The 57019-nt window shown below is 56.3% G+C and carries 59 protein-coding genes, 1 tRNA gene and 1 pseudogene (1 of these 61 cut by a window edge); 26 read left to right on the top strand and 35 right to left on the bottom strand.

All coding sequences use genetic code 11. The annotated features are described in order from the left end of the window. Window positions 1–27: 27 nt before the first annotated feature. From tnpB to M3A44_11355, 4 genes are all read right to left on the bottom strand, one after another. Window positions 28–369 (bottom strand): IS66 family insertion sequence element accessory protein TnpB, encoded by a 342-nt coding sequence (gene tnpB / locus M3A44_11370; protein ID MEQ6342225.1) that lies wholly within the window; start codon window positions 367–369, stop codon window positions 28–30. Then, window positions 366–683 (bottom strand): IS66 family insertion sequence element accessory protein TnpB, encoded by a 318-nt coding sequence (locus M3A44_11365; protein ID MEQ6342224.1) that lies wholly within the window; start codon window positions 681–683, stop codon window positions 366–368. Before M3A44_11365 ends, tnpB begins: the two co-directional genes overlap by 4 nt. A gap of 119 nt (window positions 684–802) precedes the next feature. Continuing rightward, the gene (locus M3A44_11360; protein MEQ6342223.1) at window positions 803–1801 is read right to left on the bottom strand and encodes a glycosyl transferase family protein; all 999 of its coding nucleotides are present in this window, start codon (window positions 1799–1801) and stop codon (window positions 803–805) included. Window positions 1802–1846: 45 nt separating this feature from the next. Further along, window positions 1847–2524 carry a Bax inhibitor-1/YccA family protein gene (locus M3A44_11355; protein MEQ6342222.1) on the bottom strand — a complete coding sequence of 226 codons (678 nt, stop codon included), beginning with the start codon at window positions 2522–2524 and terminating at the stop codon, window positions 1847–1849. Between the two features lie 174 nt (window positions 2525–2698). Here M3A44_11355 and M3A44_11350 point away from each other — a divergent pair. The 5 genes from M3A44_11350 to M3A44_11330 all read left to right on the top strand — a co-directional run bounded on the left by M3A44_11350 (window position 2699) and on the right by M3A44_11330 (window position 6617). Beyond that, window positions 2699–2789, top strand: a tRNA-Ser gene (locus M3A44_11350). A 163-nt stretch (window positions 2790–2952) separates the two neighbouring features. Next, the gene (locus tag M3A44_11345) at window positions 2953–3357 is read left to right on the top strand and encodes a response regulator transcription factor (protein MEQ6342221.1); all 405 of its coding nucleotides are present in this window, start codon (window positions 2953–2955) and stop codon (window positions 3355–3357) included. Next, complete coding sequence (locus M3A44_11340) at window positions 3354–4175, top strand: YaiO family outer membrane beta-barrel protein (GenBank protein ID MEQ6342220.1); 822 nt, start codon at window positions 3354–3356, stop codon at window positions 4173–4175. The genes M3A44_11345 and M3A44_11340 overlap by 4 nt, the downstream gene beginning before the upstream one ends. Continuing rightward, window positions 4153–5208, top strand: coding sequence for a HEAT repeat domain-containing protein (locus tag M3A44_11335; GenBank protein ID MEQ6342219.1), 1056 nt, complete (start codon window positions 4153–4155; stop codon window positions 5206–5208). The genes M3A44_11340 and M3A44_11335 overlap by 23 nt, the downstream gene beginning before the upstream one ends. Further along, complete coding sequence (locus tag M3A44_11330) at window positions 5205–6617, top strand: glycosyltransferase family 2 protein (GenBank protein MEQ6342218.1); 1413 nt, start codon at window positions 5205–5207, stop codon at window positions 6615–6617. The genes M3A44_11335 and M3A44_11330 overlap by 4 nt, the downstream gene beginning before the upstream one ends. A gap of 14 nt (window positions 6618–6631) precedes the next feature. Here the strand turns inward: M3A44_11330 and M3A44_11325 are convergent, their stop codons facing one another. The 12 genes from M3A44_11325 to M3A44_11270 form a co-directional block, all read right to left on the bottom strand. Continuing rightward, on the bottom strand, window positions 6632–8320 hold the full coding sequence (locus tag M3A44_11325) for a tetratricopeptide repeat protein (GenBank protein MEQ6342217.1): 1689 nt from the start codon (window positions 8318–8320) through the stop codon (window positions 6632–6634). A gap of 14 nt (window positions 8321–8334) precedes the next feature. Beyond that, window positions 8335–9603, bottom strand: a complete 1269-nt coding sequence (locus M3A44_11320) for a glycosyltransferase (protein MEQ6342216.1) — start codon at window positions 9601–9603, stop codon at window positions 8335–8337. A gap of 35 nt (window positions 9604–9638) precedes the next feature. After that, the gene (locus M3A44_11315; protein MEQ6342215.1) at window positions 9639–10010 is read right to left on the bottom strand and encodes a hypothetical protein; all 372 of its coding nucleotides are present in this window, start codon (window positions 10008–10010) and stop codon (window positions 9639–9641) included. 15 nt (window positions 10011–10025) lie between these two features. Continuing rightward, entirely contained in the window at window positions 10026–10826 is an 801-nt protein-coding gene (locus tag M3A44_11310; GenBank protein ID MEQ6342214.1) for a hypothetical protein, read from the bottom strand. 390 nt (window positions 10827–11216) lie between these two features. Continuing rightward, window positions 11217–11558 (bottom strand): copper-binding protein, encoded by a 342-nt coding sequence (locus tag M3A44_11305; GenBank protein ID MEQ6342213.1) that lies wholly within the window; start codon window positions 11556–11558, stop codon window positions 11217–11219. 34 nt (window positions 11559–11592) lie between these two features. Then, the gene (locus tag M3A44_11300; protein ID MEQ6342212.1) at window positions 11593–14700 is read right to left on the bottom strand and encodes an efflux RND transporter permease subunit; all 3108 of its coding nucleotides are present in this window, start codon (window positions 14698–14700) and stop codon (window positions 11593–11595) included. A gap of 214 nt (window positions 14701–14914) precedes the next feature. Then, window positions 14915–16345 carry an efflux RND transporter periplasmic adaptor subunit gene (locus M3A44_11295; protein ID MEQ6342211.1) on the bottom strand — a complete coding sequence of 477 codons (1431 nt, stop codon included), beginning with the start codon at window positions 16343–16345 and terminating at the stop codon, window positions 14915–14917. Next, entirely contained in the window at window positions 16335–17591 is a 1257-nt protein-coding gene (locus M3A44_11290; GenBank protein ID MEQ6342210.1) for a TolC family protein, read from the bottom strand. The genes M3A44_11295 and M3A44_11290 overlap by 11 nt, the downstream gene beginning before the upstream one ends. A gap of 176 nt (window positions 17592–17767) precedes the next feature. Continuing rightward, window positions 17768–18265, bottom strand: a complete 498-nt coding sequence (locus M3A44_11285) for a cytochrome c (protein MEQ6342209.1) — start codon at window positions 18263–18265, stop codon at window positions 17768–17770. Window positions 18266–18281: 16 nt separating this feature from the next. After that, entirely contained in the window at window positions 18282–18959 is a 678-nt protein-coding gene (locus M3A44_11280; protein MEQ6342208.1) for a DUF2231 domain-containing protein, read from the bottom strand. Window positions 18960–19154: 195 nt separating this feature from the next. Then, complete coding sequence (locus tag M3A44_11275) at window positions 19155–19532, bottom strand: hypothetical protein (GenBank protein MEQ6342207.1); 378 nt, start codon at window positions 19530–19532, stop codon at window positions 19155–19157. 32 nt (window positions 19533–19564) lie between these two features. Then, window positions 19565–22372, bottom strand: a complete 2808-nt coding sequence (locus M3A44_11270) for an AMP-binding protein (GenBank protein MEQ6342206.1) — start codon at window positions 22370–22372, stop codon at window positions 19565–19567. A gap of 252 nt (window positions 22373–22624) precedes the next feature. Between M3A44_11270 and M3A44_11265 the strand changes: the two genes are divergently transcribed. Then, a complete protein-coding gene (locus tag M3A44_11265) occupies window positions 22625–22972 on the top strand; it encodes a Rieske 2Fe-2S domain-containing protein (protein MEQ6342205.1) in 348 nt (115 codons plus the stop codon). A gap of 95 nt (window positions 22973–23067) precedes the next feature. Beyond that, complete coding sequence (locus M3A44_11260; protein ID MEQ6342204.1) at window positions 23068–24054, top strand: RluA family pseudouridine synthase; 987 nt, start codon at window positions 23068–23070, stop codon at window positions 24052–24054. Between the two features lie 35 nt (window positions 24055–24089). Here M3A44_11260 and M3A44_11255 read toward each other — a convergent pair whose 3' ends face one another. After that, window positions 24090–25256: an IS4 family transposase gene (locus M3A44_11255; protein MEQ6342203.1), complete on the bottom strand. Its 1167-nt coding sequence runs from the start codon at window positions 25254–25256 to the stop codon at window positions 24090–24092. 350 nt (window positions 25257–25606) lie between these two features. On the opposite strand from M3A44_11255, the gene M3A44_11250 reads away from it, so the two are divergent. Further along, the gene (locus tag M3A44_11250) at window positions 25607–26176 is read left to right on the top strand and encodes a DUF1003 domain-containing protein (protein MEQ6342202.1); all 570 of its coding nucleotides are present in this window, start codon (window positions 25607–25609) and stop codon (window positions 26174–26176) included. A 243-nt stretch (window positions 26177–26419) separates the two neighbouring features. Here the strand turns inward: M3A44_11250 and M3A44_11245 are convergent, their stop codons facing one another. The 10 genes from M3A44_11245 to M3A44_11200 all read right to left on the bottom strand — a co-directional run bounded on the left by M3A44_11245 (window position 26420) and on the right by M3A44_11200 (window position 36205). Then, complete coding sequence (locus tag M3A44_11245; protein MEQ6342201.1) at window positions 26420–26851, bottom strand: DUF1841 family protein; 432 nt, start codon at window positions 26849–26851, stop codon at window positions 26420–26422. Between the two features lie 5 nt (window positions 26852–26856). Beyond that, complete coding sequence (gene nth, locus M3A44_11240; GenBank protein MEQ6342200.1) at window positions 26857–27489, bottom strand: endonuclease III; 633 nt, start codon at window positions 27487–27489, stop codon at window positions 26857–26859. A 29-nt stretch (window positions 27490–27518) separates the two neighbouring features. Continuing rightward, window positions 27519–28229, bottom strand: coding sequence for an electron transport complex subunit E (locus M3A44_11235; protein ID MEQ6342199.1), 711 nt, complete (start codon window positions 28227–28229; stop codon window positions 27519–27521). Next, a complete protein-coding gene (gene rsxG / locus M3A44_11230) occupies window positions 28219–28866 on the bottom strand; it encodes an electron transport complex subunit RsxG (protein ID MEQ6342198.1) in 648 nt (215 codons plus the stop codon). Before rsxG ends, M3A44_11235 begins: the two co-directional genes overlap by 11 nt. Window positions 28867–28871: 5 nt before the next feature. Continuing rightward, window positions 28872–29921, bottom strand: coding sequence for an electron transport complex subunit RsxD (gene rsxD / locus M3A44_11225; GenBank protein MEQ6342197.1), 1050 nt, complete (start codon window positions 29919–29921; stop codon window positions 28872–28874). 124 nt (window positions 29922–30045) lie between these two features. Continuing rightward, window positions 30046–31581, bottom strand: coding sequence for an electron transport complex subunit RsxC (gene rsxC, locus M3A44_11220; protein MEQ6342196.1), 1536 nt, complete (start codon window positions 31579–31581; stop codon window positions 30046–30048). Then, window positions 31578–32159 carry an electron transport complex subunit RsxB gene (rsxB, locus tag M3A44_11215; protein ID MEQ6342195.1) on the bottom strand — a complete coding sequence of 194 codons (582 nt, stop codon included), beginning with the start codon at window positions 32157–32159 and terminating at the stop codon, window positions 31578–31580. Before rsxB ends, rsxC begins: the two co-directional genes overlap by 4 nt. Window positions 32160–32162: 3 nt before the next feature. After that, a complete protein-coding gene (gene rsxA / locus M3A44_11210) occupies window positions 32163–32744 on the bottom strand; it encodes an electron transport complex subunit RsxA (protein ID MEQ6342194.1) in 582 nt (193 codons plus the stop codon). 110 nt (window positions 32745–32854) lie between these two features. Then, window positions 32855–34906: a methionine--tRNA ligase gene (gene metG / locus M3A44_11205; GenBank protein MEQ6342193.1), complete on the bottom strand. Its 2052-nt coding sequence runs from the start codon at window positions 34904–34906 to the stop codon at window positions 32855–32857. A gap of 237 nt (window positions 34907–35143) precedes the next feature. Then, entirely contained in the window at window positions 35144–36205 is a 1062-nt protein-coding gene (locus M3A44_11200) for a hypothetical protein (GenBank protein ID MEQ6342192.1), read from the bottom strand. Between the two features lie 286 nt (window positions 36206–36491). Here M3A44_11200 and ybgC point away from each other — a divergent pair, with 286 nt between their 5' ends. From ybgC to M3A44_11145, 11 genes are all read left to right on the top strand, one after another. Beyond that, complete coding sequence (gene ybgC, locus M3A44_11195) at window positions 36492–36911, top strand: tol-pal system-associated acyl-CoA thioesterase (protein MEQ6342191.1); 420 nt, start codon at window positions 36492–36494, stop codon at window positions 36909–36911. Then, the gene (tolQ, locus tag M3A44_11190) at window positions 36908–37591 is read left to right on the top strand and encodes a protein TolQ (GenBank protein MEQ6342190.1); all 684 of its coding nucleotides are present in this window, start codon (window positions 36908–36910) and stop codon (window positions 37589–37591) included. Before ybgC ends, tolQ begins: the two co-directional genes overlap by 4 nt. Window positions 37592–37594: 3 nt before the next feature. Beyond that, window positions 37595–38032 (top strand): protein TolR, encoded by a 438-nt coding sequence (tolR, locus tag M3A44_11185; protein ID MEQ6342189.1) that lies wholly within the window; start codon window positions 37595–37597, stop codon window positions 38030–38032. Between the two features lie 37 nt (window positions 38033–38069). Beyond that, entirely contained in the window at window positions 38070–39026 is a 957-nt protein-coding gene (gene tolA, locus M3A44_11180) for a cell envelope integrity protein TolA (GenBank protein ID MEQ6342188.1), read from the top strand. Between the two features lie 53 nt (window positions 39027–39079). Continuing rightward, the gene (gene tolB, locus M3A44_11175) at window positions 39080–40348 is read left to right on the top strand and encodes a Tol-Pal system beta propeller repeat protein TolB (GenBank protein MEQ6342187.1); all 1269 of its coding nucleotides are present in this window, start codon (window positions 39080–39082) and stop codon (window positions 40346–40348) included. A gap of 34 nt (window positions 40349–40382) precedes the next feature. After that, window positions 40383–40952: a peptidoglycan-associated lipoprotein Pal gene (gene pal, locus M3A44_11170; GenBank protein MEQ6342186.1), complete on the top strand. Its 570-nt coding sequence runs from the start codon at window positions 40383–40385 to the stop codon at window positions 40950–40952. Between the two features lie 9 nt (window positions 40953–40961). Beyond that, window positions 40962–41795, top strand: a complete 834-nt coding sequence (gene ybgF, locus M3A44_11165) for a tol-pal system protein YbgF (protein MEQ6342185.1) — start codon at window positions 40962–40964, stop codon at window positions 41793–41795. Further along, window positions 41792–42436: a 7-carboxy-7-deazaguanine synthase QueE gene (queE, locus tag M3A44_11160; GenBank protein ID MEQ6342184.1), complete on the top strand. Its 645-nt coding sequence runs from the start codon at window positions 41792–41794 to the stop codon at window positions 42434–42436. Before ybgF ends, queE begins: the two co-directional genes overlap by 4 nt. Next, on the top strand, window positions 42437–43144 hold the full coding sequence (gene queC / locus M3A44_11155; GenBank protein MEQ6342183.1) for a 7-cyano-7-deazaguanine synthase QueC: 708 nt from the start codon (window positions 42437–42439) through the stop codon (window positions 43142–43144). Window positions 43145–43227: 83 nt separating this feature from the next. Beyond that, entirely contained in the window at window positions 43228–43665 is a 438-nt protein-coding gene (locus M3A44_11150; GenBank protein MEQ6342182.1) for a type II toxin-antitoxin system RatA family toxin, read from the top strand. Then, entirely contained in the window at window positions 43652–43996 is a 345-nt protein-coding gene (locus tag M3A44_11145; protein MEQ6342181.1) for an RnfH family protein, read from the top strand. The genes M3A44_11150 and M3A44_11145 overlap by 14 nt, the downstream gene beginning before the upstream one ends. A 45-nt stretch (window positions 43997–44041) precedes the next feature. On the opposite strand, the gene bamE is transcribed toward M3A44_11145, so the two are convergent. After that, a complete protein-coding gene (gene bamE / locus M3A44_11140; protein ID MEQ6342180.1) occupies window positions 44042–44371 on the bottom strand; it encodes an outer membrane protein assembly factor BamE in 330 nt (109 codons plus the stop codon). A 275-nt stretch (window positions 44372–44646) separates the two neighbouring features. On the opposite strand from bamE, the gene fur reads away from it, so the two are divergent. Beyond that, entirely contained in the window at window positions 44647–45066 is a 420-nt protein-coding gene (gene fur, locus M3A44_11135; GenBank protein MEQ6342179.1) for a ferric iron uptake transcriptional regulator, read from the top strand. 28 nt (window positions 45067–45094) lie between these two features. Here the strand turns inward: fur and M3A44_11130 are convergent, their stop codons facing one another. From M3A44_11130 to M3A44_11115, 4 genes and pseudogenes are all read right to left on the bottom strand, one after another. Beyond that, a complete protein-coding gene (locus M3A44_11130) occupies window positions 45095–45649 on the bottom strand; it encodes a cob(I)yrinic acid a,c-diamide adenosyltransferase (protein ID MEQ6342178.1) in 555 nt (184 codons plus the stop codon). Window positions 45650–46143: 494 nt separating this feature from the next. Continuing rightward, window positions 46144–47598, bottom strand: coding sequence for an FGGY family carbohydrate kinase (locus tag M3A44_11125; GenBank protein ID MEQ6342177.1), 1455 nt, complete (start codon window positions 47596–47598; stop codon window positions 46144–46146). Continuing rightward, window positions 47573–48046 carry an NUDIX hydrolase gene (locus tag M3A44_11120; protein ID MEQ6342176.1) on the bottom strand — a complete coding sequence of 158 codons (474 nt, stop codon included), beginning with the start codon at window positions 48044–48046 and terminating at the stop codon, window positions 47573–47575. The genes M3A44_11125 and M3A44_11120 overlap by 26 nt, the downstream gene beginning before the upstream one ends. Then, window positions 48043–48621, bottom strand: a pseudogene (locus tag M3A44_11115) (pseudouridine synthase). The gene M3A44_11120 and the pseudogene M3A44_11115 overlap by 4 nt, the downstream one beginning before the upstream one ends. Window positions 48622–48735: 114 nt before the next feature. On the opposite strand from M3A44_11115, the gene icd reads away from it, so the two are divergent. Further along, a complete protein-coding gene (gene icd, locus M3A44_11110; GenBank protein MEQ6342175.1) occupies window positions 48736–49992 on the top strand; it encodes an NADP-dependent isocitrate dehydrogenase in 1257 nt (418 codons plus the stop codon). A gap of 39 nt (window positions 49993–50031) precedes the next feature. On the opposite strand, the gene cspD is transcribed toward icd, so the two are convergent. Next, window positions 50032–50247 carry a cold shock domain-containing protein CspD gene (cspD, locus tag M3A44_11105; GenBank protein ID MEQ6342174.1) on the bottom strand — a complete coding sequence of 72 codons (216 nt, stop codon included), beginning with the start codon at window positions 50245–50247 and terminating at the stop codon, window positions 50032–50034. Window positions 50248–50466: 219 nt separating this feature from the next. On the opposite strand from cspD, the gene clpS reads away from it, so the two are divergent. Together clpS and clpA are read left to right on the top strand one after the other, a co-directional pair. Continuing rightward, entirely contained in the window at window positions 50467–50787 is a 321-nt protein-coding gene (clpS, locus tag M3A44_11100; GenBank protein ID MEQ6342173.1) for an ATP-dependent Clp protease adapter ClpS, read from the top strand. A gap of 96 nt (window positions 50788–50883) precedes the next feature. Continuing rightward, window positions 50884–53151: an ATP-dependent Clp protease ATP-binding subunit ClpA gene (gene clpA / locus M3A44_11095; GenBank protein ID MEQ6342172.1), complete on the top strand. Its 2268-nt coding sequence runs from the start codon at window positions 50884–50886 to the stop codon at window positions 53149–53151. Between the two features lie 50 nt (window positions 53152–53201). Here clpA and infA read toward each other — a convergent pair whose 3' ends face one another. Beyond that, on the bottom strand, window positions 53202–53420 hold the full coding sequence (infA, locus tag M3A44_11090; GenBank protein MEQ6342171.1) for a translation initiation factor IF-1: 219 nt from the start codon (window positions 53418–53420) through the stop codon (window positions 53202–53204). Window positions 53421–53618: 198 nt separating this feature from the next. Between infA and M3A44_11085 the strand changes: the two genes are divergently transcribed. Then, window positions 53619–55376 (top strand): Ig-like domain-containing protein, encoded by a 1758-nt coding sequence (locus M3A44_11085; GenBank protein ID MEQ6342170.1) that lies wholly within the window; start codon window positions 53619–53621, stop codon window positions 55374–55376. A 236-nt stretch (window positions 55377–55612) separates the two neighbouring features. On the opposite strand, the gene M3A44_11080 is transcribed toward M3A44_11085, so the two are convergent. Next, the gene (locus M3A44_11080; protein ID MEQ6342169.1) at window positions 55613–55720 is read right to left on the bottom strand and encodes a hypothetical protein; all 108 of its coding nucleotides are present in this window, start codon (window positions 55718–55720) and stop codon (window positions 55613–55615) included. Between M3A44_11080 and M3A44_11075 the strand changes: the two genes are divergently transcribed. Together M3A44_11075 and M3A44_11070 are read left to right on the top strand one after the other, a co-directional pair. Beyond that, window positions 55673–55849: a hypothetical protein gene (locus tag M3A44_11075; GenBank protein ID MEQ6342168.1), complete on the top strand. Its 177-nt coding sequence runs from the start codon at window positions 55673–55675 to the stop codon at window positions 55847–55849. The two genes, M3A44_11080 and M3A44_11075, sit on opposite strands and share 48 nt — an antisense overlap. Next, window positions 55807–57019: the 5' portion of an Ig-like domain-containing protein gene (locus M3A44_11070; protein MEQ6342167.1), read on the top strand. 92 nt of this gene lie beyond the right edge of the window; the window shows 1213 of its 1305 coding nt (coding positions 1–1213); its start codon is at window positions 55807–55809; its stop codon lies beyond the right edge, outside the window. The genes M3A44_11075 and M3A44_11070 overlap by 43 nt, the downstream gene beginning before the upstream one ends.

Here is a 57019-nt window from a genome sequence, read left to right as displayed (position 1 = left end):
CACCATTTTTCATGGCGGCTTCAATCGTCACAAACGCCAGTCGGCCGCCGGTTGGGCCGACATCCGCTGCCAGTCGACACCAGCAATCAGCCACTGCCATTGGGCAAGTTCCAATGACCAGACCGGACTGTCCGCCTGCGGCCAGACGAAGCGCCCCCGATGCAACCGGCGCTGGCACAACCACACGCCATTGCCATCCCACAGCAACACCTTGAGCCGATCACCGCGACGGTTACGAAACACATAGGCCGAGCCATCGCAGGGGGCCTTGCCCAGCGCCTGCTGCACCCGCAGCGACAGACCATCGATGCCCACCCGCATGTCCATCGGCGCGACCGCCACCCAGATCGTATGCGGCTGCGCAATCATGACAAGCCCCGCAGCAAGGTTGCCAGCCAGCTTGCCGAAACACCGGACGGCAGCGTGAGCTGCCACCCCCCCGCGTTCTGCAACACCAACCCAGCACCGTTGACCTCCTCGATCTGCACGGGCACCAGCGTGACCGCATCCGTGCCGCTCACGCAAACGTCGTTTCGACGGTCTTTGGCGATCCGGTAGCGAAGCTGCTTCGGCACCAGTCCATGCTGCCTGCAATAATCAATCTGCTTCAGGCCACTACACCGCCAGGCCGCGACGTGCTGCTGCCAGTAGTGGCGACTTGCCTCCAACGATTTCATATTCATGTGCCGCTCTCCTGTGAAAACCACAGGGTGGCGCAAGGGTAACTATAAAAACAGGTGGGACGGCTGGACGCTTACGGTTGGCGTGGCAGGAGTGTATATTGACGTTTTTTGATGAAGGGTTACGGGCCAAACTTTTCCTTGGGCCGGTTATCCCACGTTGCGCGTGCCAATGCCTCGGCGGCTTCAAACGATTCCGCCCGGCCCATTAGCTTGAGTGCAATGGCAGCGGTGCCGGTGACTGCAGCCAGGCCATATTCATCCTCTATATCGCCGCGCCACAGCGCCGCCAGACGACGCACATCCATGGTTTCGTCCTTCATGTGGCGTTGACCTTCAAACATGGCGGGCCACTGTTCCTCACCAGCCACGCCTTCATGTGCTGTCAGCACTTGGCACGATGCATCCGGGTTGCGCTCGATTTCGCCTCCTTCACCTTTAAGCACTGCCGCATGGGGCTGCTTGAGCAGCAGTGCCGCCTGCTGATGGATCTCTTTGTAGCCGGGATGGAAGATGCCTTGCATCAGGTAGGGGGCCTGGAAGGGGTTGAGCATGCGCGACAGGGTATGCACCGGAGAACGCAGCCCCAGCATGTCGCGCAGGTCGATAATTGACTGGAGTTTTGGTTGAAACCGTTCCAGCGGCAGAAATGCAAAGCCATGCTGGCGGATGCGCATGGCGGCCTCGTCGAGCGACTGGCTGGCTGGAATGCCCAGGGACTCAAACGCTGTATGAGTATATACGCGGTCGTGTTTGCGCCCGCCGATGCCGTGCATCAGTATCGATATACCGTTTTCGGCCAGCAGCAGGGCAGAGAGAGTGAACCACGGCAAGTGGCGGCGCTTGCCTGCGTAGGATGACCAGTCCAGATCAACCTGGGGGAGGGGGTTGGGCAATGTCAGGGAGTCACGCGCCGCGCGCACGAAGCCGGCGAGCTCCTGAGGGCTTTCCTCCTTGACGCGCATCAGCATCAGGAAGGCGCCGAGTTGCACCGGTTCGACGGCATCGGCGAGGATCAGGCGCATCGCCTCATATGCCTCATCCTGCGTTAGCGAGCGCGAGCCCTTTTTGCCTTTACCGAGAATGCGCACGTATTGCGCGAAGATGTGTTCTTCGGTCACGGTGCTGTGCTTTTCATGGCCACTTATTATGCTGGGGTACCAGCGTCAATCATCACCACTGGTCACGCCCAGCAGGTGTAGCAGGCTGGTAAACAGGTTGAAGATACTGACATACAGAGAGACGGTCGCCAGGATGTAGTTGGTTTCGCCACCGTGCATGATCTGGCTGGTTTCGAACAGGATCAGGCCGGAGGCGAGCAGTACGAACATGGCGGAAACCGCCAGCGCCAGGGTAGGCATTTCAAAAAAGATTGCACCCAGGCCCGTCAGAAATGCCACCAGCACACCAACGAACAGGAAGCCGCCCATGAAGCTGAAGTCCTTGCGCGTGGTCAAGGCGTAGGTGGACAGGCCGAGGAAGATTGCGCCGGTCGCGCCCATCGCGGTCATGACAACCTGGCCCCCATTGGGCAAGCCGAGGTAAGAATTGATAACAGGACCCAAGGTGATGCCCATGAAGCCAGTCAGCCCGAATACCGACAACAGGCCCCAGGCGCTGTTTTGCAGCTTGTACGTCAGGAACAACAGCCCGAAATAACCCAGCAGGGTGATAATCAGTCCGGGGTGAGGCAGATTGAGCACGATGGATGCACCTGCGGTCGCGGCGCTGAACAGCAGGGTCATCGCCAGCAGCGTATAGGTGTTCCTGATCATCTTGTTGGCGGCGAGCGCTGAGCCAGTTCGGCTGGCGGTCGTGGCAACAGGTTGTTGATAGCGATTCATTTGGATATTGGCTCCTGGGAGAATAGAGAAAGGATACGCGCTGTAGTGAGACACTTTTGCGCTGGACTTGTTCCAATCTTATCTTCCGTGTCTATATCATGTCAAAGTTTTGCTTGTGCGCTGGCATTTTATCCTCTGTTTCGGTTATGCTTCCGCAGATAGTATGACTAGACCGGAGAGGTGGCTGAGCGGTCGAAAGCGACGGTCTTGAAAACCGTTGAAGGGCATCCCCCTTCCGTGGGTTCGAATCCCACCCTCTCCGCCATATTACCCTTCGCGTTCCCCCCTATTTCCTAGAAATCATTAAACCATTCTTGTGCGAATGGTTTTCCCGCTCATCTTTTGCGTCATCGTGCCGATAATACCCTTGAAGGAGGTCTGCCCCTGCAGGCCAGATATGCGTATTTAAGCCGAAGGGTGGGATTACAATGACGGCACAACAAGATTATGCGAAACCCGTTGTTGTTGTTGTGGAAGATGACGAAAGCATCGGTTTTCTGCTGAACTTTATGCTGTCGCGTGAAGGATTTGATGTGGTTATGGCCACGGATGGTCGTCAAGCGAAAGCTGTGATAGACGAAATATCGCCGCCCAGTTTGGTGCTGCTCGATCTAATGCTGCCCTATGCGGATGGCTACGAGTTAAATGCCCATATCCGCGCCAAGCCCGAGTGGCGTGATGTGCCGGTGATCATGTTGACGGGCAGATCCCAGGAACGCGACATAGTCCGGGCGCTCGACGCGGGTGTTACTGATTATATTATCAAGCCTTTTCAGCCGGTGGAACTGATGGCCAGGGTGCGGCGCCATTTAAGGGTAAAAACAGCGGCATGAAATGGATTAAATGCGCTTGCCTGGCATGGTCGATAGCCTTTGTCCACTTTTCTGCCACAGCAGCGGAGATCGAGATTGGCCATGCTTATGACAACCTTAATAATCAACTGCCCGGTTGGCGCAGTACGTATATTGAGGCCACGCAAAAAATTGCCGAGCGGAAGGTTGTTTATGGCATTGCGCGGGAAACGGAGCGTTTTTCTTTCAATGACAGGGAGTTTCTGGCGGGGATGTATTACCCTTTAGGCCAGCGCTGGACGGTTTTGCTTGAGGGTAATGCGAGTCCAACCCACCGTGTGCTGCCGCAGTGGTCTATGCTGGGGCAGGTGCAATATGCCTTTGGGCAGGGGTGGGGCATTCATTTGGGATGGCGCTACACAAACTACAAAACAAGCTGCGACCTGAGCGATGATTCAAGGGCGCTCTGCAAGAATCTTGAATTGCCCGCTACAGGGTATATCGCTTCCGGCATCAATCGGGAAATTCTCGTTCTGGAGCGCTATTGGCAGAATTATCGTGCCGCCTATACCTTTTCCGCGAGTCAGGTCGAAGGAGGGGGGGCGCCCATCGTGCATGCGCTCCAGCTCGGTTATTACTATGGCGATCGCAACCATATAAACATGGTTTACGCCACAGGCCAGGAAGTACAGAATGTGGGAAAGGGGGTGCTGCGCACCTCGGATGTTCAGACATTGGCATTGATAGGCCGTTACTGGGTTACACCCGCGTGGGCTCTTACCCACGAAATCAGCTTGCATGAGCAGGGTGATATCTATACCAGAAAAGGAATTCGTCTTGGAGTTCGCCACCTCTTCTGATCCGATAGTAAATCTGGCCTTCTGGACAGGGCTGGCTGTTATTTTCATTATCATTTTTTTGGTGCTCTATGTGCTCTCGCTACGCTACATGCTTATTCGGGACGAGCGGCGCAGAAGGCTCTTTGTGGATACCTGGCGCCCTATCCTGATACGAAGCCTGGAATCCATTCCCGATGTTCTTCCTCCGGTAAAAAAAAAGGATTGGCCGGTTTTATTCAATCTCTGGAATCACTTCCATGAATCCCTGCGGGGTAGCGCAAAGGATAATCTCAACGAAATCGCGCGCAAGGCCGGGATGCTCCAGGTTGCAGGCCGTCTCTTAAAGAAGCGTAAGGTGAGGCCCCGTTTGGCTGCAATTACAACGCTGGGATTGCTGCGCGAAAAAACAGTCTGGGAAGAGATTAAAAACGCGGCCGTCGATGAGCATCCTTCTGTGTCGTTGGCTGCGATGAGAGCCCTGATTCGAATTGATGAAGAGCGTGCGATGCCATTCATCATCCCCTTGATCAGTGCGCGGACCGACTGGCCACCCGCCAGGGTCGCCAACATCCTGCATGAGGCTTCGCCTCATGTTATATGCGCTGCATTGGCGGATGCGGTATTGCATTCCCCCGAGTCGCATATTCCACTCCTGATCCGTTATTTTGAGACTATTGCCTGTGATTCATCGACAGTGGTTCTTCGCCAGGTGATAGATAAATTCCCAAGCACCGCAGTTATTTCAGCCTGCCTCCATGCCTTCAAGAGTCCTGACGCCTTGGATATCGTACGGAAGAATCTTACGCATGCCGCGTGGCATGTGCGGGTTCAAGCGGTGAGGGCCTTGGGAAAGATGGGGTTAATCTATGACAAATATATTTTGATAAATATGTTGTGCGATCAGCAGTGGTGGGTGCGTTACCGGGCGGCCCAAGCGTTATCCAGCTTGCCATTTATAAGCATTGCTGATCTCGAAAAAATCAGGAACGAACAGACTGACCGTTACGCGAAAGACATCCTCGTCCAGGTAATCGCCGAAAAGAAGATGGCATGACATTGTCCGGCATCATATTGATATCCCAGTGGTTCTTCCTGCTGTATTTCATCGGGATGAACCTGGGATACGTTATGCTAAATATAATGTCGTTTTTTACCCTCTCACGTTATATGCAAGAGCATGGCACGGAGGAAGGGCTTTCCCAAGAGTATGCCGATTTGCAATTGCCAATCAGCGTCCTGTCCCCCGCATACAATGAAGAAGCAACAGTCGCAGGATCCATACGTTCCTTGCTGCAATTGAACTATCCTGAGTATGAGATCATTGTGATCAATGACGGCTCAAAAGACAAAACATTGGAGGTGCTGATTCAGGAGTTTTCATTGGCCCCATTTCCGGAAGCCTACCGGGTCCGTCTAAAAACAAAACCTGTCAGAACCATATACCAGTCCACGGTATATCCTAATCTGCGCGTCATCGACAAAGAAAATGGCGGCAAGGCCGACGCCCTCAACGTTGGCATAAACAGCGCACGCTACCCGCTTTTTTGCTGCATCGACGCTGATTCAATTTTGCAGCGCGACAGCCTGGAAAAGGTAGTCCAACCCTTTTTGGAAGACCCTACCACGGTGGCCTCCGGCGGCACGGTGCGTATTGCAAATGGCTGCGAGGTGAGTGGCGGCTTTTTGGTGGGCAGGGGATTGTCGAGCAATCCTCTGGCGTTGTTTCAGATCGTGGAATATATGCGTGCCTTTTTGTTCGGCAGGCTGGGGTGGTCACCACTCAACGCTTTGCTGATTATTTCCGGCGCGTTTGGTGTGTTCCATAAAGAAAAAGTGATATCCGTTGGGGGGTATCTCACCAACACCATTGGCGAAGACATGGAGCTGGTCGTGCGCCTGCACCGGCATTTGCGGCAACAAGGTGTACCTTACCGCATTACCTTTGTCCCCGATCCCATTTGCTGGACAGAAGCACCGGAGGATCTGAAAACACTGAAAAGCCAGAGAGTCCGCTGGCAGCGTGGGCTTGCCGAGAGTTTGGCTAAGAATTTCGATCTGTTATTTAGTCGCAAGGGAGGGGCAGTAGGCTGGCTGGCTTTTCCATTTATGATGGTTTTTGAATGGCTGGGTCCGATTATTGAGGTGATAGGTTATATCTTCATGACGGTCGCGTTCATCTTTGGCATGATTTCAGGCCAGGCGATGGTGGCATTTCTCGTTGTGGCTATGGGGCTGGGCGTGTTGCTTTCCGTCAGTGCTTTCCTTCTTGAGGAGATATCGTTCCATATTTACCCAAAACCCAAACATATTCTTATCTTGTTCCTTGTCGCTGTGGCGGAAAATTTTGGTTATCGCCAGTTGAATTCAGTGTGGCGGCTGATGGGTTTATATCATTGGGTTCGCGGCAAAAAAGGCCATTGGGGAGAAATGACCAGAAAGGCGTCGTGGCAGAAAACTGGATGACAGGGTCGCGTTGGCTAGAAAATGATCGTCAAGTCGATGCCGCCGTAGCTGCGTGCGTATCCTCTGCCAAATCCTGAGCTGGAATTGAAGGCGGAGTCGGAGCGGCCGACAAACAGGCGCAGGCTTGCCGAATCCCTGATGTAGCGCCAGGCATGAAGTTCCCAGGAATAGATTCCACGGCCTATTCCCGAGGGTTCTTCGCTGAGCCGTCCGAAACCTCCCCTTGCCATGAAATTCCAGTCCCAACGCGTGGTTTCGATGCTCGAAATCAATTTGTTTTCGATATAACTTTCCGGGTTGTAGTAGCCGCGCACGATGTCGGGTTTGCTGTTGGAAAAACGGAAACCCTCCCAGCCGAGCGTGATGCGTGGTTGTGTTAGCACCAAGCCCTCGATGCGTCCCCGCATGCGGTTGCGGACATTGCCGTCATCGAAACGCCCCAAGCCAAGGCTGGCGGCGGCAGTGATGCGCGGATGGATCCTGACTTCTGTTCCTGCGCCCAGGGACGTGAACGTGACTTTGTTGCGCACGGAGGGAATGTTTTCGATCACTTCGTTGCCTGCGTCGAGATCGATCCGCCACAGGTCGGCGGGCAGCCATTTTGCGCCGGCGCGCCACGCGAAGGTTTGCCAACCATCATAGTCGCGCACGCCTGCGCTGACGGTGGGCCACACCAGTCCTCGTGGCGCGTCGAAGGCGCCGAACCTGTCGCCATAGGAAACGAGTAGCTCCTTGCCGTTGGCGTGCTGTCCACGCTGTTCTAGTTGTGCCAGACGCAGCGAGGTTTGCAGTAATCGGGTTGCATCGAATGGGTAACGGAAAGCCAGGGTTTCGGCGTGAATGCGCAGCCTGTCTGTGTCATAAGAAGTGGTGGCGCCGAAGCGCAGCCCGCGGAGTGAGTCTATCCTGGTTTGACGGCGTAGGGCGGTGGCTTTGTTCTCAGGTATCCCGGCCAGTGTACCGAGGGCGAGATTGTCGGTTCCAGCCCAGCGTTGCGTCGTCGCCAGATCGGTTTTGATTGTTTCGTCCGTGGGCCATTTTCTGGCGGCGGCTTCATATTCGCGTGCAGCGAGAAAGTGTCTGCCGCTCCAGTTGTGTGTGCGAGCCAGTCCAAGAGCCGCTTCCTTATCATCGGGATTTTCCCGCAGCATCGCCTGGTAACGCTGTTCGGTTTCGGCGTAACGGTTCATCCATAAAAGCAGGCGCGCCTCGCTGCGCCGCGCTCTCATGTCGCCGGTATCGGAGGAGATCAACTTTTGATATTCGCCCAGTGCTTCCGTCAGCCGGTTGTCGCCGCTGAGCGCTTCGGCGAGGCCGTGCCGGGCTTCGCGGTTGCCAGGATCGGTGGCGAGGGCTTCGCGGAACAGGGGTGCCGCGTCCTTATGTCGGCCCGACCAGGTCAGTTGCCATGCCAGCTGTAGCAGCACGTCATTGCGGCGCTGCGGTGCCACGTCGAGCACGCGCCGGTAGAGTGCTATCGCTTCCTTGTGCCGGTCTGCCCAGGCATTGACGCGAGCAGCTTCAATCAGAAGATCGGCGTCATCAGGTGTTTCGGCAAGAAGCCGGTCATACAGTTCCAGGGCGCTGGGAAAATTCTTTTGATCGACAAGTTGCCTGGCGTCTTCACGCATTCCAGCACATGACAATCCCGGTAATAGCGCTGATAAGCCCAATAACAACAGGGGCGCGGTCCTTGCTTTCATCTTGATCACTTCGCTTACGCCATTTTGCCATTACGTGCAGTATCCCAGCGTACTGCCTGTTTGGCCGGTTTCCTGAACAACGCTGTCATTGAGATTACAGTCGTGAGAGACATCAGCATCCAGTAAATGATCGGATAAAAAACCGCGTATGGATAATATTTCATGATGTGCGGGTCGTACTTTTTATCCATCATTGCCCCGGCCAGCAATTGCAGCAGGCAGAATGTGGCGATGAGCATACCCCAGATGTTGGGTAACGGGTTTGCACCTATAGGCGTGTGGCCGAGGCTGAACGATACTCCCCAAAGAATAGAAAGCGTAACGAAGCACATGGCCCACACTATCGAGAGCACCGACTCTATATACACTGGCCACATACGGCGGTATTTCCAGTGCAGCATGATGTCGTAATGTTTGCGCAATACTTGCATCAGACCGTGCGCCCAGCGCAGGCGTTGTTTATAGAGCCCGCGTAACTTTTCGGGCACGATCATCCAGATCACCGCATTCGGTTCGTAGCGCACGTCGTAGAAACGCTTTTGCAGTTTCCAGGTAAGTTCAATGTCTTCAGTCGGCATCTCAGGGCTGAAGCCGCCGACATCGAGAATGGCGTCCTTGCGGAAGGCCGATACCACGCCGGATACCGTGAGAAGGCGGCCCCACACGCGCTGCGAGCGGCGCAGCAGGCTGACGATGGAGGTGAATTCCATGAGCTGCAAGCTGGACAGCAGGGTAGTGGCGTTTTTAACCCGCGGGTTACCGGTGACAGCCGCTACCCGCGCGCTCTCGAAGTGGCGCACCATGTACCGCAGCGCCTGCGGTTCGGGTTCGGCGTCGGCGTCAAGAATCAGCACGATTTCGCCACGCAGGCAGGGCAGGGCATCGTTGAGCGCCATGGCTTTGCCTTCGTTAATGGTTTTGCGGATCAGGCGGACGCCATGGGACTCGCGGTAACGTGCAACGATACTCGGCGTCTGGTCTGTGGAGCCATCGTCGATTACTACGATCTCAAAGTCGGGGTAGTCGATTGCATGCGCTGCTTTCAGCGACGCCTCGATGACTGCCTCTTCATTGTGCGCAGCAATGAGTATCGAAACTTTCGGTGTATAAGTTGTTACAGTGTCTGGCGGTATTGTGGTGTTTTTCTCCTGTCGCCAGCGGAAAAACATTGAGGTCGTGACCCACATGACACTGGTGATCATTGGGTACAGGGCAAAAAAGCCGAGCGTTGCCGCATACAGCAGGCTGTTATCAATCCATGTGATTATCGAGAGTGCGTCCATTTGTCTTCTTATATTGGTAAAGTGCTGTGGCGGGGTTATCGGGCCTCGAATTGCTTGTCGTTTCCGCTCACCGAAATGACTATGCTTGATGCTTGCTTGATACTCTGCCAGTCTGCCGTTACACGGCGTCCCTTCCAGTCGGAGACATAATTGTCTTCAACGGCGGTGTGGCCTTGCCGTGAACCTTTGCGCTTGAAGATGCGAACATTGTGCAGGATCCAAATCACGGTGATGGTGGGGACGACAATGATTACGCAGACGAGAAACAGGGCCAGCAGCGGACTCAGGCCCTGGTCGTAGACATAAATGACGCGCCACCATAGCCAGAAGTAGATAAACCAGCCGCCGAGGATCGCCAGGATGTGGACGATGCGGCGGCCCAGCGACGCGAGGGGTTGCCGTGTCATGGTTGTGAGTTAAAATTAAGCTTCAGCTGCAGGGGAGGCGGCTGGTTGGTTTTTCCGAAAATAACAGGCCAGCGTCAGTAACCCCGCTGCGAACAGCAACCATTCTTCGGGTTCCGGCACGGGGGGTATGGCGCTGAATAAGCTGGACTGGGGAATTAACCCAAACTCAGAAGCCCCTGGCCCGTGCCACCAGTTGAGACTGATGACGCCTGCCTGGGTGTGTTCGTAGGTGTCCAGGGTGAATTGATAGACGCCAGCCTGCATCGCAATATTTGAGTCGAATCCGACAAGCTCTCGCGGATTTAGTCCATCAAGCTGCGAGGAGTGAGAGCCGTTTGCGCCCGTCAGTGTGAATTTGAAACCTTCATCCGATAGCACGCCGAAATTGTATTCGCCGGGTGTGGTAATGGCTACGTAACCGGTGAATCGGGCGGCATAGTCATTCTGGTTCGAATCTGTCGGTGAGAAAAGCGGTACAGGCTGGGTGACGAACTGCTTCCACTCGTCTGTATTTGCCCATTTTTCACGATAGACATCATCGGAAAAATTGATGGTGCTTACCTTGGTTTCAAGTGTTCTCAGGATGTCTGAGCTGCTTGCGGGTAAATCCATGACGACTTTTTGGTCAGCGAGCTGTTCGATACCCCATTGACCATTCCATGCCTCGGTCATTTGTACCCAGCGGCTCATTACGCCGTCACCGTTGGTGTACAAGCCTGTTTGCAGCGGATCAAGGGTAACGGCGGCATGAGCAGGCGACAGTAATGCGGATAGTATGGCTGCGACGCTGAAAATCTTTGGGGCATGGGTATACATGGTGATTCCTCCCTGAATGTGACTTATAGTGAAGTCATTGTTTATGTTGCGGCCGATTGTAGGGTAGTCCTGCCCTTTTTGGAATGGCCACTTTGCGAGTATAGGATAGTTTTTAAAAAATTAACAATTAATGGTGCTGTACGCAGATGCCGTGTCATAGCAGTGTATTATTTTGTGCTATTAGTCCCAAATTTATGAGGTTTTATTAAGGGTGCGTCTTTGTGCCCTGGGAGTGATGAGTAGTCGTTATCCCCTTAATTTTTATGGATTTTCGTTTTGTGATCGTTCGGGACTGAGGTATTTCTCTGCGGCTCCGTACTTTGTTATGGCATCATCATTTTAATATTATCTTCTTTGAATTTTCCCCGACGTTTTTTCACTGAAGTAGTGTTATTTTGCGGGTGTAATCCGCGTAATAACAAACGTGCCATCAGCTTCTTTTGTCACTTCAAAGTCGACTTTTGTTCCGGGTTTGATTTTATCCAGCGTGGCTTTGTTTTTGACCTTGAAATCCATGGTCATGCCGGACCAGCCCAGGCTTTTGATGGGGTCGTGGGTCAGGTTGACGGAGCCGGTCAGCACGTCCATTTTGTTCACTGTGCCCTGTCCCTTGTGGGCTTGTACCTTGGCTGCGCCCATCGCCATGTCGGCCATGTGATCGTGCGTGTTGTCGGCGTATGCCGGGAGGCTGAGCAGTGCCAGTACTGGTAGCAGGTATGACATTTTTTTCATGGTATTACTCTCCTGGTGTGGTTTGATAAAAACTCTAAAATTGCAACTGCCGCCGCTTCGACAGCGCATACAGCGCGGGAATCACCAACAGGCTGAGCAGTGGTGCGGTGATCATGCCGCCGATCATGGGTGCGGCGATGCGTTGCATGACTTCGGAGCCGGTGCCGTGGCTGAGCATGATGGGCAGCAGGCCGGCTATTATGACGGCGACGGTCATCATCTTGGGGCGCACGCGCAGGACGGCGCCTTCGATGATGGCGGCTTTGAGATCCGCCCAGGAGTTCATGCGGCCCTCTGTCTGATAACGTTTTACGGCTTGATCCAGATACAACAGCATGACGACGCCGAATTCCGCCGCCACGCCCGCCAGGGCGATGAAGCCCACGCCCACTGCGACGGAGAGTTGGTAATCCAATAAATAGATCAGCCAGAAGCCACCGATGAGGGCGAAGGGTAGGCTCACTACGATGATTGCCACTTCCATGAGGTTGCGGAAGTTGAGGTAGAGCAGCAGCACTATCAGCGCGAGGGTGAGGGGTGCCACCAGTTTGAGTTTGGCCTTGGCGCGTTCCATATATTCGTACTGGCCGGACCAGGTGAGTGAGTATCCGGGTGGGATTTTCACTTGCTTTTCCACGGCGGCCTTGGCGGTGGCGACAAAGCTGCCTACATCCACATCTGCGATGTCCACGTAGATCCAGCCGTTCAAACGGGCGTTTTCGCTTTTGATTTCCGGGGGGCCGTCCACCAGTCGCAGTGTGGCGAGTTCTCCGAGCGGGATCTGTGCGCCCGAGGGTGTTGCTATGCGGCTGGCGGCCAATGCGCCCATCGAGTCTCGCAGCGCGCGCGGATAGCGCAGGTTGACGGGGTAGCGCTCGCGTCCTTCGACGGTAGTGGTAATGTTTTCACCACCGATGGCGGTGCGGATCATGTCTTGTACATCAGCGATGTTGAGGCCGTAGCGTGCAGCAAGGGCGCGGTTTACTTCGATGTCTATGTAACGCCCGCCGCTGACGCGCTCAGCGAAAGCAGAGCGTGTGCCGGGCAATCCTTTGATTACAGCCTCAATCTCTTTGCCGACGCGCTCGATTCCCGCCAGATCTGGCCCCGCCACCTTGATGCCCACGGGGGTACGGATGCCGGTCGCGAGCATGTCGATGCGGTTGCGAATAGGCATGACCCAGGCGTTGGTAAGGCCGGGGACTTGTACGCTGTTATTGAGCTCTTCCTTGAGTTTGTCGAGTGTCATGCCGGTGCGCCATTCGCTGGGGTCTTTGAGTTGCACCACGGTCTCGAACATCGACAGCGGCGCGGGGTCGGTTGCGGTCTCGGCGCGCCCGGCCTTGCCGAATACGCGCTTTACCTCTGGCACCTGGCGGATCATTTTGTCGGTCTGTTGCAGAATGCGCGCCGTCTCGCCGATGGAGATCGACGGCAATGTGATGGGCATGTAGAGCAAGTCGCCCTCGTCCAGCGGCGGCATGAATTCCGATCCCAATCGCTGCAAGGGATAAGCAATGGTTGCCAGCAACACCAGGGCGATGACCAAGGTAAGGATGCGGAAGCGCAGCACGGCGTTGATGAAGGGTCGATAGGCGGCGATCATCAGCCGGTTCAAGGGGTTCTTGTGTTCGGGCAGGATGCGGCCGCGGATCAGATAACCCATCAGCACCGGCACCAGGGTGACGGCCAGCCCCGCCGCTGCGGCCATTGCATAGGTTTTGGTATAGGCGAGCGGCGCGAACAGCTTGCCTTCCTGCGCCTCCAGGGTAAACACCGGCAGGAACGAGACGGTGATGATGAGCAGCGAGAAAAACAGCGCCGGCCCCACCTCCTGTGCAGCCTCGCGCGCGATGGTCCAGCGGTCCGCGTCCGGCGCAGCTTTCTCCAGATGCTTGTGCATATTCTCGATCATCACGATGGCGGCATCCACCATCGCGCCAATGGCAATCGCTATGCCGCCCAGCGACATGATGTTGGCATTGATGCCTTGCTGGTGCATGATGATAAAGGCTGTGAGTATGCCCACTGGCAGGCTGACGATAGCCACCAGCGCGGAACGCAGGTGAAACAGAAATACCAGGCACACCAGCGCCACTACCAGCGACTCTTCAAGCAGCTTTTCTTTCAGGTTGGCGACAGCGCGGCTAATCAGTGCCGAGCGATCATAGGTCTCGACGATCTCCACCCCGGCTGGCAGGCCGCTCTTTAGCGCGGCGAGTTTGTCCTTGACGTGCATGATGGTCTCCTGGGCATTGCTGCCGTGGCGCATCACTACAATGCCGCCCACCACCTCACCTTGCCCATCGAGATCCGCCACGCCGCGCCGCAGTTCCGGGCCTAGCTGGATATTGGCGACATCTGAAAGACGTATGGGCGCGCCGGTGGTGGATACGCCTAAGGGCACCTGGCGCAGATCGGCGATTGAATGCAGGTAGCCCTTCGAGCGCACCATGTATTCCGCGCCCCCCATCTCGATCACCGAACCGCCGGTTTCGCTGTTGGCGCGTTTGATTGCTTCTTCTACCTGTGGCAGGGCGATGCCGTAGGCCAGGAGTTTGACCGGATCCACTTCCACTTGATATTGCTTGACCATGCCGCCGACGGTGGCGACTTCAGCCACGCCGGGTAAACGTTGCAGCTCGAATTTAATGAACCAGTCTTGAAGTGATCTTAGTTGCGACAGGTCATGCTGATTACTGCGATCCACTAGTGCATATTCATAGACCCAGCCCACGCCGGTGGCGTCCGGCCCGAGCGTTGGGGTTACGCCTTGGGGTAATCGGGATTGAGCCTGATTGATGTACTCCAGTACCCGCGAACGCGCCCAGTAAGGATCAGTGCCGTCCTTGAAGAGTACATAGATGAACGAATCACCAAAAAAGGAATAGCCGCGCACAGTGGCTGCGCCAGGCACCGACAGCAGCGTGGTGGTGAGGGGGTAGGTAACTTGGTCCTCAACCACCTGCGGCGCCTGGCCGGGGAAGCTGGTCTTGATGATGACCTGAACATCGGAGAGATCGGGAATGGCATCTACCGGTGTTTTTTGCGCGGCGTAGATGCCCCAGGCGATGAGCGCGGCTGTGGCGAGCAGCACCAGAAAGCGGTTGCGCAAGGACCAGTCGATGATGGCGGGTATCATGAACCTGCCCTTTTTTGCAAACAGCGGCTGAAGGCAAATGTAGGGTGGGTTAGCGTTTTTTGCGTAACCCACCAGATGTGCCGCCAGGCACTCATTAAAAAATGCGTTGTGTTGCTACGCAACGCTTGGTGGGTTACGGCACATACTGCGTGCCTAACCCACCCTACATTGAGGTGGGGCAGGGGGGATTTCATGGTCATGATGTTGATCATCTTCAATGCCCCGCGTGGTCTTCAGGTGTCTGTGTGGTATTGCCACCCTCCAGTCGGCTCATGGCGTTCTTGAAGCTGGCCTCCGCATCGAGCAGGAATTGTCCGCTTAGTACCACCTGCTGTCCTTCCTCCAGTCCTTCAAGAATTTCGGCAAATGCCTCGTTTTCCGCCCCCACGCGCACTGCAACGGGTTTGAAGCGCCCCTCGCCCAATGCCACTATTACCACGTCCTGCGTGCCGGTGCGCAGCAGCGCCTCGCGCGGCACGGCGAGGGCCTTTTCTTTGGGTGAGGACTGGATGCTGGCGTTCACATACATGCCGGGGCGCAGCACATTGCCCGGATTGTCAAACACCAGCCGCGCTTGCACGGTGCGGCTCTGTGTATTGAGGGTGGGGTAGAGGTAGTCGATGCGCCCATGCCACTCGCGCCCCGGCATATAGGCCAGGCGCAGCGTGACTGCATCGCCTTGTTTGACGAAGGGAAGTTGGCTGGCGTAGACCTCCACATTTACCCAGATGCGCGACAGGTCGGCCAGGTTGTAAAGGCGGGTGTCGGGAGTGACATATCCTCCCTCACGCACGTTCAACTCCGTGACAACGCCGCTGTGCGGGGCATAAAGCTTGATAGTGCGGCGTGCCGGTCCGCCCTGTTCCAATCCCTGAATTTCGGCGTTCGAGACATCCAGCAGCCGCAGCCGTGCACGAGCGGTTTCCAGCAATGCCTCGCTATCCTTCACCAGTGAGGCATCAGTAAAGCGTTTGGCTCCATTGAGTGCTACTCGGAATTCTTCCTGGGCGCCGACCAATTCAGGTGCGTAGATCTCCGCCAAGAGCTGGCCACGCTGTACGGGGTCTCCCACGGCTTTTACAGAGAGGCGCTCCACCCAGCCGCTGATCTTGGGATTGAAGAAGCTCACGCCGCGCTCGTCGAAGGCCACAGTTCCCACCGTGTCGATAGACGTGGCGAACGGCTTGCGTTCCACGGTGCCAATGCGCACGCCGAGATTTTGCACCACGCGCGGGTCGATCTCCACCAGGCCTGTGGCTATCGCCCCCCCGGCATAGACAGGAATGTAATCCATACCCATATCGTCTTTTTTCGGGGCGGGGGAGGTGATGTCCGGGTTCATGGGATTACGATAAAACAGTATCGTGCGTTCACCCTGCGATTGCGGGGATGCCTCGGTATAGACAGGGATATAGTCCATCCCCATCTCGTCCTTTTTCGGCGCAGGGGAGGTGACGGCGGGATTCATCGGCGCACGGTAGAACAGCACCTTGCGTTCTCCTTGGGCCGTAGGGCCGGGTTTCAAGCTCGTCGCTACTATCTGGGGGGATTGCGAGCGGTCTTTCATCAGCCATCCCAGGCCGATGCCAATGGCGATACTTGCCGCCGCCACACCCAGTAGCAAGGGGGTTTTGTTAGTGCTCATGAGCTGATGTCTCTGTAATAGTGGTGCCCAGATAATTCAATTCGGCGGTGGCTATCCACGCATCGACACGCAGCCGCCACAGCCGCAACGCATAATCAAGGCTAACCTGGCGCGCGCGCAGCACGCTTGCCATGTCCGTCTTGCCGGTGCGATAGGCGGCAAGCAGGGCGCTCACGGTTTGTTCGGCCTGCGGCAACAAGGTCTGCTCAACAAGAGACAGGCGTGATTTGATGCGCGTGTATTCGGCATAGCGTGTGCGCGCATCCTGATCCAATTGCAGTAACAGATCGTCGCGCTGATAACGCAGTGCAAGTAGACGTGCCTGACGCTCCTGGGCGCGGGCGTCCTGGCGCTGGGCAGTCCACAGCGGCAGGCTCATCACCATCCCGGCGGAGAACATGTCCGGTATTTTGGTGCCGCCCATGTCGCGGGCGGCACGATAGCCGTACATCGCCTCCACGCCGAACTCGGGGTAGTAATCGCGCCGTGCTGCGGCCAGATCCAGATCGGCGCCGCGGATCTGCGCATCCAGTGTGGCGACTTGGGGATGCTGGGGTAGCGTTTTCATCAGCTCCGCGTCGGTATGTACCGTAGGCGGTGCGGGCAACTCCTCCGGCACGGCGATGGCCGCGGCGGGCATGCCGATCAGTCGCGCCAGACGGCTCTGCGCCACGCTGCGCGCCGAGAGAATAGTTTCTTCGCGATCACGTAGGTCATCCCGCTCCAACTGTGCTTTCAGCACGTCGGCCTCTTGCGTGAGCCCCACGCGATATTGGGCGCGGGCCGCCTGCACGATCTGGTCGGCGATCTCGTAACTTGCGCGTACCACGGCCAGTTCACGTTCCTGGAAATAAAAATCCAGCCAGGCCATGTGTACCTCGTGCCGTATCCGTCCCCGCAAGTCGCGGTCTTTGGTCTGGGCGGCGGTTGCCTCCTGTTCGGCGCCCTGTTGCAGCAGGGCGCGTTTGCCTGCGGGAGGGAACATCTGGGATACGCCAAATGTCACCATGCTCATCTCACTGCGGTTCAGGGCAAGGCTGTCCACTGGCACATTTTGCATGCCGAAGCGCGCTTGCGGATCGGGCAGTTGGCCCGTGGACCGGGCGCGTGCCCGCGCCTCTTCGATCTGCGCGGCAGATTGCGCAAGCAGCGGATGACGTTGCAGAGCCAATTGCTCTGCGGCGGGGAGGGTTAGAGTCATGATGTCTTCCGCTGTTGCCGTGGAGGCTGCCAAAGTCAGCCCCATAGCCAGCATCAGGAGAGGGCGTGTTCGACAAATCCCCCCGCCCCCCCCTTTTCCAAAGGGGGGGGTGTTCCCCAAATCCCCGCGCGTGCGCCTTTTCCAAAGGGGGGGAATCTCTCCCCCTTTATTGGTGGCGCAAGGGAGCAGGATGCCGCACAATTTTTTAATCAACGTTCTCATCACTGCTGCTTCTGGTAACTCTCATCAACGAATACACTGCCCACCGTGTGCTTGGTGACCCATTCGGCGTAGAGCTGGTCTGGCCACAGCGATTGGAACCAGGCCATCACTGCGGTGATCTGCTGGTCGGTGAGCTTGTTCTGAAACCCCGGCATATCGCCCTTACCAAATTCGCTACCGTACTTGATGTGGTTGTGCAACTGGTTGCGCGAGCTATGCCATTCCCGCCCTGTGCCGTTGAGTGGCGGCGGCAGATATTTGCCTTGGCTCATGGCCGAGAGCCAATTGGGACTGCCCTCCGCCTTGGCGCCGTGGCAAGCCGCGCAATGCTCTTTATAAAGCTGTTCGCCCTGCGCGATCAGCTTCGGGTCGAGGGTGCGTTTGACATCCACGCCGGTCATGGTGGTGATGGTCTTCTGCGGCGTATTTACTCCAGAATCGCAACCGCCAAGTGTGGCCATGCCAACCACTAAAGGCAGCCAATATTTTTTACTCATTGAAGCTATCTCTCCGTTAGTGTGTATGTGGTTTTGCCGGATCGTCGATGTGTGTGGGCGCTTTTTTCGCCGGTTGGTCATGCGGTTCCGCCTGCTGTTCGTCATGTGTATGTTCATCCTCGTGAGGAGAATGCTCGCCCATCGTCGCGTCCGGCGCGGGGGCGGCGGGCATGGCATCGCTACTGTTGCCGTGACCATGGCCGCCGCCATCGGCATGGGAATGTTCGTGGCCTTCGCCTTCCGCCTTGGGTAGCGACTTTACGCCCAAGCCGTAGCGGTAGACCAGTTCCGCGCCGTGCCAGGCAGTGGATAGCAGCAGTCCGCCGGTGAGCAGCAGCAATCCCAGGAATATGACATTGATCTTTGCCCCCGCACGGTATTTCCACCACGACCACAGCGCGAGCGGTATCACCACGCCGAGGGTAACCAGCGCCCAATTACGGTGTTCGATCATCGCCTCGTGCGACGGGGTGTCATGATTCACACTATTGAATGCAAACCACCCTGCCACGCCGGTGATGACGGCAAAACCGGCGCCCAGCCACAGATTCCAGTAAGCCACGGTGAGCCACTGCTCGCGCCAGCGCTGATTTTTCACCAGATAGGCCAGTAGAAAAAAACCTATCGAAGTGCTGAGCAGACCCACCGTGAAATGGACAAAAATTGGATGCCAATTGGGAATGATTTCGATCATGGCTGTGCTCCCTTGAGTTTGCTACAGTGTGTGCGAACAAAAAATAATAACATGCACGAGATTTCCGGAGCCTCTGGATGAGGGCGTTGTCCGTTCATGACGATCATGTCAGTAGATTCGCAGGGCGAACCCTACGAAATTAAACGAAGTTAACGGGTTTTCCGGTGCCGCTATTGTGCATCATGCACATCGGGCTTAGAGGATGTTTCTGGGGGGTTTTGTTGCGGTGGGGATGATGATGCCGGTGACTATAACGGTTAAAGTGGATCGGGGTGTGGATGGGCTCACGTGCGTCATGTCATGACGTGTTGTGATCAGCGCGAAGCAGCAATGCGCGCCTGAGGAACAATCGTGCGTGCCACTTTTGGTGGGGTGGCCTTTTTCACATTGATCGGCATTGGATGCGGCATCGTCCATATCGGTGTGATGATGGCTGTTGCCGATCAAGCCGGAAGTAGGGGAGGCCTGCTCTGCCATGGCGGTATGAATTCCGGCATAGGAAATCCTCATCGGCACCGCCATTAAAGTGAGGGCCAGAAGCACGGTGATGATCTTGTAGATTGCTTTTATCATTGCAGATAAGCATAGCCCGATTCAGATTTTTGTCAACCAGAAGTCAGATCCGGCTCTCCACAAAAGCGCAGGATCTCCGCGCGGGTGGCATTGCGCAGTTTGATGGCGGCAGGCCAATCGGGGCCTTCCGGTGTGATCGGTGCGCTGATCGTGATGCTGATCGAACCACGGCGTGGAAACCACTGGTCGGCACGCAGGATGTTACGGGTGCCGCGAATGATTACGGGCGCCACCGGCACACCCGCCTGCGTGGCCGTCACGAACGCGCCCATGCGGAATGGTAGCAATCCCGGCATGCGGTCAAAAGTCCCCTCGGGAAAAAATATCAGCGATTGACCAGAGCGCAGGATTTGCAGGAGCTGTTTCACATCTTCAACGCCTTGCTCAAGCTCGAAACGCTCCACGAATTCCGCGCCGATATGCTCAAGGTATACGCGGGGAATCATGCGCTCTCTCAGCTCCCGTTTGGCGACAAAGCTGAACTGCTTTGGCAGGGCGGCCACCAGCAGGATGCCGTCGAGATAACTGGCGTGATTCGCCACCAGTATGCACGGCCCATGCGGCAGGTTTTCCAAGCCTCGCACCACAAACGGCGTGCCGGACAGGCGCACGAAGAGTCGAGCCATGATGCGGCTGATAGCCCAGCCCCAGGCGGGACGCGGCAGTAGGGCGGCCATCAGCCATGTCAGAGGCGCCAATACCCAGAACAGGAACCATGTGTAACTGGCAAAAAGGATGCCGGACGCCAGGCGCAGCGAGCGCCGCAGCTGCGGTGCAACACCGGCCCACGTCAGGCGTGCAAATTGCCACCACACCGCGTGTGGCTGCCGACCTGTGGTTCCGCCTTTTTCGTAAAGCTCGCGGCTGGCTGCGCGGCGAATCTTGCCGCTGGAGGTTTTGAGTACGGTGTGCGGCGGAGCCAGAACGATGTCATCCGGCGGCTCGCCCAGCAGGTTCATCGCCAGGGCGTTGATCTCCCCGCGCAGTTTGTCCAGCACGATGGCCTCGGTCTCGCGCGTCTCCGCCAGCACGATGAGGCGTTCCGTGCCGGAGGCGGGGCCGGGGCTGCCGAACACCGCGACACAGCCTTTGCGCATGCCGGGGATGTTGCCCACGGCTTCTTCCAGTTCATAGGGGTAGATGTTGCGCCCGGCGCGGATGATGATGTCCTTGACGCGGCCGGTGAGATAGATATCGCCAGCGGCGATGTAGGCAAAATCGCCGGAATCCAGCCACTCACCATGAAACAGACGGCGCGTCTGCTCCGGGTTGCGGAAGTAGCCGCTGGTGGTTGAAGGCCCGCGGAACTCCAGTCGTCCCTCTTCGCGTTCGCCCAGTTCGTGGCCGGTGGCATCGACGATACGGATCTGGTGGCGAGGCAAGGGCTGGCCACAGGCCACGAAGCGCAATGCATCTTGGTCTTCTTCACTGGCGGGGATGGCTTTGCCGGCGCGCATGAACGTATCGCGCTTGATGCGGTCGATGATTGGGCCGCGGCCGGGGGGCGGAAAGGCCAGGCCTACAGCGGATTCGGCCAGCCCGTAGACGGGTGCGATGGCTTCATGGCGCAGGCCGTAGCGGGCGAAACGCCGCTGGAAGTTGACGATAGTGTCAGGGCTGACCGGCTCGGCGCCGTTGAAGGCCATGCGCCAGGAACTGAGGTCCAGGCCCTCGATGGCGTGGTCGCCAATCTTGCGCAGGCACAATTCATAAGCGAAATTGGGCGCCGCTGACAGTGTGCCGCGGTGCCGGTGGATGGCCCACAACCAGCGCTCCGGGCGGGCCAGAAAGGCGAGGGGAGACATGACAACAAAAGGGATGGCGTAGTACAGGCTGCCGAGCCATGCGCCGATCAGCCCCATGTCATGGTGCAAGGGGAGCCAACTGACAAACACATCCGTGGAGTCCGCCCGCGTCGCCTGTCCCATGGCGCGGATGTTTGCCAGCAGATTGGCATGAGTCAGCACCACCCCTTTGGGATTGCCGGTGCTGCCGGAGGTGTATTGCAAAAAGGCAATGTCCTGGGCCTTGATGACGGGGACGCTGATGGGGCTGGCGAGCACAGTGCGGGAGACCGAAAGCTCCTGCACCGTGGTCACGCTGTGCAGTCCCTCCACTTGGGATTTGAGCAGCCGTGCCACCGCCTTGGCCTCGGGTACGGTGATCAGGATAGAGGCAAGGGCGTTGTTCAGAATGCCCGCGTGGCGGCGCAGATGATCCTCAATCTGCGACAGGCGCGCAGGCGGGTAGATGGGCACCGGCACGCCGCCGGCGAGCAGGATGCCGTAAAAACAATAAAAATAATCCCGGCTGGTTGGCAGCATGATAGTCACGCTTTGCCCAGGTTGCAGGCCATGCGCACGGAGCCCCGCCGCCACAGCCTCTGCTCCCTGGCGCAGGGTGGCATAGCTGATTTCCTCGCTGGCTTCTTCAGAAAGAAGGATGATATGTGTGCGCTGCGGATGGTTGGCTATGTGCCAGTCCAGGACATCCAGGAGGGTAGCTGCGCGGTCGGGTTCTGCCTCAATCCGTTCCGTCGCCACCTCCCGGATCTTTGCCGGGATGGCAGCGTGAGGAGCAGCGGCAGAGGCCGTGAGCACTGCACGTTGCAGGTCACGTGGCGTCTCCACTGCCGCCAATGTGTGCTCCGGCAGGCTCACGCCGAATGCCTGCTCGATACGTAGCAGCAGTTCCACTCGCGCCAGACTGTCGAAACCCAGATCCCGATCCAGCGAGCTGTCGAGCGTCAGCGCTGCTCCAGCTTTTTTATCGGGATGTAACTCGATGCCGAGCTGGCGCACGGTGTCGAGCAGTATCGGGGTGAGATCATCCGCGTCCATTCGTATCCCGCACCTCTTTCAAGAAATTGGTTGGTAATACTTTTTCTTAAAGTAAGGTCATTATGCACTTGTATTGATCGTGTCGGCCAGATTTGGGATGCGCGCGCCTCTCTATGCTAGGCGTCGTCGCTATCGACCGGTAATCGCTGAATCTTCATGCGAGATGTTTAAGGCTATAATGGAGGATGTTTGGGTGCGATGCCGATGCTCGGTATCACTGGTCTTAACGGATGATTTCATGGGGAGAATGCGATGGCTTTCAATTATGTGGCGGATGAGCGTGATATACCCGTTGGTGAAAAAAAGGTGTACCACGCAGCGAATGAGAAGATATTGCTCATCCATCTTCCTGATGGTTTTTATGCCACACAGGCAAAATGCCCTCACATGTCGCTGCCGCTGGAAAAGGGACACATCGTTGGCGATGGCCATATCCGTTGCCACTTTCACCGTGCGGAATTTGATGTCAGGACGGGCGCAGTATGCGAGTGGGCGAACTTTCCGCCCGGCATACAATTGCTGAATATAATCCGTGGCGAAAAGCCGCTGAACACGTATAAAGTCAAGGTTGAAGATGGGAAGGTGTATGTCGACTATTGATGTTCGCCCGTTGAACCTGCTCAAGATCTTGCTGAAGGGCGCATCGCGGCGTTGGAAACGGACTCAAAATGCGGGGCCGGGGAGCGGCAGACTACATGCACACTCCTCTTTTTCGTCCGTTTCCGCCTTGCGCTGCATCCCTTGATCGAGATCTTGAACAGGTTCTTACAGTGACGATCCGCAACGAAGGCTGCGAGTATCGCGAACGGATCGGCCCCGAAGCCGAAGCCCAGACATTGCTTGTCTATCTGAGCTATCGTTATCGCCACTCATCCCCTGCGGAATGGGAATCGCGTATCGCGTCCGGCCAGGTGCTTATCGATGCGATGCCCGCGCATCCCGAAACCGTGCTGCGCCGCGGCCAAGACCTCGTATGGTGGCGCCCGCCTTGGGATGAACCCGACGCCCCAGTGTCATTCACCGTGCTTTATGAAGACGAAGATTTGCTTGCAGTGGCCAAGCCTGCGGGCTTGCCGACGCTTCCGGGCGCTAATTTTCTACAAGCGACCCTGCTTTATCAGGTGCAAACCTATGCGCCCGACGCCGCCCCGCTGCATCGTCTGGGCCGATGGACATCCGGCCTGGTGTTGTGCGCCCGAAACCGTGATGCCCGCACAGAATTGATGCGGCAATGGTCGGCGAAGGAGGTCGGTAAACGTTACCGTGCGTTAGCCGACGGCAATCCAGGCTGGGAAGAGCTCACCATCACTGCGCCTATCGGCCCGGTTCCGCATACATTGCTCGGTTCCCTCCATGCCGCCACAGCGACAGGCAAACCCTCGTTATCCCAGGTGACCGTCCTCGAACGCTACGCGGACTCTTTTCTTTGTGACGTGCGTATTGCAACGGGTCGGCCTCATCAAATTCGCATTCACCTCGCGGCGGCAGGGCATCCTCTGGTGGGTGATCCGCTTTATATTGCCGGTGGACTCCCCGCGCCGGGGACGCATGCCGTGCCCGGCGACCCGGGCTACCATTTGCACTCCGCTGAACTGGCTTTTCGCCATCCGCGCACGGGGAGTGAGGTTGTAATCGAGTGCGAGCCTCCGCCGTCATTATGTCTTTCATCAGATGCGCGGTAACTGTTTTAAGAGCAATATCAGAAGTGTCCGGTAATTTAATTGAATAGATTCAATTGGTTATTGTCTTTCTGCATGCTCATTTGCGTCTCCGCATTTTTAAGTAATTGATCGAGTGGCGTTTTCTCGAAAAGAGTCAGGCTCAAAATCTGTAGGATTGTGTAAAGCGAAGCCTCGGTATTGAGCCGCTTTTTCACGATGGCGACCACGACGTAAACCGCGATGGCGATCCATATTTGCGTCTTGACTGCATTCTCGGTGGTGCCATAGAACCGCTTGATTCGAAGATGCTGTTTGATCCACTTGAAGAATAGCTCGACCTGCCAGCGGCAACGATAAAGCTGAGCGATGGTCAGCGCAGGCAGGTCGAAGTTGTTGGTCAGAAAGACCAGAAACCTGTCGTGTTCGGCATCGTAGAACTTGATGCGTCGCAGGTGCTGCGGGTAATCCTTGCTGGCCTTGCGAGCAGTCAATGCAATGGTCTGGTCGCAGCGCAGTCCAGTGGACTTGTCCACGGTGCGAGAGTAGACGCGACGAAAGAGCAGATTGGATTTGCCACGGATGACAAAGAACGCCTGTGCTTGATGCAGGGTGAACCAGCGAGCGAAGTCGGTGAAGCCACGATCCATGATGTAAAAGCTGCCGGCTTCGGGTATCAGGATATCGAGCACATTGACCTCGTGCATCTTGCCATCGCTGATGTGGATGAAGGTTGGAATGTTGCCGCGCAGGTCGAGCAGCGTATGCATCTTGACGGCAGCTTTGGTGGAGCGGAAGCGTGCCCACGGAAAGACGCTCAAGCACAGGTCGATGGTCGTGGTATCGAGTGCGTAGACCGTCTGTTCCAGTTCGACCGCAAAGCTGTCGCTGGCGTAAAGCTTTCTGGCGGTCTGGATTAAGCTCATCGCGAAATCCGCGTAGATGCGACAGTCGCGTTGCTCGTTGGCATCGGCCAGCGTGCTCTTGGCGATGTTGCCTCGTATGCCCAAGTGATAGAGCTTGGCTTGGTGGGCGCGCAGACAGGTTTCGATGTCGCGCAGGCTTTCGCGGTAAGTCAGCTGCGCGAACGCCATGCAGAGAAATTGATCGAGATGCGAAAAAGTCTTGGTGGGATATTTGGAAGGGTAGCGCTGCACGCAGCGACGGAATGTGTGAAGGGACAAATGCTCCATGAGTTGTGCGAACACCAACTGGCCTGAATACATGACGGAAACTCCTGGGGGGAAAGCCCCAGTTTCCCAAAAAATTCACGTTCAAGTCGGTGACACCCCTAAACACACACTTTCCTATTCAACATCATCATGTTATATAGCCGTCTTTGCGAAATTGCCGGACACTTCTGGAGCAATATATAAGGAAACTCTGAAAAATCCATCCTTGGATTTTTCAGAGACGAAAACCAAAAAATGTGATTTTTGTTTTTCTTCATTTCTCGAACACTTACGTGTTCGAGAAATGGCGGTGCATCCATGCACCGCACGGAACCTCTAATAAATCAGAGGTTTCACAACAATATAAAACAACCAAGGGCATCAGTCTTATGCAGCCGAACCCTGTGAATAAAGCCGCGAAAAATAAAGAGCGCGCAGAAAAAAAGCCGGCACTGGCCAGCGTCATCGAGCGCAACATTCGCACGATTATCCATCTGCGCATGAAGGCTGAGCGCGAGCGCAGCGTGCAAGACAAAATCGCCGATGCTATTACCTCTTTTTCGGGCCGCATGCTGTTTGTCTATGTGCATGTCGTGTGGTTTGTCCTCTGGATTTTGCTTAACACCGGGCAATTTGGTGTGCCTGCCTTCGACCCATTCCCATACGGGTTGTTGACCATGGTTGTGTCGCTGGAAGCGATTTTCCTTTCAACCTTTGTGCTGATCAGTCAGAACCGTTTGAGTGTAGAGTCTGAGCGGCGTGCCGATCTGGATTTGCACATCGGTTTGCTTACCGAACATGAATTGACGCGAGTATTGCAAATGCTCGATGCGATACAGGGAAAATTGGGCATCGAAAATGATGTTGAAAGCGACCTGGCAGACCTCGAAGTGGAAACCAAGCCGGAAGATGTGTTGGCGGAAATCGAGCGTCTGCAACAGCGCTCGGCCGCCGGAAGATCTCCCACTGGATGAATCTGACCCTCTAACGGGACAGTACTATAGAAGAGTTAGGCAATCTAAAAAGAGCAGTTACTTTTCAATGCAGAGGCAACGCGTTACATCATGTGCTCATTCTATTTCTGGTCATGGAGGGCGGCCAGAGGGAAAGTTCTACGGGCAGGGTGAAGGTCAGCAAGATTTTGCTTTGCACTACATCCCTTTATCACTTTGTGACACGGTAGGACGAAGGCGGTTTGGTGAAAAATCTCCTCCACCCTACGCATTTCGCGACCTCAAACGATCCAGGTAACCGATCTCATCCGGCGCAGTATTGTTGCGTTGCGCCTGCCAAATCATCTCCGCCAGGCATTCCGCCATGTGGTGTTCAACGGCATGAGCATCGTGCAGGCGAGTCAGTAGTTGTTTGTAGAGATCTCTTATTCCTGTTGGGCGGTCTGTGGCGAGTTGTTCGCGTATGGCAATGTGCATTCCCATATGAAGAAAGGGATTGGTTTGCCCCAGTTCCGGCAGATAATCCTTGTCCCGAGAGGCATCTTCATTTTCCAAAAGCGCATGATATTCCGGGTGCTCAAGAATGACACTGGCGAGCATTTCCTCCAGTGGTTCCAGCGGTAACTTCTCACGGTGTTTGCGCCATGCCTCAAAGTAGACGCGGCGAAGCTGGTCACGGTTTTGTCCGAATAGCATAATGATTACTCTGTCTTGTCTGGATATTCACACAGGTCATAAATAATACACGAAGCGCAACGTGGTTTGCGTGCGATGCAGGTATAGCGTCCGTGCAGGATTAGCCAGTGATGGGCGTCGTGCTTGAATTCATCGGGCACTGCTTTCAATAGTTCCTTTTCCACCGCCAGCACAGTTTTGCCGTGGGCGAGTCCGATGCGGTTGGCGACTCGGAAAATGTGGGTATCTACTGCGATGGTGGGTTGGCCGAATGCGGTGTTGAGGATGACATTTGCGGTCTTTCTGCCCACGCCCGGCAGCGCCTCCAGCTCCTCGCGCTCTGCTGGAACCTGCCCGCCGTGTTTTTCCACCAGGATAGCGCACGTTTTTATGATGTTGTGCGCCTTGCTATTAAAAAGGCCAATGGTCTGGATGTATTTTTTCAGGTTTGGTTCGCCCAATTCCAGAATGGCTTGCGGTGTGTTGGCAACCGTGAACAGTTTTTCCGTGGCCTTGTTTACACCCTTGTCTGTCGCCTGGGCAGAAAGAATCACCGCGATCAGCAGTTCAAATGGTGTGGTGTAATTCAGTTCGGTAGTCGGGTGAGGATTGGCCGCCTTGAGGCGGGTAAATATCTCGCGACGTTTGCGTGGGGTCATGGACGTTTTGTCATACAGATCATGGTCGATTACGCAGCAGTCCTTGCGGCGCTTGTCGGCATCGCCATGGCGACCGCGCCACGACGCTGCTTGCGACGCGCGTCGATAACATTCTTGAGTGCGATGAGCAGACCCAGCCCGATGAAAGCGCCAGGAGGTAGGAGGGCAAACAGGAACCCACGGTAATCGTCGAACAGGGTAATGGTCATCCACTTGGCGCCCTCGCCAAACATCAAGTGGGCCTGGGAGAACAGCGTGCCCTTTCCAAGCACTTCACGCAGGCCACCCAGCACCACCAATACGGCAAGAAAACCCAGTCCCATGGTGAAGCCGTCCAACGCGGCGCGGCCTACCGTGGTCTTCGACGCAAACGCCTCTGCACGGCCCAATACCGAGCAATTGGTGACGATCAGTGGAATGAATATGCCGAGCACAAGATACAGATCGTGGACATAGGCGTTCATGGCCAGTTCGATAGCGGTGACGATGGAGGCAATGACTACCACAAACACCGGGATGCGCACATCCGGTTTGACCTGATGGCGGATCAGGGACACCACGGCATTCGATAGCGCCAGCGTCACCAGGGTGGCAATACCCAGTCCCAGGCCATTGATGACGGTGCCGGATACCGCCAGCAGCGGGCACAAACCGAGGATCTGCACCAGCGCGGGGTTGTTGTCCCACAGCCCATTCTGGGCGATTTCGCCGTAATCACCATTGGAGTCATTATTTGCCATGGGGGTTGACCTCCGTCGGACGTGAGGCGAATAGCGCTTCGCGGTTTGCAGAAAAGTATTGTAAACACTTATGCACGGCCTTGACTACAGCGCGTGGTGTAATGGTTGCTCCGGTGAATTGATCGTATACTCCGCCATCTTTCTTGACGCGCCATCCGGCGGCATCGGGGTTCAACAGTGATTTTCCGTTGAAGCCCGTGATCCAGCCGGAACGCTCAATCTCAATGGCGTCGCCCAGCCCAGGCGTTTCGTGATGCGTGATAACCCGCACCCCGGACAGTGTGCCGTCGTAACGAATCGCTACCAGTAGCTTGATCGCACCGCTGTAACCATCGGGGGCGATGGGTGACATAATCGCTGCCACAGGCGTGTTCTTCAAGCGTGCACGGTATACCGTGACAGGCTGATCAGTGCCGAGAAATTCCTTGGATGCTACTGTAGTTATGTCGGCGGAAATGTCGTTGTCATGCAGCGTTGAAGGCACCAGGCTGTTTAGAGTGCGCAATAGCGTCGCGCGTTCCTCGATGGAGATGCGCTCAGCGGTGGCGTCATGGGTGAGTGCCACCATTCCGGCGCCGATCACGGTGAATGCGCCTAGCAGCAGGGCCATTTGTAGCATGTGTTTTGGCAGGGACATGGAGATCAGTCCTTACGTTTTGCGCCGTGGCCGAGAACGCGCGAGTGGATGTAATAATCGATGGTCGGTGTCGCCAGATTCATCAACAACACGGCAAAGGCCACTGCATCGGGATAACCTCCCCAGGTGCGGATAACGTAGACCAGTACACCTATCAGCGCGCCATAAAGAAGCCGTCCGCGGGTGGAGGCGGGCGCGGTGACCGGGTCTGTGGCGATGAAAAATGCGCCGAGCAGTGTGGCCCCGCTGAACAGGTGAAATAGTGGGGAGGGATAGCTTACGGGATTGATGATAAAAAAGATCAGTGCCATGCCCAGCAGCCCACCGATCATGGCGACGGGGATGTGCCAGTTGATGACTCGCTTATAGAGCAGCCACAGCCCGCCCAGCAAAAACCCCGCGCTGATCCACTCGCCGCCCTTGCCCCCGAAATGGCCGAAGATGGGCGTGGTGCTGATAATCTCGTCCACGCTATGATCCAGTTTGATTTGGGTTTTCAGGGTGTCCAGCGGCGTGGCCGTGGTCAGCGCATCCAGGCGTAGACCATCAGGCAGCCCGCCGCCGAAGATGATGTGCAGCGTATCGAGGAAGCCAAGGCTATGCTGGGTTATCAGCATCAGAGGCGCCTGCCAAGAGGTCATCTCCACCGGGAAGGAAATCAGCAACAGCACATAGCCAACCATCGCCGGGTTGAAGGTGTTGTAACCGAGTCCGCCATAGAGCTGTTTGGCGATAATAATCGCAAACGCCGTGCCGATCAGCGTAATCCACCACGGCGAGAGCGGCGGGATGGAGATGGCGAGCAATACGGCGGTGACCAATGCGCTGCCATCCGTCAGAAAGGGCTTGAGCGGTTTATCGCGCATCGCCAGCATCGCCGCTTCGCAGCCCAGCGCGACAACAATGGCGAACAGGATATTGATGACCACCCCCCAGCCAAAAAACCAGACATAAGCGATCAGGCCAGGGATGAGTGCATACACCACGCGCAGCATGACGCTGGTAACCGATGCCGGCATATGCGCATGAGGGGAGCTGGGAGTTTTTAGTTGCATTGCGTCAGGGATCGGGAAACAGGTGCCAGGCCAATAATTCGATTTACCCCCTCTCCCCGCATGGGGGGAGAGGGTTGGGGAGAGGGGGCATTTAAATTTGAAATGGAGTTACCCCTTTTCTTTCTCATTCTCCGCCCTTTATCTCTTCACGCTTCGCCTGCGCCCGCTCCATCGCCGCCACGATGGCCGCCTTCTTGGTATCGGAGGGGTCTGCAGGCGCAGCGGTCAGTTCTTCCTTTTTCTGCGTATGCTTTGCCGCGCGCTCGGTCTTTTCGCGCTCGATGCGTTGCAGGCGAAATTCGTAGCGCAGGCGGGCAGCCTCGGCCTTCTGTTTTTCACGCTCCTTGGCCCAGATCTCGGTCTTGGCGTAGCGGTAATAGTGTACCAGCGGGATATTGCTCGGACACACATAGGAACAGCAGCCGCACTCGATGCAGTCAAACAGATTATATTCCTGCACCTTATCCAGATCCTTGGCGTGAGCGTGCCAGTAGAGCTGTTGCGGCAGCAGGTTGACCGGACAGGCATCCGCACATGCCCCGCAGCGGATACACGGCATCACGGGCCGTTGCGGAAGGCTGTCGGAGGCGGTCATGGCCAGGATGCAGTTGGTGGTCTTGATCACCGGTACACTGTCGCTTGGCAGTGCGAAGCCCATCATTGGCCCGCCCATGAGCAGGCGCTCCAGCGTACCGGGATTCCAGCCGCACTCGTCGAGCAGATCCTTCACCGGCGTGCCGATCAACACCTCCAGGTTACGTGGCTGGGCAATATTGCCGCCAGTGATGGTCATATAGCGCGAGATCAGCGGCTCGCCATATTCCACTGCGCGGTACACGGCGGCGGCGGTGCCTACGTTGTGACACACTACGCCGATATGAATCGGCAGGCCGTTGCCCGGCACTTCCATGCCGGTGAGCACCTTGACCAACTGTTTTTCACCGCCTGCCGGATAGATGGTCGGCACCTGCACCACCTGGATGTCTGTCCCCGCCGCAGCGGCGCACATCGCCGCATAGGCGTCGGGCTTGTTGTCTTCGAGCGCGACAATGCACTCGCGCGCGTGCAGGGCGTGGCGGATGATGCCCACGCCAGCGATGATGTCCGGCGCACGTTCGCGCATCAACATGTCGTCGCAGGTGATGTAAGGTTCACACTCCACGCCGTTGAGTATCAGGGTGTTGACCACCTTGCCGGGGCCGGGATTGAGTTTGATGAAGGAGGGGAAACCCGCGCCGCCCAAGCCTACAATACCCGCCTCGCGGATGATGTTGCGTAATGCACTGGGATCAAGCTGCGTGTAATCGCCGTGCGTTTGCAGTGGAGTCCATTGGTCTGCGCCGTCGGTTTCGATGACGATACAGGGAGCGCTCAGGCCCGAAGGGTGTGGCACGGGAAAATCACCGATCTCGACCACGACCCCAGAGCTGGGGGCATGTACCGGCGCGCTGACAAAACCCTTGGCGTGCGCAATCATTTGCCCCTTTAGCACCTGATCGCCGACTTTAACGACAGCCTCGGCGGATTCGCCGATATGCTGGTGCAGCGGCAGGATTAACCGTTTGGGCAGGGGTGCTCGCTGCACCGGGTGATGAGTGGATTCCTCTTTGTGTGCTGGCAGATGGACGCCGCCGTTGAATTTCCAAAGGCGCCGGATCACCCGTGCGCGCCTTTCAGAGCGGGCGGTTGCGCCTCCCGAGCCGGTTGTTCATCGGGAAATGTCCATGTCCACTGCGCGATGCTCGGTTTGAGAGGCACCATGTCTATGCAGTTGACGGGGCAAGGCGCGACACACAACTCGCAGCCAGTGCATTCCTTGGCGATGACGGTGTGCATTTGCTTGGCTGCGCCAAGAATGGCATCCACCGGGCAGGCCTGGATGCATAGCGTGCAGCCGATGCAGATAGACTCATCAATGACCGCCACCATTTTGGGCTTGACCTGGCCGTGTTCCGCACTCAGCGGCTTGGGGTCGCGGCCTAGCAGATCGGCCAGCTTGACGACGCCGGCCTCGCCGCCGGGTGGGCACTGATTGATATCCGCCTCGCCCTTGGCTATCGCCTCGGCATAGGGGCGGCAACCGGGATAGCCGCACTGGCCGCACTGGGTTTGGGGCAGGATGGCGTTGATCTTCTCGGCAAGCGGGTCGCCCTCGACCTTGAAGCGGATCGCAGCGTAGCCCAGTACCAGCCCGAACGCGGCCGCCAGGGCGCCTAACGCAATGATTGCTGCGAGCACTCGCTAACCTCTAACCAAACCTGAAAAGCCCATGAACGCCATCGACATCAACCCCGCCGTTACCAGTGCAATTGCAGGCCCCCGGAAGGCCACCGGCACGTCGGCAACGATAATGCGTTCACGCATCGCGGCGAACATGATCAGCACCAGGGACGAGCCAACCGCACCACCGAAGCCGTACAGCGCGGACTGGAGAAAACCATGCTGCTCCTGCACGTTAAGCAACGCCACGCCCAATACTACGCAGTTGACGGTGATCAACGGCAGAAAGATGCCCAGCACCTGATACAGCACCGGGCTGGTCTTGTGCACCACCATCTCGGTGAACTGCACCACCGCCGCGATCACCATGATGAAGGCGATGGTGCGCAGATATTCCAGCCCAAGCGGTGCGAGCAGGTATTCATTGACCAAATAACTGCTCACCGAGGACAGCGTGAGCACGAACGTGGTGGCCAGCCCCATGCCCGTGGCGGTCTCCAGCTTCTTCGACACGCCCATGAACGGGCACAGTCCAAGAAACTTCACCAGCACGAAGTTGTTCACCAGCACGGTGCTGACGAGGATGAGTAGGTATTCAGTCATGGGTGGTACCGAAAAACGATTGTAATGTAGGGTGCGCCGTGCGCACCAAATTCATTTGCCGGGCCATGGTGCGCACGGCGCACCCTACTTAACGGCATTGATTTTTGGCCCTACTTCACCCGCATTCCCGGTTGCGCACCTTCATCGGGCGAGAGCAGAAAAATGTCCTTGCCGCCCGGCCCGGCTGCCAGCACCATGCCTTCTGATACGCCGAACTTCATCTTGCGCGGCGCGAGGTTGGCGGCCATCACCGTCAACTTGCCCACCAGGTCTTCGGGAGCATAGGCTGACTTGATACCCGCAAACACGGTGCGTGTCTCGCTGCCCAGGTCCAGTGTCAGCTTGAGCAGCTTTTCCGCGCCCTCTACGTGTTCGGCATTCGCGATACGTACTATGCGTAGGTCTATCTTGGCGAAGTCTTCAAAATTGATCTCTGCGTTGATCGGGTCGCTCACCAGTGCGCCAGGGTGTTCTGTGCCCTTCTGTATTGGAGTCGCATTCGTGACGGAGAGTTCCACTGGTTTTTCGCTGGCCAGCATGGTGTCGATCTTGTCTTTCTCAACACGCGTCATAAGTGGGATAAAGGTGTTGATATGGTGGCCTGTTAGCGGAGTATGGAGGTCTTTCCATGCAAGTTCAGGAATATCAAGGAACGTCTCAACCTTGGTCGCCATCTCTGGCAGAATAGGTTTCAAGTAGATCATCAGTACCCGGAACAGATTGATGCCGACGCTGCATACATTCTGCAGTTCGGTTTCGCGCTCAGGCTGCTTGGCGATCACCCACGGCTGTTTTTCATCGATATACTGGTTGGCGCGGTCCGCCAGCGCCATAATCTCGCGCACTGCGCGGCTGAATTCACGCGCTTCGTAAAGCTCACCTATATTCTTGCCAGCGGTAGAAAATACTTCGTATAAACCACCTTCCGCACAGGAGGCCGATAGATGGCCATCGAAGCGCTTGGTGATGAACCCCGCGCAGCGGCTGGCGATGTTCACCACCTTGCCCACCAGGTCGGCATTGACACGCTGCAAAAAATCATCGAATTGAAGGTCGATATCCTCCACGCGGCTGCTGATCCGGCTGGCGAAGTAATAGCGCAGATATTCAGGGTCGAGATGATCCAGATAGGTGCGCGCCTTGATAAACGTGCCGCGCGATTTGGACATCTTCTGGCCGTTGATGGTGAGAAAGCCGTGCGCAAAGATCGCCGTAGGTTTGCGGAAGCCGGCACCCTCCAGTATTGCAGGCCAGAACAGGGCGTGGAAGTAGACGATGTCCTTGCCGATGAAGTGATAAAGTTCTGTCTGGCTGTCCGGCCCCCAGTAGTCGTCAAAACTATGGTTTTCCCGGTCGCACAGGTTCTTGAAACTCGCCATGTAACCGATCGGCGCATCCAGCCATACGTAAAAGTACTTTCCCGGGGCATTCGGAATCTCGAAGCCGAAGTAGGGCGCATCGCGTGAGATGTCCCAATCCTGGAGCCCTGCCTCGAACCACTCGTTAAGCTTGTTTGCAATCTCGCTCTGCAATGCGCCACCGTGCGTCCAGTCTCGCAGCATCGCTTCAAAATCACCCAGCTTGAAGAAATAGTGCTCGGATTCTTTCTCAACCGGCGTCGCGCCGCTGAGCGCCGACACCGGGTTTTTCAGGTCCGTCGGTGAATATGTGGCGCCGCACACCTCGCAACTGTCACCGTATTGATCCTTGGCCGCGCAGCGCGGACACTCGCCGCGGATGAAACGGTCCGGCAGAAACATGTTCTTGATCGGGTCAAAGGCCTGGGTGATGGTGCGCGTGGTGATGTGCCCGGCTTCGCGCAGGCGCTGGTAAATCAGCCCCGCAAACTCCTGGTTCTCCGGTGAGTGCGTGGAGTAATAATTGTCAAAGCCAATGCCGAAGCCCGCAAAATCGGCGCGGTGCTCCTGGCCAATGCGCTCGATCAGCGTCTCCGGTGTAATGCCTTCCTGCTGGGCACGCAGCATGATCGGCGTGCCGTGGGCGTCATCGGCGCATACATAAATGCACTGGTTGCCCTGCATTTTTTGAAAGCGCACCCAGATGTCGGTCTGGATATATTCGACCAGATGGCCGAGGTGGATCGGCCCGTTGGCATAGGGCAAGGCACTGGTGACGAGGATCTTACGCGGTGTCGTAGGCATTTTAATCTCTGAGGGTGTAATTCCTCGTGGCTTGCCACGTGAAAATAAATTGTTGCGGTGGTAATCGTTAGATTACCGGGCAACTCCTTAGCAATATCCCGCCCCTTAGGACGGGGTTTTTTATTGATGTAGTGATCAGGCTGAAATTATAACCTGATCGCCAGGGGTTGTGGAGTTTGGGGCGTTAAGCGGTGAAGATTAAAGAAGGCGTGTGCCAATAGACGTGCTACTTTCGGGCTAGCACCCGGCAGGTATCGAGCCGACGGTACTGGATTTGCAGATATCGCCAGCGCGTTTGCGCACTGAGAATGTTGCGCCATATTTAAGCGGGTTCTGCTCGTCATTACGGAAGGCATTCCAGTCCAGGTTGCTGGCGGCGTCGTCCCCGTTTATGTATGTATAGGTTCCTTGTCCAAAAGTATCGCTGTCTCCCGCCCCGCCTTCAACAAAGGTATAACGGCCGCCAGTGACATTGGTTTTACCTGTTTGTGCGTTGGCTGTCACAAAGCTATTATCTGGACCATTGGTATCGAAATTTCCAGGAATTTTGGCATTTACCCCGGCGAAGGTAACCTTGTTGGTTATTAAGCCGGCTTTGGTATTATCGTTATACTTGCTGTTGCTCATATCAATCGAAAATTGGGCTGTCATATCGGTTGCGCCACCCGCGTCTTTCGAGGTGATAGTCTGAGTGATCGTGGGTTTGTCAGCCAATGTGTCTTTCAGAAATACCTGCGATATCTGACTGTCGTTCAAAATATCTTTCATAATCACCCGGGTCGGAAAGCCAGAGCGGTTGCCCGTGCTGGCAGAGGTCATGTTGTTTTTGAGCGGATCAAAACCATTGCCGCCGCCCGTGAAGCCGTTGATATCGCCGCCGCTGTATGAGCAGTTTTCCGCAATACAACTAGAGCCGGTTTGCCGGGCTATGTATACTTCCTGGGCAAAGGGAATGGTGGACTGATTCGCCGCGCTCGGTACGATCGGATTCCCGCTGCTGTCGACGCTGCCCATGATAATGTGATAATAGCTTTTCCCATCAGCGCCCGTGACGATCTCTTGAAGGAAGGGCGTCTTGTCAGGGTCGCTGTAATTGCCAAAGCCGCTACTCCCGGTCGTACTGCACCCCTGTCCCGCATCGGCAACGCCCATGTTGCACCTAAAGTCGGCCTGACCAGTCAGGCTGCCTTTCTGCTGCTGCCAATTCAGGACGAATGGTTCTACTGCAAGGGCGGGTGTGCTGACGGCCATATATAGACAGGCGCTCAGCGTGCCAAATAGATTCATCGTTTTGGTCATGGCGCACCCTCAATCATGGTAATGACAGCCGCCTTTCCGTTGGCATCAATATGAATTGATGAGTTGTGAAAAGGGCCTGAGTGGCAGTTCTAAAGCTGTAATTGCTTCCTCTCAAAGGTAGTATCGGCAGGCTGGGACAGGAGCTTTAGGGGTATGTTAGGAAAAACTTATGGTTAAATTCATGGGGGATGAGCCGGGAGGAGCTATACGCTTCGGTTTCAGCCAGTCGCTGCTCGATACTGGTTCATGGTAATATTCAGGAAATTTGAGGGAGTGGCGTAGAATTGTGAGTGAGTTTCAGTGGCCCGTCCGTGTCTATTATGAAGATACCGACAGTGGCGGGGTTGTTTATTACGCTAATTATCTGAAGTTTATGGAGCGTGCCCGCAGCGAATGGTTGCGTAGCTTGGGCGTGGAGCAAGATGAACTGATAGCCAGGGATAGTGTGATTTTTGCCGTGCGATCTGCGCAAATGGAGTTTCTCAGCCCAGGGCGGTTTAATGATTTGTTGCATGTCAGCGCAAGGGTAATATGGCGTGGCCGCGCCAGCCTGACTTTTGAGCAAAAAATATCGCGTGCAGATCAAGGCGAATCTCCGCTATGCATAGGGAGTATCAAAATCGCCTGCCTCAATGCCACCACATTGCGCCCGTGCCCCATCCCTGGTTATATCCTTGAAAAAATTCCCTACGGAGATGTTCAGTGACGGCTGATTTGTCGATTCTTCACCTTATATTAAACGCCAGCCTGCTGGTGCAGCTTGTGATGGCGTTATTGCTGGTGGTTTCAATGGTCTCCTGGACCCTGATCTTCCGCAAATGGGCATCTCTGAGAGATGCGCGTCAGATGGCAAACGCTTTTGAAGCGCGCTTTTGGTCTGGCAATGATCTCAATAGCCTGTATAAAGAGGCATCTCAGCGGCGAGAGCTGGCCGCAGGCATGGAAGGCATCTTCTGCGCGGGTTTCAAGGAATTTGCCCAGCTGCGCAAACAGGGTGGTGCTGAGCCGATGGCCGTGCTGGAGGGTGCGCAACGCGCCATGCGGGTAGCGCTGAATCGCGAGATCGACGCCTTGGAGATGAATTTGCCCTTTCTCGCTACGGTGGGCTCTACCAGCCCGTATGTCGGCCTGTTTGGCACTGTCTGGGGAATTATGAACTCCTTCCGCGGGCTGGGTAATGTTCACCAAGCCACGCTTGCGATGGTGGCGCCAGGCATTGCCGAGGCGCTGATCGCCACTGCCATGGGGTTGTTCGCCGCGATTCCGGCAGTGGTTGCCTATAACAGGTACAACAACGACGTGGAGCGGTTGATCAACCGCTACGAAACTTTCCTTGAGGAATTTTCCACGCTGCTGCAACGCCATGCGCATCAAGGAGCGGGCTAAGCCATGGCCCGCAACCGCCAGCGCAACCGAAAGCGCCCCATGGCAGAGATGAACGTGGTGCCCTACATCGACGTAATGCTGGTATTGCTGGTCATCTTCATGATCACCGCACCGCTCCTGACCCAGGGCGTCAAGGTCGACCTGCCCAAGGCGGAGGCCGAAGCCGTCGATAGCGGGGATCAGGAACCGCTGGTGGTGACGGTGGATGCGGCGGGGGAGTATCACCTCAACATCGACAGCACGGGTAAAAGCATCGATGATGACACGCTGAAGCAACGTGTGGCTACGGTGTTGAGCCGTCAGCCCAAAAGACAGGTGCTGGTGCGTGGCGACAAAGACGTCAATTATGGACGGGTGGTCAACGCCATGGTGTTGTTGAAAGGTGCTGGAGTTGAGAGTGTAGGGCTGGTGACCGAGCCTGCGGATAAGCCGGCAAAATGATCGAGGTGGCGTTAAGCAAGGCAACGTTCGATTGCATATGCTGAAAAAAACCACTTTCACCCCTCGCGCCGTGGTGTATGCGATTCTTGTCCATGTTGCGCTCATCGCGTTGCTGGTGGTCAGTCTCGATTGGACGCCCAAGCCCAAGCCCGCGCAACCCGAGGTGGATCCCGTCAAAGCGACGGTGGTGGACGCCGGCCAGCTTCGGGCGGAGCGTGAGGAACGCAAGCAGGTGGAGCAGCGCAAGCAGCAAGAACGGGAAGATCGCCAAAACCGTCTGGAAGAAGAAAAGCACGCAGTTGAGCAGCGACGCGAGAAAGAACAGCAGATTAAGGCGCAGCAGAAGAATCAAGCCGAGGAGCTTGCCCAGCACAAGAAGCTGGAGGTTGAACGCCAAGAAAAATTGAAAAAGCAGCAGGCGGATGAACTTTCCCTCAAGAAAAAACTCGAAGTTGAAAAGCTGAAAAAAGTACAGGAAGCCAGCCGACTCGCCAAAACGAAACAGGAAAAAGAGGCCGACGAAAAAAAGCGCAAGGAAGAAGAGAAGCGCCTTGCCGAGCTGGAGGCTAAGCGTAAGGCGGCGGAAGCCGACAAAAAACACAAGACTGCAGAAGAAAGGCATCGTCGCGACGCGGAAGAGCGCGCCTTGCAGGAGCAGCTTGATGCCGAGCAGCAGCGTCAGAACGCCGACAAAGAACGGCAGGCAAAGGCCGCTGAAGGCAAATACCAGGGGCTGATCCAGCAAAAAGTCAAACGTAACTGGTTGCGCCCGCAAAACACGCGCGATGGCATGAAGTGTACGGTGCTGGTGCGTCTCGCGCCGAGTGGTGAGGTGCTGGTGGCGCGCGTCACGCAGAGCAGTGGCGATGTGGCATTTGACCGTTCAGCAGAAGCCGCCGTGTACAAGGCATCCCCTTTGCCGGTGCCGCAGGATGCAGCAGTATTTGAAGAGAGATTTAGAGAGTTCAATTTTATTTTTAGGCCAGAAGGATGAGTTTCGTGTCTCCCAGATTTGCCCCGTTGTTGCTAGTGTTCTGCCTGTGCGCCATGGTGCTGTCTACTCCTGTGCGTGCCGCGCTCACTATTGAAATCACTGGCGGCGCGGAAGGCGCGCAACCCATCGCTATCGTTCCCTTTGGGTGGGAGGGTGCAACCGCACCGCCCGAAGATATTGCCGGCATTATCTCCGCTGATCTGCACCGCAGCGGTGAGTTCGCCCCCTTGCCGGAAAAAAGCATGGCGTCCCGGCCCCATGAAGGCTCGCAGGTCAACTTTGCCGACTGGCGTGCGGCAGGCGCGCCAAATCTGGTGATTGGCAAGCTGCGAGCCTCCGGTAACGGTTATGTTGCACAGTTTCAACTCTTTGACGTCTTCAAGGGTGAACAACTGGCGGGATACAGTATTGCTTCAAGTGAACAGGATCTGCGTCGCACTGCGCATCAAATCAGTGACATTATCTATGAAAAACTCACCGGTCAACCCGGCGCCTTTGCGACGCGCATCGCCTACGTCACCGAGGTGCGTGGCGCCAACGCCAAGAGCCGCTATTCACTTTGGGTGGCGGATGCCGATGGCTATAACCCTGTGGCTATCCTGAATTCAGCACAGCCCCTCATGTCGCCGGCATGGTCGCCGGACGGCGCACGGCTCGCGTATGTCTCGTTTGAACGGCGCCGCCCCGAGGTTTATGTGCAGGAGATAGCTACCCGCCACCGCGAGCTGGTGGCGTCGTACCCTGGAATTAACAGCGCACCGGCCTGGTCGCCGGATGGCACCCGTCTGGCGCTTACCCTTTCAAAGGACGGCAGCCCGGATGTTTACATCCTGAGCCTGAGAAATAAATCACTGCTGCGCGTTACCGATAGCCCCGCAATTGATACCGAGCCATCTTGGTCACCCGATGGTAAAAGCCTGGTGTTTACATCGGACAGAGGAGGGCGTCCACAGTTGTATCGCGTATCCGCGGCTGGCGGCAAGCCCCAGCGCCTGACTTTCGAGGGTGACTATAATGCACACGGCGTATTTTCACCCGATGGACGTTCCTTGGTGATGGTGACGGGAGAGAGCAACCGATTCCGTATTGCTGTACAGGATTTGAGTTCAGGCGCACAGCGGATCGTGACCGATACCCGCCTGGATGAGTCGCCGAGTTTCGCGCCGAATGGTGCTATAATTGCGTATGCTACCGAGGTGAATAACCGGGGGGTGCTGGCGATGGTGTCGGTTGACGGCCGGGTGCGTCAACGTGTCACCCAGACGGAAGGCAACGCCAGGGAACCCGCGTGGGGTCCGCGAACCAACCGTCCCAAGCCATAATTTTTCATAAGCAAAACCCAAAAAGGAGTGAATAATGAAGATGTATGCAAAACTGTTGGTGAGCATTGTGCCTGTTATGTTAATTGTGGGTTGCACCACAACTCCTAAAGTGGCGGAAAAGTCTGCGCCTGTTGAAGAGCGTGCGGCACCGGTTGCCAACGCCCCTTCGGCTGCAACCCCTGCTCCTGCAAATTCTTCCGGTGTTGAAGTGCTTGCCGCGCCCGACAAAGGCGGATTCAAGGGCGATCCGCTCAACGACCCGGCCAGCCTGCTCTCAAAACGCGTTGTCTATTTTGAATTTGACAGCAGCGAGATCAAAGACGATGCGCGTCCAGTCATTGAGGCCCATGCCGCCTACCTGGCGGAGCGCCCCAAGATGTCGATCACCCTCGAAGGTCACGCCGATGAGCGCGGCTCGCGTGAATACAATCTGGCATTGGGGGAGCGTCGTGCAAAGGCAGTGCAGCAGCTCATGCAGCTCAAGGGCGTGTCCTCGAAGCAGTTGGATGTTGTCAGTTTCGGTGAGGAGCACCCGATAGCCCTCGGTCATGGTGATTCTGACTGGTCGCAAAATCGCCGTGTCGAACTGGTATACCCTAAGTAAGGCTTTTTTGTGACGCGACGGCTTGCACTCCCCCGGTATATCGCAGGGTTAGTCTGTTTTGGTCTGGCCTCAACCGGACTGGCGGCACCGCAGGGTGCTGCAAGCGCGCCGGTTATTTCAGCGCCGTCTCCTGTTTCATCCCTTGAGGCGCGCGTCACAAAACTGGAACAATTGCTGGAAAGCCAGACGCTGGTGGAGATGCTAATGCGTCTGGAACGGCTGCAAGCAGACGTCCAGCGTCTGCATGGCGATGCCGAAGTGCAGGGGCACGACATCGAAAGCCTGAAACGGCGCCAGCGTGATTTGTCCCAGGATATCGACCGCCGCCTGCGCCAGATAGAGCAGGCGGTGGCTGCCGCCAAGGAGGCGCCTCCCGCGCAAACACCGCAACCGCCCGTGACGGCGCCGCCAGCCGCATTATCAACTCCTCCCGATGCAACGGCGAAACCGGATGTGTCGCGCGAGCAGGTGATGTATCAGCGTGCCCTCGATGGATTGAAGGCGAGCCGTTATGATCAGGCCATCAGCGATTTTCAGGCCTTTCTGACCAGTTACCCCAAGAGCGAATATGCTGCCAATGCGCAATATTGGTTGGGAGAGGCCAATTATGTAACGCGCCGTTTTGAAACGGCCGCGACACATTTTAAAAAAATCATCGACAGCTATCCTGCCAGCACCAAGCTGACAGACGCCACGCTCAAGCTCGGGTTTGCCTATTATGAACTGGGTGACCGGGAGCAGGCGCGCAAGACGCTTAATGACGTGGCGGCACGCTATCCCGGCACAACTGCGGCGCGTCTGGCCACGGAGCGTTTGCAAAAGATGAAGAGTGAGAGCAGATAGCTTTGAGTTTGCGCATTACCGAGATCTTTTATTCCTTGCAAGGCGAGACACGCACGGTGGGTTTGCCTACGGTATTTGTGCGCCTTACCGGCTGTCCGCTGCGTTGCCGGTATTGTGATACGGCGTATGCCTTTCAGGGTGGGCAAACGATGCCGCTGCCGGAGATTCTCGCGCAAGTTGCGGCTTACCAGCCGCGCCATGTGACGGTGACCGGTGGCGAACCCTTGGCGCAAAAGGCCTGCCATGATCTGCTTACGGCGTTATGTGACGCAGGCTACGAAGTGTCGCTGGAAACCAGCGGTGCGCTGGATGTCTCCGCAGTTGATCCGCGTGTGGTTAAAGTCGTTGACCTCAAGACTCCAGGTTCCGGTGAGATGGATAAGAATCGTTACAGCAATATAGAGCACCTGAATACGCAGGATCAGGTTAAGTTCGTGTTGTGTGACAGGGCCGATTACGAATGGGCAAAGGGTATTCTGGCGCAGCATGATCTGCCTGCCCGTTGCGAGGTATTGTTTTCGCCCAGCCACCAGCAATTGTCTGCCACCGATGTGGCGGACTGGATGTTGGCGGATCGCCTGCCGGTGCGTTTGCAAATTCAGTTGCATAAACACCTGTGGGGCGATGCGCGGGGTAAATAAGTGATCGGGGCGTCCTGTAAAAAGGCCGTGGTATTGGTGTCCGGCGGCCTCGATTCGGCAACCACTTTGGCGCTTGCCATAGAACAAGGCTTCAGTTGCCATGCCTTGAGCTTTGATTACGGCCAGCGCCATCGCTCCGAGCTTGCCGCCGCGGACCGCATTTCAGAGGCTTTGGGGGCCACCGAATACAAGGTCATCAAACTTGATCTGGGTGGTATCGGCGGCTCTGCGCTTACTGACCTGTCGATTCCCGTGCCGGACCAGCCCACCCAGGGTATCCCCGTTACCTACGTCCCCGCGCGCAATACCATCTTCCTGGCGCTGGCGCTGGGATGGGCAGAAGTACTGGGCGCGCGTGATATATTCATCGGCGTGAACGCGGTGGATTACTCCGGTTACCCGGACTGCCGCCCGGAGTTCATCGCGGCCTTCGAGCAGCTTGCCAACCTGGCAACACGCGCCGGTGTTGAGGGCGAGCACGTTGCCATACGCACACCCTTGATTTCTCTAAGCAAGGCGCAAATTATCCGTGAAGGGGTACGGCTGGGTGTGGATTATGCCCTCACGGTATCCTGTTACAGCGCCGACGCGCAGGGCCGCGCCTGTGGCGTGTGCGACTCGTGCAGGCTGCGCGCCGCAGGTTTTGAGGCGGCGGGGGTGGTAGACCCCACGATTTATGCCATTTCCAAATCAATAGTGGAATCGTAGGGTGCGTGGGACGCACCCTACATAATTATTGGCGCTTTGAAATAGAAGTCGATTTACATAACTACAACCATCGGGCCCTTCAAATGACAATAGTGAGCAGAAGCGCGCTGGTCGCGTATGCCGCGAGCGAGATGTATGCGCTCGTTGATGACATCAAGACCTACCCGGATTTTTTACCGTGGTGCAAGACCGCCACAATATTGAGCCGTGACGAGGACGAAGTGCGGGCCTCGATCGAACTGGCGCGTGGCGGAATACAAAAATCGTTCACCACCTGTAACCGGCTGCAACACAACAAGATGATCGAGATGCGCCTGGTGGAAGGTCCGTTTCGCCATCTGGAGGGTTTTTGGCGTTTTGATGCCCTGGGCGAGAGAGCATGCAAGGTGTCGCTGGATATGGATTTTGAATTTTCCAACAAGCTGGTTGGCATGGCGATAGGTCCCGTATTCAATCAGATCGTCAACAGCCTGGTGGATGCCTTTTGCGCGCGTGCAGTGGATGTCTATGGGCAGCGCTGAGACGATCCATGTCGAGGTGGCGTATGCCCGCCCTGACGAGCAGATCATTATTCCGCTCGAAATCCATGCCGAGGCGACACTGGAAGAGACAATCAGGCACTCGGGTGTTTTGGAACGCTTTCCTGAGATTGATCTGGGTGTGAATAAGGTGGGCATTTTCGGCAAGCTTGGGAAGTTAAGCGCCAACTTGCGCGCGGGCGACCGAGTGGAAATTTACCGGTCCTTGCTGGCCGATCCTAAAGAGGTGCGCAAACAGCGCGCCGCCCAAGGCAAAAAGATGAAGAAAGGCGGGGGAGAGCTTGAGACCGCCGAGTCTCCCACCGAAGGGTAGCGTGCCGTTACGGCGCGGCTCCTGTCCCCTTTAGGGTGCTTGTATTTATACCCCGGGGGTAGGCTTCGCGCTCGGCCAACCCTCAATCCGAATCAGTTTTTCGTCCTCGAAAAAGAGTGTCACACGCTGCATCTCAGGCTTGTTTTTGCCCACCTGGAGACTGTATACGTAATCCCAGCGGTCGCGGTGAAATGGGTCGGCAAGTAGCGGCGTGCCAAGGATAAAGCTCACCTGACGCTTGCTCATGCCCTCCTTGATCTGCTCGCGCATCTCTGGCGTGATGACATTGCCTTGCTGGACGTCGATTTTGTGAATGCTGCAGGCTGATAAAACCAAGCTGGCAGCGCACAGTACAATAATGAGAATCTTTTGCATTCTGGGCGTCATTGCTTAATAATTTACTCGGGTATTGTTCCCGTGACAACCGGAACTGACAACTAGCAGCCTGTCGGACTTAGGGGGTCGTAGCGAAAAAGCGGGAGAGCGAGGGCAGTTTTTCGCTATTTTGAGGAGAATAGCTGACACTATTTAACGAAAAATAGCGGAAAAATGGACCGCTCTCCCACTTTTGCAGCAGATTCGACCTAAGTCCGACAGGCTGCTAGAACCGGATAAAATAATAACATGGTTCAGACTTGAGGGAGTGGCTAATGGAAAACCCGAATCTTAAAAAGGCGGGACTCAAGGCAACCTTGCCGCGCGTTAAAATCCTGGAGATCCTGGAGAGCAACGCGTTGCGCCACATGAGCGCTGAGGACATGTATAAGGCATTGCTGGAGACGGGGGAAGATGTCGGGTTGGCGACGGTGTACCGGGTGTTGACGCAATTTGAAACGGCGGGACTGGTGTCGCGCCATCACTTCGAGGGCGGACAGTCGGTATTCGAGCTGAATCAGGGTGAGCACCACGATCATATCCTGTGTATCAGTTGCGGCAAGGTCGATGAATTTAGCGATGAAACCATAGAACAGCGGCAACGCGCCATCGCCAAAAAGGCCGGTTATATGATGACCGACCACTCCCTGTATATTTATGGTGTGTGTGCCGAGTGCCAGAAAAAAAAGAGTTGAGGTAGGGGCGGGTTTGTAACCCGGTACTCTACCTCCGATGCCGGTCTCGCTGCCAGAGCACTTCCTGCCCGCCTTCGGCGCGTGCCAGCACACGCGCGATGACGAACAATAGATCCGATAGGCGGTTAAGATAGGCGAGAGCTTCCCCGTTGATTGTTTCGTTGCGCGCCAGGCTTACTACGTGGCGTTCAGCACGTCGGCATACCGTGCGTGCCAGGTGGCACGTAGCCGCGGCAGGGCCGCCGGCGGGCAGGATAAACTCTTTGAGGTAGGGCAGATCGGCGTTGAATGTGTCCAGCGTGGTTTCCAGTCGTGCCACATCATCCGCCGTTATGACATGATGCCCAGGGATGCAAAGCTCTCCACCTAAATTGAATAAATCATGCTGGATATCCGATAGGCAGGCATGCACCGCTTCGGGCAGGCTATGGGCCAACACCATGCCGATCACGCTGTTAAGTTCATCCGCTGTACCATAGGCCTCCACTCGCGGGCAATCCTTTGCTACGCGTGATCCATCGCCCAGGCCTGTGTCGCCCTGATCGCCGGTGCGGGTGTAGATTTTTGAGAGACGGTGCCCCATGTGTTTAGCCTTTTCGTGGTTTGTGGTGATAGTCGGTAGTTGCAGCCATTTTAGATTATAGGGCAGAGCTAACTGTTGAGGTACGCCTTTGATGAGTCCCCGGCAGCGATCCGCTGATTTCGTCGGCCCACTTTATGGCTCCAAGATAAGCATTTCTAATGCGCTCTAAATCGAGACGTCTTGAGAGAGGTTCCCCAAATTATCGGCATTTGTGATGGTTTCATCCTAAAAAAAGCTATTGAACCACAGAGAACGCAAATGCCGGGCAGGACGCCCAAATGCGGTGGGTGCAGGGATGCACAGGAACCGCGAAATTCAGGAGGTTAGCTTAACAAGTACGCCCACCCAGCGGGTGACTCGGCACACCTTGTCAATGTCTTGTTTTTCCTCTGCATTCTCTGCGCGCTCTGCGGTGAATCGCCGTTTTTAGGTTCATGATGCTTTCGGCAGGGATGCTTGGTTGACACAAGGAAAGGCGGGCCGATGGCGGGCCGTTATCGAAAAGCTGACGCCAGTGGCGGCATGACATCCCGCCAGCGTTGAAAACGCTGCGCCAGCGGCGGGTTTTCAGCGGGTACAAAATTGATGGTTGTGCCGGTCTCCGGCCAGGCCGGAGACCCACCCACCAGCAGGAACGCTGTGCCGCGCGCGGTGGCTTCGCATTCGGCGGGGCGGTGGACGGGCAGGCCGCTGAGGTCGGCGAGGCGCTGGCAGAGGCCGTCGAGCGCGGCCAGGCCGCCGCTGATGATGATCTTTTTCGTGGGGGCGTGCATTGTCTCCATCTCGGCCAGATTGGTGTAGAGCAAGAACACGATGCTTTCGACAACGGCGACGATTTTTTCCCAAGGCTCGCCTTCCCCGATGAATCGCGAGACAAAGTCAGGTATCCAGAATGGCGCTCCTAGCCCTGCAATGCCGTTGAGAAACAATGGCGGTGCGCTCTCGTTTGCCAGCCATGCCGCCAATCGGGTTGCCGTATTACGCAATCCCAAAGCCTTGCTGGCCCAATCCAAGGCGCTGCCCGCGCCGTTGATAGTGGCTTCGAGGGTGTAGGTAGTTTGCTGGTCTTCCTGAAAGGCAATGCTGGTCAATAATCTTGGATGCGCGGGTTGTCGGCTGGTGACGCGTTGCACAAAAGCGCCGGTACCCATGTTGATATAGACCGTATCCGGTTGCGGCTGGCCGAAGCCGAACAGGGCGGCGGATTGATCGCCGGTGGCGATGGTGAGCGGGATGGTATGCCCTCCTGCGCGCAGATGGCCGAAGCCGTACCGCGTGGGCACGCAGCGGGGCATGGGAGTACGCGGCACGCCGAACAGCGCTAGTAATCCGTCGTCCCAATCCCGGGTTTTAATGTTCCATAGCAAGGTGCGCGAGGCGTTGGCGGGGTCCGCCAGCAAGGGGCGTTCCTCAAGCAGATGGAACAGAGCGAAGCTCGCCAGTGGCCCGCAGGCGAGGGTGTTATTTTGATGGGCGGCCTGGACGGCAGGCAGGTGATCCAGGCACCAGCGTAATTTGCTTGCGCCATAATGGGCGGACAGAAAAAGCCCGGTGCTTTGATGGATCTTTTCGCTGTCCGCCGAGAATTGTTGCAACCAGGCATGGGCGCGCCGGTCTTGCCAACTGATGACGGGCGAGAGCGCGGCGCCGCTATGTTTGTCCCAGCACACCACGCTGGAGCGTTGCGTTGCCAGTCCTGCCGCGATCACATTTTTGCCACGTTCGCCCAAGTGGTGCATGGTATTGCTAATGGCGGTATGCAGAGAGGTGATCACTTGTGCCGGGTCGTGCTCCGCCCAGCCGTGGTGGGGATGAGTAATGTCGATGGGTTGAAAATCGCTGGCGATAATCCTCCCTTGGCCGTCAAATACCAGAGCGCGGCTCGCATGGCCACCCTGGTCAATGGCGAGATAAAGCGGGTCGTCAGGCGGCGCTGGCGTTGGGTTCATCGAAATGGAAGTCGCCGATGATGTCCAGCGGGTAGCGTTTACCGGCCAGATAATCATCGATGCAACGCATCACCATTGGGCTGCGCAGGCGCGCAGTGTTTTCACATAGTTCGGCGCGTGTCATCCATACCGCGCGCAGGATGCCGGTGTCAAGGGTGCGGGATGGTTCATGGTTGTGGCAGGAGCCACTAAAACACGCGCGCAGGTAGGTGGCGCCGCTGCGTGGGTGTTGCCAGCGGTAGAAGCCGACCAGCGCGGCGGGCCGGAAATGCCAGGCGGTTTCTTCCAGGGTCTCGCGGACAGCGGCCGCGATCAGGCCTTCGCCCTCGTCCAGGTGCCCTGCGGGCTGGTTGTAAACAATCCTGCCCTCGCTTTGCTCCTCAACCATGAGAAAGTGCCCTTCGCGTTCGATTACGGCGGCAACGGTTACGTGGGGTTTCCAGGTCATGTATGAACTCTTTCCATATTTGGTTTTTTCACTTTTCTCATTAACGGCAGTTGAACCTCTTTCCATGAGCCGGGCGCAAGCCCTTCTATAGTCCATTCGCCGATGGCATAACGGATCAGCCGTAGCGTTGGATGGCCAACGGCGGCAGTCATGCGCCGCACCTGGCGGTTGCGCCCTTCGCTGATTTTCAATTCGAGCCATGCAGTAGGAATGGCTGCCCGGTAGCGAATGGGCGGGGTACGCGGCCAGATTTCGGGCTCATCCATCAATCGCGCCTTGGCATGTGCAGTCATGCCATCATTGAGCAGCACACCCCGCTCCAGGGTAACCAGAGCGTCGGTATCAGGAACGCCTTCCACCTGTACCCAATAGGTCTTTTCCATTTTATGGCGCGGGTCTGAGATGCGGTGCTGCAGCTCGCCGTCATTTGTCAGCATCAACAGGCCCTCGCTGTCACGGTCCAGCCGTCCGGCGGGATAGACGCCCGGCACGTCAATATAATCCGCCAGCGTCTTGCGCCCTTCCTGATCGGTGAACTGCGTCAGGACATCATAGGGCTTATTAAACAGGATGATTTTTACCATTTTGTGAATATACCCGATTTACCAGTGCGGTGAGGGTCTGGAATTGTTAAAATGCTTCAAGTTATAAGCTGATCTGCCGTGTTTTTTTGTGATGATGGAGTGTGTATGACCTACGATAAGATTACCGTCCCCGCTAATGGCGAACGGATTACCGTCAATCCGGATTTTTCGCTGAATGTCCCGTCTTGCCCGATTATCCCATTCATCGAAGGGGATGGCATCGGCGTGGATGTCACGCCAGTCATGTGCACAGTGGTCAATGCGGCGGTAGATAAGGCCTATAACGGCGCCAAATCCATCGCTTGGATGGAGGTGTACGCCGGGGACAAAGCGACACAGGTCTACGGCAAGGATGTTTATCTGCCGGATGAGACCATGCGCGCGCTGCGTGAGTATCCCGTCTCCATCAAGGGGCCGCTGGCGACGCCGGTGGGCGGTGGCATCCGCTCCTTGAATGTCGCTCTGCGCCAGGCGCTGGATCTTTATATCTGCCTGCGTCCTGTGCGTTATTTTACCGGCACTCCCAGCCCCGTGAAGGCGCCGGAGAAGGTGGATATGGTGATCTTTCGCGAAAATTCCGAGGATATCTATGCCGGCATCGAGTGGGCGGCGGGTACGCCTGAGGTGAGGAAGGTGATCGATTTTCTGCGCAATGAAATGGGCGTGACAAAAATCCGCTTCCCCGACAGTTCCGCCATCGGTATCAAGCCGGTGTCGCGCGAGGGCACCGAGCGCCTGGTGCGCAAGGCATTACAGTATGCCATCGACAATGGGCGTGACTCTGTGACCCTGGTGCATAAGGGCAATATCATGAAATTCACCGAGGGCGGATTCAAGAGCTGGGGTTATGAGCTGGCTAAAGCTGAGTTCGGCGCGCAGGAGATCGGCAATGGGCCGTGGTGCCGCATGAAAAATCCCAAGACCGGCACTGAGATCCTCGTTAAGGATGTTATCGCCGACGCCTTTCTCCAGGAGATCCTGTTGCGTCCCGAGGATTTCAGCGTGATTGCCACGCTCAACCTCAATGGCGATTACATCTCCGACGCGCTGGCCGCGCAGGTGGGCGGAATCGGCATCGCCCCCGGCGCCAATCTGTCCGATTCCATTGCCATGTTCGAGGCAACGCACGGCACCGCGCCGAAACACGCAGGAAAGAATGATGTCAATCCCAGTTCCGTGATCCTCTCTGCGGAGATGATGCTGCGCCACATGGGCTGGTTTGAAGCGGCGGACCTGGTCAGCAAGGGTGTTGCAGGCGCCATTGCCAGCCATACCGTTACCCACGATCTGGCGCGACTGATGCCGGAAGCAACGCAGGTGAGCTGTTCCGGGTTTGGCGAGGCGGTTATTGCTAATATGTAGCTGACAGGGGCAACCAGGGAGTCTGTTTGCCCCTTGATTTTACCTATTGTCTAGCGCGGCCTGTATGTTCTGCGCATGCTTTCCCTTGGGGCCGTCGGTAATCTCGAACTCGACTTTCTGTCCTTCGCGCAAGCTCTTGTAGCCGTCCATGGAGATTGCCGAGAAGTGGGCAAAGATGTCTTCGCCACCGCCCTCTGGGGCAATAAAGCCATACCCCTTGGCATTGCTGAACCATTTGACAGTACCAGTCGCCATATTATATTACCTCGTGAACCGTGACGGGGTTTGCCGCAGTTTGTGGCAGGTTGACTTCTGGCCCCTATTGTGATTGAAAATACTGTTATAACGATTTTTTTCGGATAGTCAAGCCCTTTATGAGAAAATAGACGAGGGCTTGAACCGCTTTTGTGATGTCCCAATAATGAGACAGCGTACCGGGAAAATTTTTTGGGTTTTGAGTACAATCGGATCGCTATGAAAGAAGGACAACAGGATAATCATGACGATGGGCTGGCGCTGGAGGAGGCGAAGCCGAAGCTCAAGCGCCCGCCCATGTACAAGGTGCTGCTGCTGAACGACGATTACACACCTATGGAATTTGTCGTCCATGTATTGGAGGTCATTTTTGCCATGAGCCGCGATCAGGCTACTCAGGTCATGCTGCATGTGCATACGCGAGGGGTGGGTGTGTGCGGTCTTTTTACGCGTGATATCGCCGAGACCAAGGTGGCCCAGGTGACGCAATTTGCGCAGGAAAACCAGCACCCGTTGAAATGCACCATGGAAGAGGCATAGACTCATGTTCGAGTCCACGGATGGGCGAGGTAGAGTAACGCCAGGAGCGGTTGCCGAGTAGTATTTCATTAAGTCTTCGGACGAGAGGTTAATCCCATGTTAAGCAAGGACCTCGAATTCACGCTTAATATCGCCTTCAGAGAGGCGCGTGAAAAATTGCACGAATTCATGACAGTCGAGCACCTGCTGCTCGCCTTGCTTGATAATCCGGGCGCGGTTGCGGTATTGCGTGCTTGCGGCGCCGATCTCGACAGGTTGAAGAAGGATCTTGCCACCTTTGTGGACGAGAACACCCCTTTACTGCCCTCGCAGGACAAACGCGACACCCAGCCCACACTAGGCTTCCAGCGGGTATTGCAGCGCGCGGTGTTTCATGTGCAATCCTCCGGAAAAAATGAGGTGCAGGCCGCCAACGTGCTGGTTGCCATTTTCGGCGAGCAGGATTCCCAGGCCGTTTACTTCCTCAGTCGGCAGAATGTCACGCGCCTGGACGTTGTGAATTATATCTCCCATGGCATCTCCAAGGTGCATGGGGAGGATGAGGGGGCGCCACACATGCCCTCTAGCGAGGACGAGCCGGGGGCGGAGGCGCCCGCCAAGAGTCCGCTTGAGCTCTATGCCGCCAACCTCAATCAACTGGCTAGGCAGGGCAAGATCGACCCGCTGATTGGCCGCAAGCACGAAATTCAGCGTACTATCCAGATTCTGTGCCGCCGCCGCAAGAATAACCCGCTGTTCGTCGGTGAGGCTGGCGTCGGCAAGACCGCACTGGCCGAAGGGCTGGCGAAGATGATTGTCGATGGCGAGGTGCCGGAGGTGCTGGCCCACAGCACAGTGTATTCGCTGGATCTGGGTGCGCTGCTGGCGGGCACCAAGTATCGCGGTGATTTTGAAAAGCGCCTGAAAGGCGTGGTCAATCAGTTGCAGAAAGAGCCGGGCGCGATCCTGTTCATCGACGAGATTCATACCATCATCGGCGCGGGCGCGGCCTCCGGCGGGGTGATGGATGCCTCCAACCTGATCAAGCCGGTGCTCGCCTCGGGCGCGCTGAAGTGCATCGGTTCAACTACCTACCAGGAATACCGTGGTGTATTTGAGAAGGACCGGGCCTTGGCGCGGCGTTTTCAGAAGATCGACGTGGCCGAACCCACAGTTGATGAGACGGTGCAGATCCTGGAAGGTCTGAAGTCACGTTTTGAAGAGCACCATCATGTTAAATACTCCAAGCAGGCGTTGCGTGTGGCGGCTGAACTGGCGGCGCGTTATATCAACGACCGTTATTTGCCCGACAAAGCGATTGACGTGATCGACGAGGTGGGGGCGAATCAGCACTTGCTGCCTGCCTCCAAGCGCAAAAAAGTAATCGGCGTCAAGGAGATCGAGGACATCGTCGCCAAGATTGCGCGCATCCCGCCCAAGAGCGTTTCCAGTTCTGATAAAGATGTGTTGCGTAATCTGGAGCGTGACCTGAAGATGCTGGTGTTTGGCCAGAACGATGCCATCGAGGCATTGGCCTCAGCAATCAAGATGTCGCGGGCCGGTCTGGGCGATGTGCAAAAACCCATCGGCTCTTTCCTGCTCGCCGGCCCCACCGGCGTGGGTAAGACTGAGGTGACGCGCCAGCTTGCCAAGGTCATGGGGATCGAGCTGATCCGCTTCGACATGTCCGAATACATGGAGCGCCATACCGTGTCGCGCCTGATCGGTGCGCCACCGGGCTACGTGGGTTTTGATCAGGGCGGCCTATTGACTGAGGCGGTCACCAAGCACCCTCATGCGGTCCTGTTGCTGGATGAGATCGAGAAGGCACACCCGGATGTTTTCAACATTCTATTGCAAGTGATGGATCATGGCACACTCACGGACAATAACGGGCGCAAGGCCGATTTCCGTAATGTGATCCTGATCATGACCACCAATGCCGGGGCGGATCAGATGAGCCGCAGTTCCATCGGTTTCGTACATCAGGACCATGCCAGCGACGGCACGGAGGCGATCAAGCGTCTGTTTAGCCCTGAATTCCGCAACCGACTGGACGCCACTATCCAGTTCAAGCCGCTGGACAGCGCCACAATCGCTTTTGTGGTGGACAAGTTCATAATTGAGCTGGAGGCCCAACTGGAAGGTAAAAACGTTACGCTTGAAGTCGACAGTACCGCCCGGAAGTGGTTGGCCGAGCATGGCTATGACGAGAAGATGGGCGCACGGCCGATGGCGCGGATCATTCAGGAGCACATCAAGCGCCCCCTTGCCGAAGAGCTGCTGTTCGGCAAGCTCGCACGCGGCGGGCATATTCGCATCAGCGTGCGCGATGACAAGCTCGCCTTCGCACTGGAAGGCGCGGAGCAATTGCAGGAAAGTTAGTGTTGTAGGGTGGGGTCACCCACCCTGCTCAACCAGGCAGGTATGCGGACTCAGCGGGCGCGGAAAGTGATGCGTCCCTTGCTCAGGTCGTAAGGGGTCATTTCCACTGTAACCTTATCGCCGGTCAGAATGCGGATATAGTTCTTGCGCATTTTTCCCGAGATGTGGGCCGTTACAACATGCCCGTTATCAAGCTGTACCCGGAACATGGTATTGGGCAGGGTTTCCAATATTGTCCCTTCCATTTCAATATGATCTTCTTTTGCCATGCAAATATAGTGCTCTTGATGAATAATCATGGATGCCGGGCCAGGTTCGCCCCGGCTTAATGAATCATTTTGCCTGAATCCGGTATGATTGGCAAAGTTTGTGTTGTAATGCGTGCGTGCAGGGGATGTCAAACAAGGTAAGCAGGGGGCTATGGAATGGTTCAGTGTATGGGCAATGGTGGAAGCGGAAAAATCCTGATGGCGATGGTTGCCGCGTTCGTCTTGGCGTCTGGGATGCTGCTTGCGGGATGCGGCTCCAGTGGAGGCAGTCCAAGTAGCGGGGGCGATACCACCAAGCCTTCCATCATGCTCACCAATCCTGCCAAGGATGCCACTGGCGTACCTGTCGCCGCCGTGCTTTCGGCTTCATTCTCTGAGGCAATGAAGCTCTCGACCATCTCCGATGTCACGTTTATCGTGAACACGGGGAGTGACCAGGTTGCCGGGAAGGTCGGTTTCAGCGCGCTCTCCAACGCCGCGACTTTTACACCCGATATCCCCTTTAAGTACGACACAACCTATACCGTGACGATCAAAGCGGCGTCTGTGACGGATATGTCAAACAATTCGTTGAACGTCAACTCACCGACGGGAGATTATGTCTGGAACTTTACTACCACCCGCTCCGGGTCGGTGGATAGCAGCTTTGGTGGCGGCACAGGCGGCACAGGCAATTCCTCGGTCGCGATCACCCCATTTTCAAATGACGGCTCAAGTGAGGCCAGGGCTATCGCCATCCAGCCGGATGGCATGATCGTCGCCGCTGGCTCGGCCTGGAATGGCCACGACTGGGATTTCGCGCTGGCCCGCTACAGCCGGGATGGCATCCTGGATATGACTTTTGGTCCGAATGGTACCGGTATCATGGTGCTTGATCTTGACGGTGGTAAGCATGATATCGCACATGCCATACAGATCGATTCCAGTGGCAAGATTGTGGTAGCGGGATTTGTTTCCAAAGGCCCCAATGACAACGACTTCGCTCTTGTCCGTTGGAATTCGAACGGCACGCTGGATAAGACCTTCGGAACGAGCAGTAACGGCATCGTAACTACTGATTTCAGTGGGCGGAGTGACGTGGTTTATGCGCTTGCGATTCAGCCGGATGACAAAATTGTCGTGGCGGGTTTTAGCGGTTACCGGGGCACTGCGACAGTTCCCATCTTTTTTGATGCATACCAAGCCAACGCCATCATATTTGGAAGCGGTTTGACTGCAGTCGATTTCGCGCTGGCTCGCTACGACCAATCCGGCAAACTGGATAACAGCTTTGATAATGACGGTAAGGTTACTGCCCGTGTTGGCGATAATGCCAGCATTGCCCGCGCCCTTGCCCTCCAAGCGGACGGCAAGATTGTTGTGGCGGGGTATGCCGACAAGGGCGGCAAGGCCAATTTCGCGCTGGCCCGCTACAATTCGGACGGTAATCTGGATAACGGTTTCGCGGGTGGTGGTACAGTGATTACGCCTATCGCGCCAAGCAATGATAACGGCGCGCTATCTGTGGCCATTCAGCCGGACGGCAAAATCATCGCGGCCGGTACCGTTGAGAATGATTCTGGCGGTTCAGATTTCAGTCTTGCCCGCTATAGTCCGGACGGCAGTCTGGATAGCGGTTTCGCGGGTGATGGCACAGTGATCACATCCGTCGGCGCAAATGGCGGTGCCGTAGCTTTCGCTGTCACCGTTCAGGGGGATGGCAAGATCCTCGCGGCGGGGGTAGCCTCGAACGGCAATGACAGTGATTTTGCAATGACTCGTTATGGTGTGAATGGCTCGCTGGATAACAGTTTTGGATTAGGTGGAAGGGTGATTACACCCGTGCGTTCCCGAGCGGATGTGGCATTTTCTGTGGCGATTCAGTCGACGCCAGATAATAAAATCATCATGGCAGGAAGAAGCTTGCGTCCCACCGGTGTGCTCTATGATTTCGCCCTGGTCCGTTATTGGCCATAAAATTCACATGAGGTAAGTAAAGCGGGCTCAGCCCGCAATCTCATCATGAATCCGGATCAATAATATTCCAGCCCCCTCTGGTCGGCCTCCAGCGGGCGGTACTGACTTTTATAGCGCATCTTGGGCGATTCCTTGATCCAATGCCAAGATAGACCCTTGGCAGGCCCAGGCGCCGGGTTTCCTCGATCTGCCACAGCACGGCTACACCCCCAGGCTGCGTACGGCCGCCACACGGCTTACATGCAGGTCTTCATTGCGTCGCCAGGTACGTTTCTGTGAAATGCGGCGACATACACTTGCACCGGGATGCAGGCGTTGCAACTTTGGCAGTGGGGACGGTAGATGTGCTCGCCGCTGCGCCGGAAGCCGTGATCAATAAGTTGGCTTATGAGCAGTGGCTGGCTAACGAAGCAAAAAAGAGGGCTATGGGATGGATCGTTTTATTGGCAATGGCGGAAGCGGAAAAACCCTGATGGCGATGGTTGTGGTGTTTGCCGTGGCGTCTGGGATGCTGCTTGCGGGATGCGGCTCCAAAGGAGATAGTGCAAGTAGCGGGGCCGATACCACCAAGCCTTCCGTCATGCTCACCAATCCTGCCAAGGATGCCACTGGCGTACCTGTCGCCGCCGTGCTTTCGGCTTCATTTTCCGAGGCAATGAAGGTCTCGACCATCTCCGATGTCACGCTCATCGTAAACGCAGGGAGCGAGCAGGTTGCCGGGAAGGTCGGTTTCAGCGCGCTCTCCAACGCGGTGACTTTTACCCCCGATGCCCCCCTTAAGTACGAAACAACTTATACCGTGACGATCAAAGCGGCATCTGTGACGGATATGTCAAACAATTCTTTGAATGCCAACTCATCGACGGGAGATTATGTCTGGAACTTTACTACCACCCGCTCCGGGTCGGTGGATACCAGCTTTGGTGGCGGTGGTGCAGGTGTCGTGACAACCCAGTTTCCAGCCAACGGTCCGAGTGAGTCCAAAGCTGTTGTTATCCAGGCAGGTGGTAAGATTCTTGTCGCCGGTTCAGCCTGTCATGTAAGTGGCCCTAACTGCTCCAATTGGGATTTTGCACTGGCCCGCTATAACCAGGACGGCACTCTGGATAAGACCTTCGGCATAGATGGTGTCGTGACAACCGATATTGGCAGCGGCCTGCATAATCTGGCGAATGCCATGGCTATCGATTCTGCCGGCAGGATTGTGTTGGCGGGATATGTTGCTAAAAATAACACTGACTATGACTTCGCCCTGGTGCGCTATACGCGGGATGGCTTACTTGATACCGCCTTCGGAGCGAGCGGTATCGAAAATACCAATTTCGGGGAGATTGACGTGGTTTATGCGCTTGCGATTCAGCCGGATGACAAAATTGTCGTGGCGGGTTCAAGTGGGGGTTCGAGTAAGGCGAATTTTGCTCTGGCCCGCTATAAAGATAATGGCAGCCCTGATACCACCTTCGATGGCGATGGTATGGTTATGACGCCTGTAGGCAAAAACGTCAGTGTCGCCCGCGCACTCGCTCTGGTGGAGAAAGGTAAGATCGTTGTGGCGGGGTATGCCGATGACGGCACCAACAAAAACTATGCGCTGGTTCGTTACGATGATACCGGTAAGCTTGATGCTGGGTTTGGCGCCGCCG

The organism is Gammaproteobacteria bacterium, assembly GCA_040183005.1.
In the GTDB taxonomy this organism is placed as follows: domain Bacteria; phylum Pseudomonadota; class Gammaproteobacteria.
Note: the sequence above shows the minus strand (reverse complement) of the source record. Positions and strands in the feature narration are given on the sequence as shown.

Coding starts and splice junctions, on each gene's coding strand:
- rsxA (MEQ6342194.1), bottom strand. CDS start 32,744: ATGACTGAATACCTACTCATCCTCGTCAGCACCGTGCTGGTGAACAAC.
- M3A44_11275 (MEQ6342207.1), bottom strand. CDS start 19,532: ATGATAAAAGCAATCTACAAGATCATCACCGTGCTTCTGGCCCTCACT.
- M3A44_11120 (MEQ6342176.1), bottom strand. CDS start 48,046: ATGACCTGGAAACCCCACGTAACCGTTGCCGCCGTAATCGAACGCGAA.
- M3A44_11345 (MEQ6342221.1), top strand. CDS start 2,953: ATGACGGCACAACAAGATTATGCGAAACCCGTTGTTGTTGTTGTGGAA.
- M3A44_11310 (MEQ6342214.1), bottom strand. CDS start 10,826: ATGTATACCCATGCCCCAAAGATTTTCAGCGTCGCAGCCATACTATCC.
- tolR (MEQ6342189.1), top strand. CDS start 37,595: ATGGCCCGCAACCGCCAGCGCAACCGAAAGCGCCCCATGGCAGAGATG.
- M3A44_11285 (MEQ6342209.1), bottom strand. CDS start 18,265: ATGAGTAAAAAATATTGGCTGCCTTTAGTGGTTGGCATGGCCACACTT.
- M3A44_11270 (MEQ6342206.1), bottom strand. CDS start 22,372: ATGGACGCGGATGATCTCACCCCGATACTGCTCGACACCGTGCGCCAG.
- M3A44_11130 (MEQ6342178.1), bottom strand. CDS start 45,649: ATGGGGCACCGTCTCTCAAAAATCTACACCCGCACCGGCGATCAGGGC.
- M3A44_11365 (MEQ6342224.1), bottom strand. CDS start 683: ATGAATATGAAATCGTTGGAGGCAAGTCGCCACTACTGGCAGCAGCAC.
- M3A44_11315 (MEQ6342215.1), bottom strand. CDS start 10,010: ATGACACGGCAACCCCTCGCGTCGCTGGGCCGCCGCATCGTCCACATC.
- M3A44_11245 (MEQ6342201.1), bottom strand. CDS start 26,851: ATGCTATTCGGACAAAACCGTGACCAGCTTCGCCGCGTCTACTTTGAG.
- clpA (MEQ6342172.1), top strand. CDS start 50,884: ATGTTAAGCAAGGACCTCGAATTCACGCTTAATATCGCCTTCAGAGAG.
- M3A44_11235 (MEQ6342199.1), bottom strand. CDS start 28,229: ATGGCAAATAATGACTCCAATGGTGATTACGGCGAAATCGCCCAGAAT.
- M3A44_11085 (MEQ6342170.1), top strand. CDS start 53,619: ATGGCGATGGTTGCCGCGTTCGTCTTGGCGTCTGGGATGCTGCTTGCG.
- cspD (MEQ6342174.1), bottom strand. CDS start 50,247: ATGGCGACTGGTACTGTCAAATGGTTCAGCAATGCCAAGGGGTATGGC.
- bamE (MEQ6342180.1), bottom strand. CDS start 44,371: ATGCAAAAGATTCTCATTATTGTACTGTGCGCTGCCAGCTTGGTTTTA.
- rsxD (MEQ6342197.1), bottom strand. CDS start 29,921: ATGCAACTAAAAACTCCCAGCTCCCCTCATGCGCATATGCCGGCATCG.
- nth (MEQ6342200.1), bottom strand. CDS start 27,489: ATGACCCCACGCAAACGTCGCGAGATATTTACCCGCCTCAAGGCGGCC.
- M3A44_11320 (MEQ6342216.1), bottom strand. CDS start 9,603: ATGGACGCACTCTCGATAATCACATGGATTGATAACAGCCTGCTGTAT.
- M3A44_11340 (MEQ6342220.1), top strand. CDS start 3,354: ATGAAATGGATTAAATGCGCTTGCCTGGCATGGTCGATAGCCTTTGTC.
- M3A44_11300 (MEQ6342212.1), bottom strand. CDS start 14,700: ATGATACCCGCCATCATCGACTGGTCCTTGCGCAACCGCTTTCTGGTG.
- M3A44_11330 (MEQ6342218.1), top strand. CDS start 5,205: ATGACATTGTCCGGCATCATATTGATATCCCAGTGGTTCTTCCTGCTG.
- M3A44_11290 (MEQ6342210.1), bottom strand. CDS start 17,591: ATGGGGCTGACTTTGGCAGCCTCCACGGCAACAGCGGAAGACATCATG.
- tnpB (MEQ6342225.1), bottom strand. CDS start 369: ATGATTGCGCAGCCGCATACGATCTGGGTGGCGGTCGCGCCGATGGAC.
- M3A44_11325 (MEQ6342217.1), bottom strand. CDS start 8,320: ATGAAAGCAAGGACCGCGCCCCTGTTGTTATTGGGCTTATCAGCGCTA.
- infA (MEQ6342171.1), bottom strand. CDS start 53,420: ATGGCAAAAGAAGATCATATTGAAATGGAAGGGACAATATTGGAAACC.
- M3A44_11255 (MEQ6342203.1), bottom strand. CDS start 25,256: ATGTATTCAGGCCAGTTGGTGTTCGCACAACTCATGGAGCATTTGTCC.
- M3A44_11125 (MEQ6342177.1), bottom strand. CDS start 47,598: ATGAACCCAACGCCAGCGCCGCCTGACGACCCGCTTTATCTCGCCATT.
- M3A44_11145 (MEQ6342181.1), top strand. CDS start 43,652: ATGGGCAGCGCTGAGACGATCCATGTCGAGGTGGCGTATGCCCGCCCT.
- rsxG (MEQ6342198.1), bottom strand. CDS start 28,866: ATGTCCCTGCCAAAACACATGCTACAAATGGCCCTGCTGCTAGGCGCA.
- icd (MEQ6342175.1), top strand. CDS start 48,736: ATGACCTACGATAAGATTACCGTCCCCGCTAATGGCGAACGGATTACC.
- M3A44_11280 (MEQ6342208.1), bottom strand. CDS start 18,959: ATGATCGAAATCATTCCCAATTGGCATCCAATTTTTGTCCATTTCACG.
- metG (MEQ6342193.1), bottom strand. CDS start 34,906: ATGCCTACGACACCGCGTAAGATCCTCGTCACCAGTGCCTTGCCCTAT.
- M3A44_11150 (MEQ6342182.1), top strand. CDS start 43,228: ATGACAATAGTGAGCAGAAGCGCGCTGGTCGCGTATGCCGCGAGCGAG.
- pal (MEQ6342186.1), top strand. CDS start 40,383: ATGAAGATGTATGCAAAACTGTTGGTGAGCATTGTGCCTGTTATGTTA.
- M3A44_11295 (MEQ6342211.1), bottom strand. CDS start 16,345: ATGAGCACTAACAAAACCCCCTTGCTACTGGGTGTGGCGGCGGCAAGT.
- fur (MEQ6342179.1), top strand. CDS start 44,647: ATGGAAAACCCGAATCTTAAAAAGGCGGGACTCAAGGCAACCTTGCCG.
- clpS (MEQ6342173.1), top strand. CDS start 50,467: ATGAAAGAAGGACAACAGGATAATCATGACGATGGGCTGGCGCTGGAG.
- M3A44_11305 (MEQ6342213.1), bottom strand. CDS start 11,558: ATGAAAAAAATGTCATACCTGCTACCAGTACTGGCACTGCTCAGCCTC.
- M3A44_11200 (MEQ6342192.1), bottom strand. CDS start 36,205: ATGACCAAAACGATGAATCTATTTGGCACGCTGAGCGCCTGTCTATAT.
- M3A44_11355 (MEQ6342222.1), bottom strand. CDS start 2,524: ATGAATCGCTATCAACAACCTGTTGCCACGACCGCCAGCCGAACTGGC.
- M3A44_11260 (MEQ6342204.1), top strand. CDS start 23,068: ATGCACACTCCTCTTTTTCGTCCGTTTCCGCCTTGCGCTGCATCCCTT.
- tolB (MEQ6342187.1), top strand. CDS start 39,080: ATGGTGCTGTCTACTCCTGTGCGTGCCGCGCTCACTATTGAAATCACT.
- M3A44_11265 (MEQ6342205.1), top strand. CDS start 22,625: ATGGCTTTCAATTATGTGGCGGATGAGCGTGATATACCCGTTGGTGAA.
- tolA (MEQ6342188.1), top strand. CDS start 38,070: ATGCTGAAAAAAACCACTTTCACCCCTCGCGCCGTGGTGTATGCGATT.